General features: G+C 62.4%; 52 protein-coding genes and 1 pseudogene (1 of these 53 cut by a window edge). 34 read left to right on the top strand and 19 right to left on the bottom strand.

Annotation, left to right across the window (positions count from 1 at the left end; translation table 11 throughout):
* The first annotated feature begins 34 nt into the window (after window positions 1–34).
* From smc to ligA, 4 genes are all read left to right on the top strand, one after another.
* A complete protein-coding gene (gene smc, locus ABI660_RS05150; protein ID WP_348065630.1) occupies window positions 35–3,568 on the top strand; it encodes a chromosome segregation protein SMC in 3,534 nt (1,177 codons plus the stop codon).
* Window positions 3,569–3,782: 214 nt separating this feature from the next.
* A complete protein-coding gene (locus tag ABI660_RS05155) occupies window positions 3,783–4,847 on the top strand; it encodes a cell division protein ZipA C-terminal FtsZ-binding domain-containing protein (protein ID WP_348065632.1) in 1,065 nt (354 codons plus the stop codon).
* Window positions 4,848–4,938: 91 nt separating this feature from the next.
* Entirely contained in the window at window positions 4,939–6,072 is a 1,134-nt protein-coding gene (locus tag ABI660_RS05160) for an ATP-binding protein (RefSeq protein ID WP_348065634.1), read from the top strand.
* Window positions 6,069–8,159, top strand: a complete 2,091-nt coding sequence (gene ligA / locus ABI660_RS05165; RefSeq protein ID WP_348065636.1) for an NAD-dependent DNA ligase LigA — start codon at window positions 6,069–6,071, stop codon at window positions 8,157–8,159. The genes ABI660_RS05160 and ligA overlap by 4 nt, the downstream gene beginning before the upstream one ends.
* Window positions 8,160–8,165: 6 nt before the next feature.
* Here ligA and ABI660_RS05170 read toward each other — a convergent pair whose 3' ends face one another.
* Window positions 8,166–8,612, bottom strand: coding sequence for a YbaN family protein (locus ABI660_RS05170; protein WP_348065638.1), 447 nt, complete (start codon window positions 8,610–8,612; stop codon window positions 8,166–8,168).
* A 154-nt stretch (window positions 8,613–8,766) separates the two neighbouring features.
* Here ABI660_RS05170 and ABI660_RS05175 point away from each other — a divergent pair, with 154 nt between their 5' ends.
* The 3 genes from ABI660_RS05175 to def are packed head-to-tail and all read left to right on the top strand — an operon-like array spanning window position 8,767 to window position 9,942.
* On the top strand, window positions 8,767–9,057 hold the full coding sequence (locus tag ABI660_RS05175; RefSeq protein ID WP_348065640.1) for a nucleotidyltransferase family protein: 291 nt from the start codon (window positions 8,767–8,769) through the stop codon (window positions 9,055–9,057).
* Complete coding sequence (locus tag ABI660_RS05180; RefSeq protein WP_348065642.1) at window positions 9,050–9,409, top strand: DUF86 domain-containing protein; 360 nt, start codon at window positions 9,050–9,052, stop codon at window positions 9,407–9,409. The genes ABI660_RS05175 and ABI660_RS05180 overlap by 8 nt, the downstream gene beginning before the upstream one ends.
* Entirely contained in the window at window positions 9,406–9,942 is a 537-nt protein-coding gene (gene def, locus ABI660_RS05185) for a peptide deformylase (RefSeq protein ID WP_348065644.1), read from the top strand. The genes ABI660_RS05180 and def overlap by 4 nt, the downstream gene beginning before the upstream one ends.
* A gap of 3 nt (window positions 9,943–9,945) precedes the next feature.
* Here def and ABI660_RS05190 read toward each other — a convergent pair whose 3' ends face one another.
* The 3 genes from ABI660_RS05190 to map form a co-directional block, all read right to left on the bottom strand.
* Window positions 9,946–10,476 (bottom strand): OmpA family protein, encoded by a 531-nt coding sequence (locus tag ABI660_RS05190; RefSeq protein ID WP_348065646.1) that lies wholly within the window; start codon window positions 10,474–10,476, stop codon window positions 9,946–9,948.
* 380 nt (window positions 10,477–10,856) lie between these two features.
* Complete coding sequence (locus ABI660_RS05195) at window positions 10,857–13,496, bottom strand: [protein-PII] uridylyltransferase (protein ID WP_348065648.1); 2,640 nt, start codon at window positions 13,494–13,496, stop codon at window positions 10,857–10,859.
* A 30-nt stretch (window positions 13,497–13,526) separates the two neighbouring features.
* On the bottom strand, window positions 13,527–14,393 hold the full coding sequence (gene map, locus ABI660_RS05200; protein ID WP_348065650.1) for a type I methionyl aminopeptidase: 867 nt from the start codon (window positions 14,391–14,393) through the stop codon (window positions 13,527–13,529).
* A 200-nt stretch (window positions 14,394–14,593) separates the two neighbouring features.
* Between map and purL the strand changes: the two genes are divergently transcribed.
* Complete coding sequence (gene purL / locus ABI660_RS05205) at window positions 14,594–18,715, top strand: phosphoribosylformylglycinamidine synthase (RefSeq protein ID WP_348065652.1); 4,122 nt, start codon at window positions 14,594–14,596, stop codon at window positions 18,713–18,715.
* Window positions 18,716–18,811: 96 nt separating this feature from the next.
* On the opposite strand, the pseudogene ABI660_RS05210 reads toward purL, so the two are convergent.
* The 7 genes and pseudogenes from ABI660_RS05210 to ABI660_RS05240 form a co-directional block, all read right to left on the bottom strand.
* Window positions 18,812–19,310 (bottom strand): annotated as a pseudogene (locus ABI660_RS05210) (SPFH domain-containing protein); the annotation flags it as partial.
* Window positions 19,311–19,472: 162 nt separating this feature from the next.
* Window positions 19,473–20,258: a peptidylprolyl isomerase gene (locus tag ABI660_RS05215; RefSeq protein WP_348065653.1), complete on the bottom strand. Its 786-nt coding sequence runs from the start codon at window positions 20,256–20,258 to the stop codon at window positions 19,473–19,475.
* Window positions 20,259–20,326: 68 nt separating this feature from the next.
* On the bottom strand, window positions 20,327–20,608 hold the full coding sequence (locus ABI660_RS05220) for a BolA family protein (RefSeq protein WP_348065654.1): 282 nt from the start codon (window positions 20,606–20,608) through the stop codon (window positions 20,327–20,329).
* Entirely contained in the window at window positions 20,605–21,150 is a 546-nt protein-coding gene (locus ABI660_RS05225) for a septation protein A (protein ID WP_348065656.1), read from the bottom strand. Before ABI660_RS05225 ends, ABI660_RS05220 begins: the two co-directional genes overlap by 4 nt.
* A gap of 35 nt (window positions 21,151–21,185) precedes the next feature.
* Window positions 21,186–21,593: a peptide-methionine (R)-S-oxide reductase MsrB gene (gene msrB, locus ABI660_RS05230; protein ID WP_348065658.1), complete on the bottom strand. Its 408-nt coding sequence runs from the start codon at window positions 21,591–21,593 to the stop codon at window positions 21,186–21,188.
* 36 nt (window positions 21,594–21,629) lie between these two features.
* Window positions 21,630–23,108, bottom strand: a complete 1,479-nt coding sequence (locus ABI660_RS05235; protein WP_348065660.1) for a protein adenylyltransferase SelO — start codon at window positions 23,106–23,108, stop codon at window positions 21,630–21,632.
* 112 nt (window positions 23,109–23,220) lie between these two features.
* Window positions 23,221–23,988: a Crp/Fnr family transcriptional regulator gene (locus ABI660_RS05240; RefSeq protein ID WP_348065662.1), complete on the bottom strand. Its 768-nt coding sequence runs from the start codon at window positions 23,986–23,988 to the stop codon at window positions 23,221–23,223.
* A 241-nt stretch (window positions 23,989–24,229) separates the two neighbouring features.
* Here ABI660_RS05240 and ABI660_RS05245 point away from each other — a divergent pair, with 241 nt between their 5' ends.
* From ABI660_RS05245 to ABI660_RS05330, 18 genes are all read left to right on the top strand, one after another.
* On the top strand, window positions 24,230–25,858 hold the full coding sequence (locus ABI660_RS05245; RefSeq protein ID WP_348065664.1) for a 3-(methylthio)propionyl-CoA ligase: 1,629 nt from the start codon (window positions 24,230–24,232) through the stop codon (window positions 25,856–25,858).
* Between the two features lie 291 nt (window positions 25,859–26,149).
* The gene (locus ABI660_RS05250; protein ID WP_348065794.1) at window positions 26,150–27,349 is read left to right on the top strand and encodes a branched-chain amino acid ABC transporter substrate-binding protein; all 1,200 of its coding nucleotides are present in this window, start codon (window positions 26,150–26,152) and stop codon (window positions 27,347–27,349) included.
* Between the two features lie 80 nt (window positions 27,350–27,429).
* Window positions 27,430–28,464, top strand: coding sequence for a branched-chain amino acid ABC transporter permease (locus tag ABI660_RS05255; protein ID WP_348065666.1), 1,035 nt, complete (start codon window positions 27,430–27,432; stop codon window positions 28,462–28,464).
* A 3-nt stretch (window positions 28,465–28,467) separates the two neighbouring features.
* Window positions 28,468–29,757: a branched-chain amino acid ABC transporter permease gene (locus ABI660_RS05260; protein WP_348065668.1), complete on the top strand. Its 1,290-nt coding sequence runs from the start codon at window positions 28,468–28,470 to the stop codon at window positions 29,755–29,757.
* Window positions 29,758–29,905: 148 nt separating this feature from the next.
* The gene (locus ABI660_RS05265) at window positions 29,906–30,676 is read left to right on the top strand and encodes an ABC transporter ATP-binding protein (RefSeq protein ID WP_348065670.1); all 771 of its coding nucleotides are present in this window, start codon (window positions 29,906–29,908) and stop codon (window positions 30,674–30,676) included.
* Window positions 30,677–30,678: 2 nt separating this feature from the next.
* The gene (locus ABI660_RS05270; protein ID WP_348065672.1) at window positions 30,679–31,374 is read left to right on the top strand and encodes an ABC transporter ATP-binding protein; all 696 of its coding nucleotides are present in this window, start codon (window positions 30,679–30,681) and stop codon (window positions 31,372–31,374) included.
* Between the two features lie 167 nt (window positions 31,375–31,541).
* Window positions 31,542–33,641, top strand: coding sequence for a 3-hydroxyacyl-CoA dehydrogenase NAD-binding domain-containing protein (locus ABI660_RS05275; protein ID WP_348065674.1), 2,100 nt, complete (start codon window positions 31,542–31,544; stop codon window positions 33,639–33,641).
* A 15-nt stretch (window positions 33,642–33,656) separates the two neighbouring features.
* Window positions 33,657–34,832, top strand: coding sequence for an acetyl-CoA C-acyltransferase (locus tag ABI660_RS05280; protein WP_348065676.1), 1,176 nt, complete (start codon window positions 33,657–33,659; stop codon window positions 34,830–34,832).
* A 171-nt stretch (window positions 34,833–35,003) separates the two neighbouring features.
* Window positions 35,004–35,231, top strand: a complete 228-nt coding sequence (locus ABI660_RS05285; protein WP_348065678.1) for a hypothetical protein — start codon at window positions 35,004–35,006, stop codon at window positions 35,229–35,231.
* A 15-nt stretch (window positions 35,232–35,246) separates the two neighbouring features.
* A complete protein-coding gene (locus ABI660_RS05290; RefSeq protein ID WP_348065680.1) occupies window positions 35,247–37,079 on the top strand; it encodes an acyl-CoA dehydrogenase in 1,833 nt (610 codons plus the stop codon).
* Complete coding sequence (locus ABI660_RS05295) at window positions 37,079–37,309, top strand: hypothetical protein (RefSeq protein WP_348065682.1); 231 nt, start codon at window positions 37,079–37,081, stop codon at window positions 37,307–37,309. The genes ABI660_RS05290 and ABI660_RS05295 overlap by 1 nt, the downstream gene beginning before the upstream one ends.
* A 97-nt stretch (window positions 37,310–37,406) precedes the next feature.
* Window positions 37,407–38,198, top strand: coding sequence for an SDR family oxidoreductase (locus ABI660_RS05300; protein WP_348065684.1), 792 nt, complete (start codon window positions 37,407–37,409; stop codon window positions 38,196–38,198).
* Window positions 38,199–38,339: 141 nt separating this feature from the next.
* Window positions 38,340–38,771, top strand: a complete 432-nt coding sequence (locus ABI660_RS05305; protein WP_348065686.1) for a PaaI family thioesterase — start codon at window positions 38,340–38,342, stop codon at window positions 38,769–38,771.
* A gap of 95 nt (window positions 38,772–38,866) precedes the next feature.
* Window positions 38,867–39,883 (top strand): NADP-dependent oxidoreductase, encoded by a 1,017-nt coding sequence (locus ABI660_RS05310; protein ID WP_348065688.1) that lies wholly within the window; start codon window positions 38,867–38,869, stop codon window positions 39,881–39,883.
* 157 nt (window positions 39,884–40,040) lie between these two features.
* Window positions 40,041–41,768, top strand: coding sequence for an acyl-CoA dehydrogenase family protein (locus ABI660_RS05315; RefSeq protein ID WP_348065690.1), 1,728 nt, complete (start codon window positions 40,041–40,043; stop codon window positions 41,766–41,768).
* A 30-nt stretch (window positions 41,769–41,798) separates the two neighbouring features.
* Window positions 41,799–42,752 carry a glutathione S-transferase family protein gene (locus ABI660_RS05320; RefSeq protein WP_348065692.1) on the top strand — a complete coding sequence of 318 codons (954 nt, stop codon included), beginning with the start codon at window positions 41,799–41,801 and terminating at the stop codon, window positions 42,750–42,752.
* Window positions 42,749–43,198: a GNAT family N-acetyltransferase gene (locus ABI660_RS05325; RefSeq protein WP_348065694.1), complete on the top strand. Its 450-nt coding sequence runs from the start codon at window positions 42,749–42,751 to the stop codon at window positions 43,196–43,198. Before ABI660_RS05320 ends, ABI660_RS05325 begins: the two co-directional genes overlap by 4 nt.
* Before the next feature lie 14 nt (window positions 43,199–43,212).
* On the top strand, window positions 43,213–44,118 hold the full coding sequence (locus tag ABI660_RS05330; RefSeq protein ID WP_348065696.1) for an SDR family oxidoreductase: 906 nt from the start codon (window positions 43,213–43,215) through the stop codon (window positions 44,116–44,118).
* 15 nt (window positions 44,119–44,133) lie between these two features.
* Here ABI660_RS05330 and ABI660_RS05335 read toward each other — a convergent pair whose 3' ends face one another.
* Window positions 44,134–44,631: a rod shape-determining protein gene (locus ABI660_RS05335; protein WP_348065698.1), complete on the bottom strand. Its 498-nt coding sequence runs from the start codon at window positions 44,629–44,631 to the stop codon at window positions 44,134–44,136.
* A 136-nt stretch (window positions 44,632–44,767) separates the two neighbouring features.
* On the opposite strand from ABI660_RS05335, the gene ABI660_RS05340 reads away from it, so the two are divergent.
* From ABI660_RS05340 to ABI660_RS05350, 3 genes are read left to right on the top strand one after another with little or no spacing between them, the layout of a single operon-like run.
* Complete coding sequence (locus tag ABI660_RS05340) at window positions 44,768–45,682, top strand: AraC family transcriptional regulator (protein WP_348065700.1); 915 nt, start codon at window positions 44,768–44,770, stop codon at window positions 45,680–45,682.
* The gene (locus ABI660_RS05345) at window positions 45,661–46,020 is read left to right on the top strand and encodes a VOC family protein (protein ID WP_348065702.1); all 360 of its coding nucleotides are present in this window, start codon (window positions 45,661–45,663) and stop codon (window positions 46,018–46,020) included. Before ABI660_RS05340 ends, ABI660_RS05345 begins: the two co-directional genes overlap by 22 nt.
* A gap of 14 nt (window positions 46,021–46,034) precedes the next feature.
* Window positions 46,035–46,475, top strand: coding sequence for an SRPBCC family protein (locus tag ABI660_RS05350; RefSeq protein WP_348065704.1), 441 nt, complete (start codon window positions 46,035–46,037; stop codon window positions 46,473–46,475).
* Here the strand turns inward: ABI660_RS05350 and ABI660_RS05355 are convergent.
* Window positions 46,463–46,801, bottom strand: a complete 339-nt coding sequence (locus ABI660_RS05355) for a DUF2917 domain-containing protein (protein ID WP_348065706.1) — start codon at window positions 46,799–46,801, stop codon at window positions 46,463–46,465. The two genes, ABI660_RS05350 and ABI660_RS05355, sit on opposite strands and share 13 nt — an antisense overlap.
* Before the next feature lie 67 nt (window positions 46,802–46,868).
* Here ABI660_RS05355 and ABI660_RS05360 point away from each other — a divergent pair, with 67 nt between their 5' ends.
* On the top strand, window positions 46,869–47,837 hold the full coding sequence (locus tag ABI660_RS05360; protein ID WP_348065708.1) for a LysR substrate-binding domain-containing protein: 969 nt from the start codon (window positions 46,869–46,871) through the stop codon (window positions 47,835–47,837).
* Between the two features lie 31 nt (window positions 47,838–47,868).
* Here ABI660_RS05360 and ABI660_RS05365 read toward each other — a convergent pair whose 3' ends face one another.
* The 4 genes from ABI660_RS05365 to ABI660_RS05380 form a co-directional block, all read right to left on the bottom strand.
* Window positions 47,869–48,339 (bottom strand): DM13 domain-containing protein, encoded by a 471-nt coding sequence (locus tag ABI660_RS05365; RefSeq protein WP_348065709.1) that lies wholly within the window; start codon window positions 48,337–48,339, stop codon window positions 47,869–47,871.
* A 16-nt stretch (window positions 48,340–48,355) separates the two neighbouring features.
* Window positions 48,356–49,045, bottom strand: a complete 690-nt coding sequence (locus tag ABI660_RS05370; protein WP_348065711.1) for a DUF1223 domain-containing protein — start codon at window positions 49,043–49,045, stop codon at window positions 48,356–48,358.
* 155 nt (window positions 49,046–49,200) lie between these two features.
* Window positions 49,201–49,713, bottom strand: coding sequence for a hypothetical protein (locus ABI660_RS05375; protein WP_348065713.1), 513 nt, complete (start codon window positions 49,711–49,713; stop codon window positions 49,201–49,203).
* Between the two features lie 114 nt (window positions 49,714–49,827).
* A complete protein-coding gene (locus tag ABI660_RS05380) occupies window positions 49,828–51,699 on the bottom strand; it encodes a monovalent cation:proton antiporter-2 (CPA2) family protein (RefSeq protein ID WP_348065715.1) in 1,872 nt (623 codons plus the stop codon).
* A gap of 122 nt (window positions 51,700–51,821) precedes the next feature.
* Here ABI660_RS05380 and ABI660_RS05385 point away from each other — a divergent pair, with 122 nt between their 5' ends.
* From ABI660_RS05385 to ABI660_RS05400, 4 genes are all read left to right on the top strand, one after another.
* Window positions 51,822–54,188: a Tex family protein gene (locus ABI660_RS05385; protein WP_348065717.1), complete on the top strand. Its 2,367-nt coding sequence runs from the start codon at window positions 51,822–51,824 to the stop codon at window positions 54,186–54,188.
* A gap of 150 nt (window positions 54,189–54,338) precedes the next feature.
* Entirely contained in the window at window positions 54,339–54,644 is a 306-nt protein-coding gene (locus ABI660_RS05390; protein ID WP_348065719.1) for a type II toxin-antitoxin system Phd/YefM family antitoxin, read from the top strand.
* On the top strand, window positions 54,641–55,072 hold the full coding sequence (locus ABI660_RS05395; RefSeq protein ID WP_348065721.1) for a type II toxin-antitoxin system VapC family toxin: 432 nt from the start codon (window positions 54,641–54,643) through the stop codon (window positions 55,070–55,072). The genes ABI660_RS05390 and ABI660_RS05395 overlap by 4 nt, the downstream gene beginning before the upstream one ends.
* A gap of 15 nt (window positions 55,073–55,087) precedes the next feature.
* The gene (locus ABI660_RS05400; RefSeq protein WP_348065723.1) at window positions 55,088–56,224 is read left to right on the top strand and encodes a phospholipase; all 1,137 of its coding nucleotides are present in this window, start codon (window positions 55,088–55,090) and stop codon (window positions 56,222–56,224) included.
* 71 nt (window positions 56,225–56,295) lie between these two features.
* On the opposite strand, the gene ABI660_RS05405 is transcribed toward ABI660_RS05400, so the two are convergent.
* Complete coding sequence (locus tag ABI660_RS05405) at window positions 56,296–56,538, bottom strand: hypothetical protein (protein WP_348065725.1); 243 nt, start codon at window positions 56,536–56,538, stop codon at window positions 56,296–56,298.
* A gap of 54 nt (window positions 56,539–56,592) precedes the next feature.
* A protein-coding gene (locus ABI660_RS05410; protein ID WP_348065727.1) for an iron-containing alcohol dehydrogenase crosses the window boundary here: on the bottom strand, window positions 56,593–57,220 show its 3' portion. It continues 509 nt past the right edge of the window; the window shows 628 of its 1,137 coding nt (coding positions 510–1,137); its start codon lies beyond the right edge, outside the window — the gene reads right to left on this strand; its stop codon occupies window positions 56,593–56,595.

Consider the following 57,220-nt stretch of genomic DNA (forward strand, 5'->3'; position numbering starts at 1 on the left):
GCTTCAAAGCGCGAAGAAAAAAACAGGGTCCGCCGTGCGTCTCAATTCGATCAAGCTATCCGGGTTCAAATCGTTCGCCGAACCGACCAATTTCGTCTTGCCAGGCCAGCTCGTCGGTGTGGTCGGCCCCAACGGCTGCGGCAAGTCCAACATCATGGACGCCGTGCGCTGGGTGCTTGGCGAGAGCCGCGCCTCCGAGTTGCGCGGCGAGTCCATGCAGGACGTTATTTTCAACGGCACCAACATCCGCAAACCCGCCAGCCGGTCCAGCGTCGAACTGGTGTTCGACAACGCCGACCACCGTGCCGGCGGCCAGTGGGGCCAGTTTGCAGAAATCGCGGTCAAACGCGTGCTCACGCGCGACGGCACCAGCAGCTACTACATCAACAATCAGCCGGTGCGCCGGCGCGACGTGCAGGATGTGTTCCTCGGCACCGGCCTGGGCCCACGCGCTTACGCCATCATCGGCCAGGGCACGATCAGCCGCATCATCGAATCCAAACCCGAAGAGCTGCGCCTGTTCCTCGAGGAAGCGGCCGGTGTCTCTAAGTACAAGGAACGTCGCCGCGAAACCGCCAACCGCCTGAGCGACACGCGCGAAAACCTGACCCGCGTTGAAGATATCCTGCGCGAGCTCAATGCCAACCTCGAAAAGCTCGAGAAGCAAGCCGAGGTTGCGCTGCGCTACAACACCCTGCACGCGGACGCCACACTCAAACAACACCAGTTGTGGTTCTTGAAACGCGCCGAGAGCGAAGCCGACCAGGCCAAAGTCAAGGTCGATGCGGAAAAATCAGTCAACGACCTCGAAAGCCGCATTGCCGATCTGCGGCATATCGAAGCCGATCTGGAAACCATTCGCCAGGCGCATTACGCCGCCGGCGACCAGGTCAACCAGGCCCAGGGCAAGCTGTACGAAGCAAGCGCCGAAGTCGGCCGGCTCGAAGCTGAAATCCGTTTCGTGGTTGAAGGCCGGCAGCGCGTCGAGCAGCGGCTGGCGCAGCTGAAAGAGCAAACCGCCCAGTGGGCGGCACGCAAGGACGACGCGGCCATTGAGACCGAAAACCTGGCCGCCCAGGCGATCCAGGCCGAAGAGCAGGCCGAGCTGCTGGCCGCGCAAAGCGAAGACCAGGCTGGCCAGTTGCCGGCGCTCGAAGAGGCCTTGCGCGTCGCTCAGTCCAAAGCCAACGAGCAGCGCACCAGCGTCGGCCAAGTGCAGCAACAGATTCAGGTGCTGGCCGCCGACCAGCGCAACATTGAAGAACAATCACGCACGCTCGGCCTGCGCCACGAGCGCCTGACAGCGGACAAAAACGCCCTCAACGCGCCTGACGAAGCCCGCCTCGTCAACCTCAACACCCAGTTCACCGCGGCCAAGGAAGCACAGGAAGAAGCCGAGGCGCGCCTGCACGAACTGACCGACAGCGTTCCCCAGCTCGACGAAGACCGCCGCAACAAGCAGCAGGCCGTGAACACCGAATCGGCGAAACAGGCCGACCTGTCGGCGCGCATGGAAGCGCTCAAAGCACTGCAGGAAAAGGTCAAGACCGATGGCAAGCTCAAGCCCTGGCTGGCCAAACACGGCCTGGATGGGCTGCAGGGTCTTTGGAGCCGCATCCATATCGAGCAGGGCTGGGAGAATGCGCTGGAAGCTGCCTTGCGCGAGCGTCTGGGTGCGCTGGAAGTCAGCCGCCTGGACATGGTGCGCGGTTTCGCCGGCACCGACGGGCGCGACACGCCCCCGGCCAAACTCTCGTTTTATTCGCCGCCATCGGCCGCCGCACCAGCGAAGGCCTCCACAACGAATCTGAAACCGCTGGCCGACCTGCTGCGCCTGGGTGATGCCGGCCAGGCCGCGCTGCTCGGCGACTGGCTGCATGGTTGCCTGACGGCGGCCAGCCTGGACGAGGCGCTGGCCGCACGCCAGCAGTTGCAGGCCGGCGAAGTGATTTACGTGAAAACCGGCCATGCCGTCACGCAGCACAGCGTGAGTTTTTATGCGCAGGACTCCGAACAGGCAGGCTTGCTGGCCCGCGCCCAGGAGATCGAAAACCTCGAGAAACAATTGCGTGGTCAGGCCCTGATCAGCGACGAAGCGCGCAGTGCCTTGATCCGCGCCGAGGCTGCTTATGCCGACGCCGCCCAGCGCCTGGCGACGGCCCGTCGTGAAACCGCCGAAGGACAGAGCCGCACCCACGAGCTGCAGGTCGAAGTACTGCGCCTGACGCAGCTGGCCGAGCAAACACGCGCGCGCAGCGAGCAGATTGCCGGTGACCTGGCCGAGATCGACGCGCAGATGAACGATCTGCAGGAGCGCAAGGTCACCGCCGAGGCACGTTTTGAAGAGCTGGACATGCAGCTGGCTGACAGCCAGGAACGCCACGCCCAGCTTGACGACCGCGTCATCGAGGCAGAGCGCAAACTCAATGAATCACGCGAACAGCAGCGCGCACTCGAGCGTCAGGCGCAGGAGGCGCAGTTTTCGCTGCGCAGCCTGGCTTCGCGCCGTGATGAACTCACACGCTCCATAGACATTGCGGCGCAGCAGGCTGCGTCCATCGCCAGCGAGGAAGAACGCGCCAAAGAGGAGCTGTCGCGCCTGTCCGACGCGGCAGCCAAGGCCGGCCTGCAGGACGCACTCAATGTGAAACTCGAGCGTGAGGCCGATCTGGGCGCCAAGCGCAGCCAGTACGACGACCTGACCACCAAGCTGCGCGCCAGCGACGAGCGCCGCCTGCAGCTCGAGCGCGAGCTCGAACCGCTGCGCCAGCGCATCACCGAGTTCCAGCTGAAAGAGCAGGCCGCGCGCCTGGGCTTCGAGCAGTACGCCCAGTTGCTGGCGGATGCACAGGCCGATCTGGCCGCTGTTGAGCAGTCCATCCAGTCCGGCAATGTGCGCCTGACCGGGATGCAGAGCGAGATCGACCGCATCAACCGCGAAATCCAGTCCCTGGGCGCAGTGAACCTGGCCGCACTGGATGAGCTTGCCAGCGCACGCGAACGCAAGCAGTTCCTCGACGCGCAGTCGGCCGACCTGAACGAAGCCATGAACACGCTGGAAGATGCAATCAAGAAGATCGACACCGAAACGCGCGACCTGCTGTCCGCCACCTTTGAAACGGTGAACCGGCATTTTGGCGAGATGTTCCCGCGCCTGTTTGGCGGCGGCAATGCCAAGCTGATGATGACCGGCGAGGAAATCCTGGACGCCGGCGTGCAGGTGCTGGCCCAGCCCCCGGGCAAGAAGAACCAGACCATCCATTTGTTGTCGGGCGGCGAAAAAGCGCTGACGGCGATTGCGCTGGTGTTTGCGATCTTCCAGCTCAACCCCGCGCCTTTCTGTCTGCTGGACGAGGTGGACGCACCGCTGGACGATGCGAACACCGAGCGTTATGCCAAGCTGGTGGCCAGCATGAGCAAGGAAACCCAGTTCCTCTTCATCAGCCACAACAAGATTGCCATGGAAATGGCCGAACAGCTGATTGGCGTGACCATGCAGGAGCAAGGCGTCTCGCGCATCGTGGCCGTCGATATGGAAGCGGCACTCGGGTTCGCGGAGGCCGCATGACCATCGAAGCAAGGAGACGCGGGGGCTTTAAGACCAGCCGGGGCCGCGGAACCGGCTTTGCCGGGCCGCAGGCGCAGCGGCCCCCTCGGGGCTGGAGCCTGCGGCTCCAAAGCTGCTTGAGCAGCTTTGGGCAGGCGACAGAAGCGAAGCCTCTGGCGAGCGGCGGCCTGCAAGGTGCAGGGAGTTACGCGAAGCGAACGACCGTGGGGGCCCGATGAGCACACTCCAGATCAGTTTGGCCATTCTCGGCGGTTTGATCCTCGCGATTGTGGTTGCTCACAGCGCTTGGTCGGCCCGCAAAAACCTGCCTCGGCGCGCCACACCCGATCCGGTGGCTGCGCCGCCCCCGAAACCAGCCGGTGACGCGCCTTTCGAGGTAGAACCCGAACGTCAGGAACCCGGCTTTGACCGTGACTCCAGCCTCGACGTCCTGACGGCCATGACCGTGCCGGAGAAAAAACCCGGGCTTGATGCCCTGATCGACGTGATTGCGCCTGTTCTGGTGGAAGCCCCCGTGTCGGGCGAAGCTGCCCTGGCCGCCATGCCCGCCACGCGACGCGCCGGCAGCAAACCGTTCGCAATCGAAGGCCTGCGCACGGACACAGGCACTTGGGAAACCCCGGTGCCGGGCCAGCGTTACGGCGCCTTCCAGGCCGGCGTGCAACTGGCCAACCGCACCGGCGCGCTGAACCAGATCGAGTTTTCGGAATTTGTCATGAAGGCGCAGGCATTTGCCGATGCCATCGACGGCCAGCCGGAATTTCCCGACATGCTCGACGAGGTCGCCCGGGCCAGGGAACTGGACAACTTTGCCAGCGCGCACGACGCACAGCTGAGCTTCACGCTGCGCGCGAAAAACACCGCCTGGAGCCCGGGTTATGTGCACCAGAGCGCCGCCAAGCTGGGCTTTGTCACCGGCTCCATCCCAGGCCGCATGGTGCTGCCGGCCAGCGAGTCGGGCCACGCGCCCATCCTGGGCCTGGCCTTTGATACGCAGGCCGCCATGGCCGAAGACCCCGAACAAACTGCGTTGCGCGAGTTGACCCTGTCGCTGGACGTGCCGCAGGTGCTGCGTTCCGAGCAGCCTTTTGTGCGCATGTGCGAGGCCGCCATCGCGCTGGCCACGGGCATGGACGGCGTGATCATCGACGACCAGGGCCAGCCCATCCGACCCGAAGCCATGGAAGTCATTCACGCCGACCTGGAACAGCTCTACGACACGCTGGAAGGCCGCGACATGCCGGCCGGCTCGGCCCTGGGCCGGCGGCTTTTTTCCTGAATTCACGGACTTTCAGGCCAATTCGGCGACTTTAATGCATTGATTTATCAAAAAGTCGCGACTTTTTGATGATATTATTTAAAATAGTCGTATGCAGCGTTATCTTGATGCCCGTGTCAGGGCCGATCTCAAAAAAAAAATGGTCATCCTGACCGGACCTCGGCAGGTGGGTAAAACCACGCTCAGCCGGAAATTGCTGGGCGAATTCAAAGACGCGCAATATTTCAATTACGACGTTCCGGAGCACAGAGCCGCGCTGGAGAACAGGACCTGGAACAAGAAGTCCACGCTGCTGGTCTTTGACGAAATCCACAAAATGCGCCAGTGGAAGCCGTGGCTCAAAGGTGTGTTTGACGGCCGGGCCGACGGCCAGTCCGTGCTGGTCATGGGCAGCGCCCGGATGGACACGTTCCGGCAAGCCGGAGAATCACTTGCGGGCCGTTATCACAAGCTGCGGCTGCATCCGATTTCGGTGCGCGAGTGGTGTGAGCAAACCGGTGCCACGCCTGAAGACGCTGTGACGCACCTGCTCCAGCGCGGCGGTTTTCCGGAGCCCTGTCTGGCCGATACCGACGAGGAGGCTGATCGCTGGCGAAACGAATATTTCTCTGACCTGGTGCGGGAAGACGTGCTGGAGTTTTCGCGTTTGCAAGAGATCACCACCATGCGCCTGTTTGCCGAACTGCTGCGCTCCCGGGTGGGCTCGCCCTTGTCGCTCGCATCGATGGGGCGGGATTTGGCCATCTCCCCGAGCACGCTCAAAAAATACCTTGAAATTCTTGAGGCCCTGTTTATTGTGTTCACTGTACGTCCCTGGCACCGCAATATCGCCCGGGCTACTTTGCAGGCGCCCAAGGTGTATTTTTATGACACGGGACTGGTCAAGGGTGATGCCGGCGTTCGCTTTGAAAACTTCATCGCATGTTCTCTGCTCAAGCACATCGAATGGCAGCAGGACGCTCTGGGCAAAGAAGCCGGGCTGCATTACATCCGCACCAAGGATGGCGCCGAAGTCGATTTCGCGCTCAGCCAGGGCGAGACCCTGACCGATCTGGTGGAATGCAAGCTCAGCGACGCCAAACCGCACCGGGCTCTCTTGCGGTTTGCTGGCGAATGGCCGCAGGCACGCGCTTTTCAGGTGCTGCGCGGCTTGAGCCACGCCATGGATGTGGGCCCGATCCAAATCCGTGAGGCAGCCGGGTGGCTGAGGGAGCTTTCGGCATGACATCTCCTGACCTGTTTACGCCTGAGCCGGGCTCTGCGGCTGAACGTATCGCCGCCTTGCGCAGTGAGCTGCACAAGCATGCGCACCGCTATTACGTCCTTGACGAACCCACGATTCCGGATGCGGAGTACGACCGGCTGTTCAAGGAATTGCAGGCGCTGGAAGCCGTGCATCCGGAGCTCGCCAGCCCGGACTCGCCGACCCTGCGTGTCGGCGGCAAGGCGCTGGAGCAGTTCGCCAGCGTGCGCCACGCCGTGCCCATGCTCAGCATCCGCACCGAGACCGACACCGAGGCGACCGGTGCGCAGAACTTCGACACGCGGGTGCGCAAGGAACTGGGCCTGAAAGAAGAGGAGGCGCCGGTCGAGTACGTCGCCGAACTCAAGTTCGACGGTCTGGCGATGAACCTGCGTTATGAAAATGGGGTGCTGGTGCAGGCCGCCACGCGCGGCGACGGCGAGATCGGCGAGGACGTGACCCAGAACATCCGCACCATCCGGCAGATACCGCTGCGTCTTCCCAAAGACGTTCCGCCCGTGCTCGAGGTGCGCGGCGAAGTCTACATGCGCCGTGACGATTTTGAGTCGCTCAACGAGAAGCAGCGCGAAAAAATTGCGCAGGGTGCCAGAGGTGAAAAAACCTTTGTCAATCCTCGCAACGCCGCAGCCGGCGCGGTACGCCAGCTTGACCCCGGCATTGCCGCGCAACGACCGCTGAGCTTTTTTGCCTACGGTTTGGGCGAAGTCACGCCGAAAGAACAAGGCGGGCCCGACTTCGAGACTCACTTTCACCTGCTGTTGACCCTGAAATCATGGGGTTTTCCGGTTGCAGCCCTTACCCAAACTGCGCAGGGCGCTTCTGAATTGATAGCGTTTCACCAGAAGATCGCGCGCGAACGCGACCAGTTGCCTTACGACATCGACGGCGTGGTCTACAAGGTCAACAGCCTGGCGCTGCAGAAAAGGCTCGGGTTTGTGACGCGCGAGCCGCGCTGGGCCGTGGCCCACAAGTACCCGGCGCAAGAGCAGATGACCACCGTGCTGGCGATTGGCGTGCAGGTGGGACGTACCGGCAAACTCACGCCGGTCGCCAAGCTGGCGCCGGTGTTTGTCGGCGGCGTCACGGTGACCAATGCGACGCTGCACAACGAGGACGAAGCCCGCCGCAAAGATGTGCGGGTCGGCGACACGGTGATCGTGCGCCGTGCCGGCGATGTGATTCCCGAGGTGGTGAGCGTCATGGCCGACAAGCGGGTCAAGGATGCGCCGCAGTTCACCATGCCGCGTACCTGCCCGGTCTGTGGTTCGGACGCCGTGCGGGAGGAGGGCGAGGCTGACTACCGCTGCACCGGCGGCTTGTTCTGCGGCGCCCAGCGCAAGGAGGCCATCCTGCACTACGCGCACCGGCGCGCCGTCGAGGTCGAAGGCCTGGGCGACAAGCTGGTTGAGCAGCTGGTTGATGCGAATGTCATCCGCACTCTGCCCGATCTCTACCGCCTCGGCCTGACAGCCCTGGCTGGCCTGGACCGCATGGCCGACAAGTCTGCGCAAAACCTGCTCCAGGCGCTGGAAAAGTCCAAGTCAACGACCCTGCCGCGCTTCGTCTTCGGCTTGGGCATCCGCCATGTGGGTGAGGCCACGGCTAAGGAGCTGGCGCGCCATTTCGGCAAGCTCGACGCCATCATGAATGCAAGCGAGGAGCAATTGCTCGAGGTCAGCGACGTCGGTCCCATTGTTGCCCAGAGCATCCGCACCTTCTTCGACCAGCCGCACAACCGCGAGGTGGTTGAACAGCTGCGCGTCTGCGGCGTGCACTGGACCGAAGGCGAGCCGGCCGCCCGCACGCCGCAGCCACTGTCCGGCAAGACCTTTGTCATTACCGGCACCTTGCCCACTTTGAGCCGCGATGAGGCCAAGGACCTGGTGGAGGCGGCGGGCGGCAAGATGGCGGGCTCGGTCAGCAAAAAAACCGACTATGTGGTGGCAGGCACCGAGGCCGGCAGCAAGCTGACCAAGGCGCAGGAGCTGGGCATCACGGTGATCGACGAGACCGGCCTGTTGCTGCTGCTGGAAGCGCCTGCGGGCTGAGCGTTGTCAGGGAGGGGTAGGGCCGGGATCGGGCCTGGTTTCCGGCCTGCGCCACAGCCAGATCAGCACACAAGCCATGACGGCGATCACCACCAGCGCCACCCAGCGCTTGGGCAAGGTCAGTAGCATAAACACCGCGCTGGCGCCCATGGTCAAGGTGGCCAGCCATTTGGCCCGCCGGCGCACCACGCCGCCGTGGCGCCACTCGGTCAGCATGGGGCCGAAGGCCGGGTGATTTTCCAGCCAGGCCAGAAGCTTGGGTGAACTGCGGGCTGCGGCCCAAGCCGACAGAAGAACAAAGGGCACGGTCGGCAGCACTGGCAGGAACAGGCCGATGACACCCAGCATCAGACTGGTGATTGCCAGGCCGATCAGCAGCCAGCGTGCGGGTGCTGAGAGCGGGGTGACGGCTTTCGGGAGGGACGGGGGCAACTGATCGGGGGGTTCGGCCATGCCCTATTTTGCCGGGTGCCAAGTGCCGTCTCCAAATGGTTGCCCCTCGGCTGCCGCACAAGCCCAGCCTTGTCCCTGACTGAGGGGGCTGGCGCTGAGCAGCGTCTATGAATGAATCCCCTTTGCTGAACGCTTGAAACGGTAAACTGCGGGCATGAATCGTCAAACCGCACTGAAGCTTCTTACCGAGCACAAGCCCCGTTTGGTCAGCCAGTTCGGTGTGACCAAGCTCGCCTTGTTCGGCTCGACCGCACGAGATTCAGCCACAGAGCAGAGCGACGTGGATGTACTGGTGGCCTTCGATGGCCCAGCGACCTCGGCTCGCTATTTCGGCGTGCAGTTCTACCTCGAGGATCTGCTCGCCTGTCCTGTTGATCTGGTGACGGAGAAAGCGCTTCGGGCCGAATTCCGCAGCTTTGTTGAGCGGGACGCTGTTCATGTCTGAGCTGACCTCCAACCGGGAATGGCGGTTTTATATTGATGACATGCTCGGGTTTTGTGCCCGCGTGCAAACCTTTACCGCGGGACTCGATCAAGCAGGGTTTGTAGCCGATGCCTTGCGCTTTGATGCCACGGTTCGCAACCTTGAATTAATTGGCGAGGCGGCAACCCATATTCCCGAATCTGTCCGTACTTCATTGCCGCATATTCCGTGGCGCATGATCATCGCAACGCGCAATCGACTCATTCACGGATACCTGGGTATCGACAACGACACGCTCTGGAGTATTGTCGAAACAGACGTTCCGGCGTTGTTTGCCAATCTGCAAGCGCTGAAAGCGAAGTGGGCGCCATGACCATCCGCGAAATTCTCAAGATGGGCGACCCGCGCCTGCTGCGGGTGGCCCCGCCCGTGACTGAATTTGACACCGATGAATTGCACCTGCTCGTGGCCGACATGTTCGAGACCATGCGCGCCGTCAATGGGGCCGGCCTGGCCGCGCCACAGATCGGGGTGGACCTGCAACTGGTGATTTTTGGAACGGATGCGGTGAACCCGCGCTACCCCGATGCGCCGCTGGTGCCGCGCACGGTGCTGCTCAATCCCGTCATCACGCCGCTGTTGGACGACGAGGAAGACGGCTGGGAAGGTTGCCTGTCGGTGCCAGGGTTGCGCGGGGTGGTGCCGCGCTGGTCAGCCATCCGCTACACGGGGTTCGATCCCTACGGTGACCCCATCGACCGTACGGTCGATGGTTTTCACGCACGGGTGGTGCAGCACGAATGTGACCACCTGATGGGTGTGCTTTATCCGATGCGCATCCGGGATTTTGCGAAGTTCGGATTCACCGAGGTCCTGTTTCCCGGGCTGGATGCGGCGGACGACTGAGGCTCAGGCACGGTCGGCTGCGCGCCGGTCCGCCGGCAACTTGACGCGATGCGCCACCCCAAGCACCGAGCGCCACCAGTGGGCCGACCCTTCGGCAGGGACCGGAGGCGCTGTTGCGCTATTCAGCGGCACGTAGTCAATGGTCACGCGGCGGCGGTAGCGGGCCACATCGCCGCCAGCCTGTTCAATTTGCGGCCGCGCCGCACCCCGGCTTTGTACCAGTACCTGCGCCGGGGCCGCGCCTGCCTTGATCAGTGCCGAGCGGACGGCCATGGCACGGCGGTCTCCCATGAGCCAGAAAAAGCGGTGGCTGCCCGTGCCGTAGCTGTGGCCGGAGACCACGGCCGCGAGGTCGGAATGGTCAGCGAGGTAGGCCGCGTGAGACGCCAGCATCCCGGCATAGCTCTCCGGCACCAGCCAGTTGTCGGGCTCGAAAAACACCTGGTGGGCCAGTGGCCGGCCATCACAGGCGCAGGCACCGGACGAGCACAAAGCCTGCTCTCGGTCCAGAAGGACCTGTATTTGGTGCGACACGATGTCTCCTTGAAATAGGGTGTTGGGGGGTGTGTTGGCAAAACAATTCCAACCATTGTCTACCGCATTTCCGGGCAAATGAAGACCTGTTTCATCCTCTTTCATTGCTTTAAGAAAATCTTATAACTATTTGATTTTATTGAAATAAATTACATGATTTCCGCTCCTTTGGCGAGAGCGGACGTAGCAGGAAGAAACAGGGGAGACAGATGGCGCAAGCTACTCTGGCGTGCCCCTGACCATCGGGACAATCCCGGCAGCAACTGGCGTGGACGAGCTTGTGTGCGGAGTCCGAGAGGTGGCGAGCCACCTACCGGGATCAGCGGCGATTCAGGCCAGTTGCTGGGCTGAGGAGCAAACAGCTGAAAACGAGGCTGTGCTCACGCCGCCAGCGCTTCGAGAAGTTCGGTCTCAATCGCGATCTGCGCCCTGTTTTGCTGCAGCTCAGGCCCGTCGATCAGGAAGGTGTCTTCTACACGCTCGCCCAGGGTGGTGACCTTGGCGAGTTGCAGGTTAATGCGGTGCCGGGCCAGCACGCGGGCGATCGAATACAGCAGGCCCACGCGGTCGCTGGCCGAGACGCTGAGCAGCCAGCGCTGGGCTTTTTCGTCCGGCCGCAGGTCCACACGCGGGGTGACCGGAAAACTCTTGACCCGGCGCGACACCCGGCCTTTGCCTGGCGGGGGCAGCGGGCCGTTTTCTTCAATCGCCCGGGCCAGGTCGGCTTCGACCATGGCCACCAGCTCGCGGTAATGGTCGGCCAGGGTCGGGCTGACCACCTGAAAGGTGTCCAGGGCATAACCGGGGGCGTCTTTGGCTGGTTTGGCCGTGTGGATTTTGGCGTCCAGGATGCTGAAGCCCGCTTCTTCGAAGTAACCGCAGATGCGGGCAAACAGGTCGGGCGCATCGGGCGTGTACACCAGCACCTGCAGGCCTTCACCGGCAGCCGACCGCCGGGCCCGCACGATGCACTTGGCGGCCCCCACATGCCGCGAGAGCTGGCGGGCATGCCACGCGATGTCGCCGGCTTCGTGGCGCATGAAATAACTGATGTCCAGCGTGTTCCACAAGGCCTTGTGCGCCTCGAAGGGCTCGGCATGCAGAGCCAGAATGGTCAGCGCCTCCCGCTTGCGGGCTTCGACCTCGGCATCCGCGTCGGGGGCGCGCCCGCCCAGCACGCGCAGCGTGTAGCGGTACAGATCTTCCAGCAGCTTGCCTTTCCAGGCATTCCACACCTTGGGACTGGTGCCGCGGATGTCGGCCACCGTGAGCAGGTAAAGCGCGGTCAGGTAGCGCTCGTTGCCGACGCGTTTGGCAAAACTGGCAATGACTTCCGGGTCGCTCAGGTCTTCCTTCTGGGCGATGCGGCTCATGCTCAGGTGCTCGCCCACCAGGAATTCGACCAGCTTCGCGTCCTCGGCCGCAATGCCGTGCTGGCGGCAGAACACCCGGACGTCGTGGCAGCCGAGCTCGGAATGGTCGCCGCCGCGGCCCTTGGCGATGTCATGAAAAAGGGCGGCGATGTAAAGAATCCAGGGCTTGTCCCAGCCCGCGGCCAGCTGCGAACAGGAAGGGTACTCGTGCGCATGTTCGGCCATGAAGAAGCGCCGCACATTGCGCAGCACCATCAGGATGTGCTGGTCCACCGTATAGACGTGGAACAGGTCGTGCTGCATCTGGCCAACGATTTTTCGGAACACCCACAGGTAGCGGCCCAGCACCGAGGTCTGGTTCATCAGGCGCATGGCGTGGGTGATACCGGTGGGCGCCTGAAGGATCTGCCTGAAGGTGTTGCGGTTGACCGGGTCGCTGCGGAACTTCGCGTCCATCACGCCGCGGGCGTTGTACAGCGCGCGCAGCGTCCGTGCGGACAGGCCCTTGACGCCTACCGTGGTCTGGTAGATCAGAAAGGTCTCTAGGATGGCGTGCGGGTGCGTCAGGTACAGGTCGTCGCTGGCCACCTCGATCATGCCGGCCTTGTTCAGGAAGCGCTCGTTGATCGGCTGCGGCGCCTGCCCGCTGGGGTTGAGCCGCTCCTCGATGTTCAACAGCAGGATCTGGTTGAGCTGGGTGACCGCCTTGGCGGCCCAGTAAAAGCGCTTCATCAGCGCCTCGCTGGCGCGTGACACCACCCGGCCGGTCTCGCTGTGGGTGACGGTGGTGTAGCCAAAGGACTCGGCCACCACGGTCTGCAGGTCAAACACCAGGCGGTCCTCGCGTCGACCCGAGAGCAGGTGCAGGCGCGCCCGTATCAGGCTCAGCAGGGCCTCGTTGGCCTTGATCTGCCGGACCTCGAAAGCCGTCGCCAGCCCGCTGCGGGCCAGGTCGTCCCAGGACTTGCCCAGCCCGGCAGCGCGCGCCACCCAGAGGATGACCTGCAGGTCGCGCAGGCCGCCAGGAGATTCCTTGCAGTTGGGCTCCAGCGAGTAAGGCGTGTCTTCAAACTTGTTGTGGCGCTGGCGCAGCTCCAGCGTCTTGGCCACAAAAAAGGCCCGCGGGTCCAGCACATCGTTCAGCTGGTCCAGCAGCGCCGAGAAAAGCGTCTTGGAGCCCGCCAGCAGGCGCGCCTCCAGCAGCGAGGTCTGGACGGTCACGTCCTTGGCGGCCTCCTCGACGCAGTCCGTCATGCTGCGCACGCTGGAGCCGATTTCCAGGCCCGTGTCCCAGCAACTGCCGATGAATTTCTCAATCCGGGTTTTCAGGGCAGCGTCGCCGTCCACCTGGGCGTCGTCGGGCAGCAGCAGCAGCACATCGACGTCGGAATGCGGAAACAGCTCGCCGCGGCCAAACCCACCCACGGCCACCAGCGAGCAGCCGACGGGAAAGCCGGCCTGTTGCCAGAGCTGGCGCAGGGTGCCGTCGGTATGCCGGGCCAGCCGGTGCAACAGGCTGCGGATGCCGCGTGTGGACGCTCCGCTGCCGGCCAGCGAGGTCAGCAGGGCATTTTTCCCGGCACGGTACTGCTCGCGCAGCTGGGCGGTTTCGCTGGAAGAGGAAGATGCGGGCAGCGCGGAGAGCATCAGCGGCAGGCGGTGCGCTGGCGAAACGGCTCAGGCAGCCGAATCGGCGGTCGCCTGCGACTGGACCGGCGCGGCCTGCTGCCCTGCGGACGGAACAAACTCCGGAATCGGCGGGCTGCCGGCCGAGAGCGTCAGCACCTCGTAACCGGTTTCAGTCACCAGAATCGTGTGCTCCCACTGCGCCGACAACGAATGGTCGCGTGTCACGATGGTCCAGCCGTCTTTTTCGGGGCCGTCCTTGATGTCGCGCTTGCCTGCGTTGATCATGGGCTCGATCGTGAAGGTCATGCCGGGCTTGAGCTCTTCCAGCGTGCCGGGGCGGCCGTAATGCAATACCTGCGGCTCTTCGTGGAAGTTGCGGCCAATGCCGTGGCCGCAAAACTCGCGCACGATGGTGAAACCCTGCTTTTCGGCAAAAACCTGGATCGCGTGCCCGATGTCGCCAAGCCGCGCACCGGGTTTGACCCGCATGATGCCGTGCCACATGGCTTCAAAGGTGACCCTGCACAGGCGTTTGGCCGCAATGGATACGTCGCCGATCATGTACATGCGGCTGTTGTCGCCGAACCAGCCGTCCTTGGTGATCACGGTGACATCAATGTTCATGATGTCGCCCTTTTTCAGGGGCTTGTCATTGGGAATACCGTGGCAGACCACATGGTTCAGCGAGGTGCACAGCGAAGCCGGGTAGGGCGGATAGCCCGGCGGCTGGTAGCCCAGGGTGGCCGAGACTGTGCCCTGCACATTGACCATGTAGTCGTTGGCCAGCTTGTCGATTTCGCGGGTGGTTACACCGGCCTTCACGAAGGGCGTCAGGTAGTCCAGCACCTCGGAGGCCAGCTTGCAGGCGACCCGCATGCCTTCAATGCCGGCCGCGTCTTTGTACGTAATACTCATGCGCCAATTATCCCACCGCCGGACAGCCCGTGCATTGCAGCGGTTTTGCACGGCAACGGTGCCGCCGCAGCTCGGGCCCGGCAGCCAGTCACTGATAAAATTGCGGGTTAACGCGTATCCCGCAGCCTGGTCCTGCAGGCGGTTAAACCCCCAAAACAGCTTGTGAGCTGCCCACCTCCCACTACAAGGCCACCGCCACCGTGACCCTGCACCTGACGACTTTCGAGGGCGAACCGCAAGGGATCAACGCCCTGAGCGACTTCCGCGTCCAGCAACTTCTTCCGCGCCTGCAAGCCATCGAGGGCAAGATTGCGGGCATTCAGGCCCGCTTTGTCCATCTGGTAGCCACCGAAGCGCCGCCTGCAGAAGCGCTCAAAACCCGGCTCTCGGCGCTGCTCAGCTACGGCGACCCTTGCCCCGCGGGCGCCGGCAAGGACGACGAGGCGCTCCTGTTCATCGTTTCGCCGCGTTTTGGCACGGTTTCGCCCTGGGCCTCCAAGGCCACCGACATTGCCCACAACTGCGGGCTCGCCATCAAGCGGATTGAACGCATCACCGAATATCGGTTGACCCTCAAGTCGGGCTTTTTCAGCAAGACAGCCCTGAGCGACATCCAGCGAGAGCAGGTTGCCGCGCTGCTGCACGACCGCATGACGGAAAGCGTGATGACCGACCGTGCGCATGCCGCCGGGCTTTTCACCGAGCTGCAGGGGGCGCCGCTGCAGACCATCAACGTGCTGGCCGGTGGCAAGGCCGCGCTGGAGGCCGCGAACACCGAATTCGGCCTGGCGCTGGCTGCCGACGAGATCGACTACCTGGTCAACGCCTTCACCCAGCTGCAGCGCAACCCGACCGACGTCGAGTTGATGATGTTTGCTCAGGCCAACAGCGAACATTGCCGCCACAAGATCTTCAACGCCGACTTCACGATTGACGGTGTGCCGCAAGACAAAAGCCTGTTCGGCATGATCCGCAACACCGAAAAGCTGCACCCGCAACACACGGTGGTGGCCTATTCGGACAATGCCTCGGTGATGGAAGGCCTGCCGGTTCAGCGTTTTTATGCCAAATCAGCCTCTAGCCCAGAAGGAGCGGGCGCTACCAGCTATCAAAGCTATAGCGCTACCGACAATGTGCTGATGCATGTGCTGATGAAGGTGGAAACGCATAACCACCCGACGGCGATCTCGCCTTTCCCTGGCGCCTCGACCGGCGCTGGCGGCGAAATCCGCGACGAGGGCGCCACCGGACGCGGCTCGAAACCCAAGGCCGGCCTGACGGGCTTCACCGTGTCGCGCCTGTTTGATGGCAACTATGGCAAGCCGGAACACATCGCCAGCCCGCTGCAGATCATGACCGAGGGCCCGCTGGGCGGCGCGGCCTTCAACAACGAGTTCGGCCGGCCGAATCTGGCGGGTTACTTCCGCGAGTACGAACAGACAGTGGGGGGACAGCGCTGGGGCTACCACAAGCCCATCATGATCGCCGGCGGCGTCGGCACGATTGACGCGCAGCTCACGAAGAAAATCCTCTTCCCTGCCGGCACGCTGCTGATCCAGCTCGGCGGCCCCGGCATGCGCATCGGCATGGGTGGCAGCGCCGCCAGCTCCATGGCCTCAGGCGCCAATGCGGCACAACTCGACTTCGACTCGGTGCAGCGCGGCAACCCTGAAATCGAGCGGCGTGCGCAGGAGGTCATCAACCAGTGCGCCGAACTTGGCGCGGCCAACCCCATCCTGGCGATTCACGACGTGGGCGCGGGCGGTTTGTCAAATGCCTTCCCCGAACTCGTCAACGACGCCGGTCGCGGCGCACGGTTTGACCTGCGTGCTGTACCGCTTGAAGAAAGCGGCCTCTCGCCCAAGGAAATCTGGAGCAACGAAAGCCAGGAACGGTATGGTATGGCGATTGCGCCGGAATCACTGGCGCAATTCCAGGCGTTCTGTGAACGCGAGCGCTGTCCGTTCGCCGTCATTGGCGTGGCGACGGAAGAGCGGCAACTGGTGTTGTCCGATGCAGGGGAGCCCCTCACCCCAACCCTCTCCCCGATGGGGCGAGGGAGCGATCCGCAGTTTCCCCCTCTCCCTCTGGGAGAGGGCAGGGGTGAGGGTGTGCCTGCTTCCTTCCCTGTAGATATGCCCATGAACGTGTTGCTCGGCAAGCCGCCTAAAATGCACCGTGACGTGACATCGGTCCGCAACCAAGTCAAACCCATCGATCTGACTGACGTGGACCTGCAAAAAAGCGTGATCTCCGTGCTGAGCCACCCCACTGTGGCCTCGAAGCGCTTCCTGATCACCATTGGCGACCGCACCGTGGGGGGACTCACGCACCGCGACCAGATGGTCGGGCCTTGGCAGGTGCCGGTGGCCGACTGCGCGGTGACGCTGGCTGACTATAAAGGTTTCGCCGGCGAAGCCATGAGCATGGGTGAACGCACGCCGCTGGCCGTCGTCAACGCCGCGGCCTCGGGCCGCATGGCCGTTGCCGAGGCCATCACCAATTTGCTGGCTGCGCCTATCGAGCTGCCGCGCGTCAAGCTCTCGGCCAACTGGATGGCCGCCTGTGGCGAGCCGGGCCAGGATGCCGCACTGTATGAAACCGTCAAGGCAGTTGGCATGGCGCTTTGCCCGGCCCTGGGCGTGTCGATTCCCGTGGGAAAGGATTCGCTGTCCATGCGCACCGTCTGGAACGAAGGCGAAGGCGGCAAGAAAGTCACCTCGCCGGTGTCGCTGATCGTCAGCGCGTTTGCGACGCTGGCCGACGTGCGCGGCACGCTCACGCCGCAACTGAACAGTCTGGAGGCCGACACCACGCTGATCCTGATCGACCTGGGCAAGGGCCAGAACCGCATGGGCGGCTCGATCCTCGCGCAGACGCTGGAGCTCGAGGAAGGCGTTGTGCCCGACCTGGACGACCCCCAGGATCTGGTCAACCTTGTCAATGCCATCAATGCCCTGCGTGCGCAAGGCCAACTGCTGGCCTACCACGACCGCAGCGACGGTGGCCTGCTGGCCACCGCCTGCGAAATGGCCTTTGCCGGCCATGTGGGCGTTTCACTCAACATCGACATGCTGCTGGTCGAAGGTGACGGCATCTCCGACAGCCGCATGGACACCGGGGACAGTAAAAACTGGGCGTCGCAGGTCAGCGCCCGCCGCGAAGAGCTCACGCTCAAGGCGCTGTTCAACGAAGAGCTGGGCGCCGTCATCCAGGTGCGGACCGAAGCGCGCAATGACGTTATGCAGGCTCTGCGCGAGCACGGCCTGTCGAAATTCAGCCACTTCATTGGCAAGACCCGGCCGGCGCATGCCTCGCTCGAGGTGGGCAAGGGTGAAGTCCAGGTCTGGCGGGACACCAAGGCGGTGTTCAGCGCGAAGCTGCAGGACTTGCATCAGGTCTGGGATGCGGTGAGCTGGAAGATCAACCAGCAACGCGACAACCCCGCCTGCGCCGACGCCGAACACGCGGCTGCCGGCGATCCCGCCGACCCCGGCCTGCACGTGCATTTGACGTTTGATGCGGCCAAACGACCCCAGGCTCCGGCATTGAATCTGTCGCGTCCGCGTGTGGCGGTGTTGCGCGAGCAGGGCGTCAACTCGCATGTGGAAATGGCCTATGCCTTCACCCAGGCCGGCTTTGAAGCGTGTGACGTGCACATGACCGACTTGCAGGCCGGCCGGGCGCAACTGGCCGACTTCCAGGGCCTGGTGGCCTGCGGCGGTTTCAGCTATGGCGACACCCTGGGCGCCGGCATAGGGTGGGCCCGCTCCATCACCTTCAACCCGGTGCTATCCGAACAATTCCAGGCCTTCTTTGGCCGCAAGGATACTTTCGGCCTGGGCGTGTGTAACGGTTGCCAGATGTTTGCCGAGCTGGCCGACATCATTCCCGGTGCCGAGGCCTGGCCGCGTTTCACCACCAACCGCAGCGAGCGCTTTGAAGCACGGTTAAGCCTGGTCGAGGTGCTCGAGTCACCAAGCCTCTTCCTGCAGGGCATGGCCGGCAGCCGCTTGCCGATTGCCGTGGCGCACGGCGAGGGTTATGCCAACTTTGCTTACCGCGGGAATGCCGCCAAAGTGATTGCCGCGATGTGCTTCACCGACAACCATGGACAGCCGACAGAAGCCTACCCGGCCAACCCCAACGGCAGCGCCGGCGGCCTGACGGCAGTGACCACCGCCGACGGCCGCTTCACGGCCATGATGCCGCATCCGGAACGCGTCTTCCGCAATGTGCAGATGAGCTGGACGGACCAGGACATCAGCGCCCACAGCCCCTGGATGCAGCTTTGGCACAACGCCAGAAAATGGGTGAAATAGGCCTGCAGCCCTTTCTAGACGGGCGAAAGCAGCTATCAAAAAAGGAGCTTTTCGGGGCTGGCGGCTGAGCGGGCAGCCGTGATCGCCTGTGGGGGCCTATGGATTTTCCGCAGCCTTGTCCTTGCTGAGCACGCGCGCGAGCAGGTCCATGGGCAGCGGAAACACAATGGTGGACGCGCGGTCACCGGCCACCTGCGTCATGGTCTGCAGGTAACGCAGCTGCATCGCTTCGGGTTGCCGCGTCAGCATCTGCGCGGCCTCCAGCAGCGCCACCGTGGCCTGCTTTTCACCTTCGGCATGGATCACCTTGGCACGGCGTTCACGTTCCGCCTCGGCCTGGCGCGCAATGGCCCATGGACTCGTTCAGGTCGATGTGTTTGATCTCGACGTTGATGACCTTGATGCCCCAGGCGTCGGTCCGTGCATCCAGGATTTTCTGCACGTCCAGGTTCAGCCGTTCGCGCTCGGCCAGCATTTCGTCCAGCTCGTGCTTACCGAGTACCACGCGCAGCGTGGTCTGTGCCAGCTGGCTGGTGGCCTGCAGGTAGTTTTCCACCTGAATGATGGCCCTCTGCGGATCGACCACGCGAAAAAAACGACGGCCTTGACCGGAACGTTGTCGTTTTGGGCGAGAGGTGTTTGCGAGGCCTTTGCGCTTGAAACGCCAAACCGGCCGGAGGTGATTTTTCAGATACCGATGACATAAAAAAACGCGGCACAAAGGCCGCGTTTTATTCAGGCTGCCGGCTTGGACCGGTCACTCAACCTTTGCTTTGTCGCGCAGGCCTTGCTGGAAGGCCGCCAGTTTTTGCTGTTGCATCTGCTGCGCGATCTGTGGTTTCAATTCTTCAAACGGAGGCAGTTGGGCCGTGCGGATGTCGTCCACACGTATGACGTGGTAGCCAAACTGGGTCTTCACCGGTGTGTCGGTCAGCTGGCCCTTGCTCATCTTGGTCATGGTTTCCGCGAACTCGGGCACATAGCTGCTCGGGTTGGCCCAGTCCAGGTCGCCGCCGTTGGCGCCGGAGCCGGGGTCTTTGGATGACTTCTTGGCAATCTCTTCAAATTTGCCGCCTTTTTTCAGGCTGGCGATGATGGCCTTGGCTTCGGACTCTTTTTCAACCAGAATGTGGCGCGCCTTGTATTCCTTGCCGCCATTGGCTGTAACGAACTTGTCGTACTCGCCTTTGAGATCGGCGTCGGTCACCGGATTCTTTTTCTGGTAGTCGGCAAACAGTTCACGGATCAGGATGGCCTGGCGTGCCAGTTCCATCTGTGTCTTGAAGTCGTCCGTGGCCGAGAGGCCGAGTTTTTCCGCTTCCTGCATGAACACTTCGCGGGCAATGACCTCTTCCTTGATCTGGCCCTGCATCTCGGGCGTCACAGGGCGGCCGGAACGCGCCAGCTGCTGCGCCAGCGCATCAACGCGGGTTTGAGGCACGGCCTTGCCGTTGACGATGGCGACGTTCTGGGCAAAAGCGCCCGTTGCGCTCATGGCCATCAGGCCGGTGAGGGCGCTGGCCAGTAAAAGATGTTTTTTCATGAGTTTCCTTGGGTAAACGTTGGAAGTTCGAAGGTAGGCGGCCAGTCCGGTTGCCCGGAGGTCGAAGGTCAGGAGGATTCAATGATTTCGATAGCCAGCGCGTGCAGTCCCTGGTCAATGAAATTTTGCAGTGCATCATACACAAGCCGGTGGCAGGCCACGCGGCTTTTGCCGGCAAAGGCCGGGCTGGCAATCCGCACGCGAAAGTGGCTGCCGAAACCCTGGGCATTCGCGCCCGCATGGCCGGCATGCGCGGCGCTTTCATCCAGCACCTCAAGCCGCGTCGGCTGCAACACAGCAATAAGCCGCGCCTCAAGCACATTGGAATGGATGGGCAACACCTCGCTCATGGTTCAGATGACTTTTCTGAAGGTATGTGCTGACCAATCCAAACTGCCTGCATAAGGATGAAAACGAACATGATTCCAGTCATCCCAAAAACTTTAAAAAGGCCCCAAGTTCGCTCTGAGAAGTTAAAAGCTACTACTAAATTCAGCACTCCGAGCAGGAACAATAGAGCTGCCCAACTTAAATTCAGTTTGCCCCAAGCCTTATCAGGCAACTTAACCTGCTCATGCATTAGAAGGCGGATGAAGTTTTTTTTCAGGAACACTGGCCCGATGAGCAGAGTAGTGGCGAACATCCAGTTAATGACGGTCGGTTTCCACTTTATGAACGTAGCGTCATGCAACAACAGCGTAGCAGCCCCAAACACAATGACGATACCCAACGTAAACCATTGAATTCCGCTAACTTTTTTACGGAGTATCAACATAGCGGCGACCTGAATGGTCATCGCAATCATTACAACTGCAGTAGCTGTATAAATATCGAAAAAAAACAGTGCGACTAAAAAGAATACGCCGGGTAGGAAGTCGAAAAGAATTTTCATGGCTGGATTATCGCGAACCTTGGCTGACTAGCTGGTTAGGTGGGCTTGAAATCGAGCGATGCCGAATTCATGCAATAACGCAGCCCGGTGTCGGTGGGACCGTCGGGAAAGACATGGCCCAAGTGCGCGCCGCACTGCGAGCAAACGGTTTCCGTGCGTGTCATGCCGTGGCTGCGGTCCACGATATCGGTGATCGCGCCGGGCACGGCTTCGGAAAAACTCGGCCAGCCGCAACCAGCGTCAAACTTGGTCTTCGCGTCGAACAGCAGGTTGCCGCAGCAAATACAGTGGTAACTGCCGTCGTCCCAAACAGCCTCGTACTTGCCGGTGAAGGCGCGCTCGGTGGCCGCGTGGCGTGTCACCTCAAACGCGCCGGGCTCGGCGCCTTTTTCGGCGAGCAGGGCTTTCCACTCGGCATCGGTTTTCTGGATTTTGTCGGGCATGGTTCTTCTACCTTTCGAGACGATCTTTAATCCTGCTTACGAACTGCAGCTGATTTCAATGCCGGCCGCCCAGTCGGGCGGAAAGCCGGCGTGGCTGTCATGGCCGGGATGCTCTTCAAATGGGGCCTGAAGCAGGGTCAGCAAGGTATTGACACCGGAGAAATCTTTTAGTTTCGCGGCCTGGATGGCCTGCTCGCCGAGGTGATTGCGCAGCACGTACCTGGGGTTGGTTTTAAGCATCAAATCAGCCTGCAGCCCAATATCCACTGGCGCAAGTCGCTCCGAATATTGTAGCGCCCAGGCATCGTACCCGACGCGGTCAAGGAATAGGTCGCGCACCACTTCGTGCCCCTGAGGGGTGTGGAAGTGGCAGAGTCGGCGCCAGAAAATGGTGTAGTCCACCTTGTCCGCGGCCAGCAGTTTGAAGGCATTTTCGATCAGCGTTTTGTCCTCGGGGCGCGCGTCCGGCAGGCCCAGCTTGGCGCGCATGCGGGCTTCCAGCGCCTGCGGAAACACGGTTTTATAAGACTCCAGCGCAGCCAGCGCCTGCTCCTGTTCCTCTATCAACGGCAACAAGGCCTGGCCGAGGCAAAACAGGTTCCAGTAAGCGATATTGGGTTGCTTGTTGTAGGCATAACGGCCCTGGGTATCCGAGTGGTTGCAGATATGCCCGGGGTCAAAAGCATCGAGGAACTGGAAAGGGCCGTAATCGATGGTCAGGCCCAGGATGCTCATGTTGTCGGTGTTCATCACACCGTGGCAGAAGCCGACGGACTGCCAAGCGGCCATCAGCTTGGCCGTGCGTTCGCTGACGGCCTGCAGCAGGGCGGCATACGGCTGCGCGCTCTCGCGGCAAGCGGGGTAAAAACTGTCGATCACAAAGTCGGCCAGGGTTTTGAGCTGCTCATGCTGCCCGCTGTAGCTGAAATGCTCGAAGTGGCCGAAACGGATGAAACTGGGCGAGGTGCGCGTCACCACGGCGGCCGTTTCGATTTCCTCGCGCCGGACCCTGGCATCCGAACCGGTGACACACAGGGCGCGCGTGGTTGGAATGCCCAGGCCCTGCATGGCCTCTGAACACAGGTATTCGCGGATGGAGCTGCGCAGTACCGCGCGGCCATCGCCCATGCGTGAATACGGCGTCATGCCCGCCCCTTTGAGCTGGACTTCTTGAGGACCGTTGGCGGTCTCAAGCTCGCCAAGCAGGATGGCCCGGCCATCGCCGAGCTGTCCAGCCCATTGGCCGAACTGGTGGCCGCTGTAGACGCTGGCCAACGGCCGCGCGCCCTGCACGAGCTGGTTGCCAGTGAACAGCGCCAGTGCTGCCTGCGATTCGAACCAGGGCTGTTCCAGCCCCATTTCGCGCGCCAGGGCCTGGTTGCGGCTCACCCAGTAAGGCGATGGCAGAGGAGTGGGTTGGAGCTCGGTGAAAAAGTCCGGTCCCAGCGCGGCGAAGCGGTTGTTCCATGCCAGGCCCGGGATGGCCGCAGGAGAATCCATGATGACTGCGTTCATCTCCTCATTGTCCTACGCAGCCAACAGCCCCGTGCACGCGGGGTTAAAGGCGCTCTGGCGCATTCTTCGACAAGCTCAGGATGAGCGAAAGATGGAAGATCGTGATTTCCCTTCAAGCAGGGGCCGCGGGTCCGGCTTTGCCGGCCCGCAGGCGCAGCGCCCCCTCGGGGGGCAGCGCAGTACGCGAAGCGACAAGCGTGGGGGCCTTGGCGTACGCCGCCAGCCCTTGCTCGTCCAGCATCGCCACCCGGCCAAACTCCAGCGACACCAGGCCCCGCTGCTCCATCGACTTGAGAGCCCGGTTCACCGTCTGCCGCGACAGGCCGGCGAGGTGCCCGAGTTCTTCCTGCGAGAGCACCAGCCGGCGCCGGCCCTGCCAGAACACACGGCTCAGGTACAGGGCCACGCGCTGCTCAGGTGAGCGCAGGCGTTCCGCCTCGATGATGGTCATGGCCTGGCCCAGGCGCCGGTTCAGGTGCGCAACCAGGAAGTGATTGAAGGGCAGGCAGTGCGCCAGCAATTCGTCGAACTGGGCGCGCGGCAGGCACAGCAGCAAGGTGTCGCGCAGGGCAATCACGTCATAACGGCGCGGCTCGGTCTTCAGGACCGAGCCCTCGCCAAACCACTCGCCATCGGGTACACCCAGGAAGGCCGACACCTTGCCTGCGGGGGAGGTGCTCTGCAGCTTGACCAGCCCCGACAGCACCGCGTACCACCCCTTGACGGGCGAGCCTTCGGCCAGCATGACTTCCCCCTTGTGGCCGGCCAGGATGAGGCTGCGTTCCAGCAGGCGCGTCTGGGTGTCGGCGGGCAGGGCGGCAAACCACGGCTGGCTGCGCAGGAAGCGGTGCTGGGGGAAAGCGGTGTCTTCAAAGGGCATGGCTGCGATTGTCCTCGTCCGTGCAGCGTTTGCGTCTTTTTTGCCGGTTCCGGGTTTGTACCTACAAACTGTCGCAGCAACGACAAGCCTTGTTCGTCAGGCAGTGCCGGTCCATAGTCCGCGGTGGCGTCGCTGGCGAGGCCGCGGAAAATTCCGCTGCCTCGCCTTGCGGGCGTTACCATGCCCTTTCCGGCACAGCCGGATGGAACAGAATTTTTACCGGGCAAAAAGGAGACAAGCCATGTTGGGTTTGATGCAAAACCAGCCGTTGCTGATTTCATCGCTGATTGATTTTGCAGAGCGCCACCACGGGGACGCCGAAATTGTTTCGCGCCGCGTGGAAGGCGATATTCACCGCTATACCTACCGGGACGTGGCGCGCCGCTCGCGCCAGGTAGCCAAGGCGCTGGACGCACTCAAGCTGCAGTTCAGCGACCGTATTGCCACCCTGGCCTGGAACGGCTACCGGCACCTGGAACTGTACTTCGGCGTCAGTGGGTCTGGCCGCGTGCTGCACACGCTGAATCCGCGGCTGCACCCGGACCTGGTGTCCTGGATCGCTAACCACGCGGAAGACCAAGTGCTGTTTTTCGACATGTCTTTCCTGCCGCTGGTCCAGGCCTTCCATGCGAAATGCAACACCATCAAGCATTACATCGCGCTGTGTGACGCCGACAAGTTGCCAGCCGACAGCGGCATCCCCAACCTCAGCAGCTACGAGGCCTGGATTGCCCCGCATTCACCCGATTACGTCTGGCCCAGCTTCGACGAAAACTCGGCTTCGAGCATGTGCTACACCAGCGGCACCACGGGCAACCCCAAGGCCGCGCTGTACAGCCACCGCTCGACCATCCTGCATGCCTATGCGGCGGCCTTGCCGGACGTGATGTGCCTGAGCGCACGCGATTCCATCCTGCCCGTGGTCCCCATGTTCCACGTCAACGCCTGGGGTATACCTTACTCAGCCGCGCTGACCGGCGCCAAGCTGGTGTTCCCCGGTCCGGCGCTGGATGGCAAGTCGATTTATGAACTCATCGAAGCCGAGAAGGTGTCTTACGCCGCCGGCGTGCCCACCGTCTGGCAAATGATGCTGGGCCACATGAAGCCGGCCGGCCTGAAATTTTCAACCCTCAAGCGCACCGTGATCGGCGGTTCGGCCTGTCCGCCCGCGATGATCCACGCCTTCCAGGAAGACTACGGCGTCGAGGTGCTGCATGCCTGGGGCATGACGGAAATGTCGCCACTCGGCACACTGTGCACGCTGAAGAACAAACATCTCACGATGTCCAAAGACGAGCAGATGAAGATACGCCTGAAGCAGGGGCGGGCCATCTATGGCGTGGACATGAAGATCGTCGATCCGGAGAGCAAGGAAATTGCCTGGGACGGCAAGGCTTTCGGCGACCTGTATGTCAAGGGGCCGTGGATCGTGGCCGAGTATTTCAAAGGCGAAGGCGGCGACCCACTGGTGAACGGCTGGTTTCCGACTGGCGACGTCGCCACCATCGACTCCGATGGTTACATGCAGATCACCGACCGCAGCAAGGACGTGATCAAGTCCGGTGGCGAGTGGATCAGCTCCATCGACATTGAAAACATCGCGGTCGCGCACCCGGCCGTGGCCATGGCTGCGTGTATCGGTGTCAGTCATCCCAAGTGGGACGAGCGACCCATCATTGCCGTGGTCAAGAAGCCGGGCGCCGAGGTCACGCGCGAAGAACTGATCAAGTTTTACGAAGGCAAGACGGCCAAGTGGCAGATTCCTGACGACGTGGTTTTTGTTGATGCCATTCCGCTGGGCGCTACCGGCAAGATGCTCAAAACCCGCTTGCGCGAGCAACTCAAGGACTACAAATTGCCCTCCGCCTGAGGCTGGTGTGCGCCCCAATGTGGCCTGCATGAGGGTGTCGCCTTGGCGATAGAAACACCCCGTGCTTAGGGGCAATCCCTGACCGCTGCACCGCACAAAACTTGTACGCTCGATTCATTGCTGCATTGTTGATTACCAAGGAGACATTTCATGAGATTTCAGTTGAAACATATCGCCGTGGCCACCGTTTTTGCGTGCGCCGGAAGCGCCTTTGCGCAAACGGCCGCACCGGCCAAACCAGCGACGCCAGCGGCCAAGGCTGCCCCTGCGGCCAAAGCCGCTCCAGCCAAAATGGCCGGCGCGCCGATGTTCGCGGCCGGGCCGCTCAAGGGCGAAACCGTCAAGCTTGTCAGGATTGACCCTTTGACCGGGTTGCTGGGGCCGGTGGGTGTCGCCCAGAGCAAGGGCTATCAGTTTTTTGCCGAAAAATACAGCGGTACTGGCAACCCCGCCGGTGTGAAATTCGAGTTCTCAACCATCGACAACAAGCTCAGCCCGGCAGAAAGCCTGAATGCGCTAAAAGCGGCCATCGACCAGGGCGTGCGCTACATCATCCAGGGCAACGGTTCCTCGGTGGCACTGGCCTTGACCGATGCGATTAGCAAGCACAACGAGCGCAACCCGGGCAAAGAGGTGATGTATCTCAATGACTCCGCCGTGGACCCGGACCTGACCAACAGCAAATGCAACTACTGGCACTTCCGCTTTGATGCAGACACGTCAATGAAGATGGAAGCCATGTCCAGTTTCATGGCGGACCAGAAAGACATCAAGAAAATCTACCTGCTGAACCAGAACTACTCGCACGGCCACCAGGTCGTCAAGTACGCCAAGGAGTCTCTGGGGCGCAAGCGCCCGGACATCCAGTTCGTCGGTGAAGACCTGCACCCCCTCGCGCAGACGCGTGACTTTGCCCCCTACATCGCCAAGATCAAGGCTTCAGGCGCCGACACGGTGATCACCGGCAACTGGGGCTCCGACCTCTCGCTGCTGATCAAGGCCGCCAACGAAAATGGCTACACCGGCAAGTTCTTCACCTACTACGCCGGCGTCACAGGCACGCCAACGGCTCTGGGCCAGAACGGCGCCGGCCGCGTCTATCAGATTGCCTACAACCACTACAACATGGGCGGGCAGATGGAAAAGTGGATGAAGGAGTTCAACACCAAGTACAACGACGACTTCTACACGGGCTCCACCATCCGCATCTACGAAATGCTGGGTGCGGCCATGGCCAAGGCCAAGTCCACGGACCCCGTGAAGGTGGCAGCGGCGATGGAAGGTCTGCGGGTGCAGAGCTTCAACGGCGAGGTGGAGATGCGCAAGACAGATCACCAGCTGCAGCAGCCGCTGTACATGTCGGTCTGGCAAAAGGCTGATGCCAAGAGCCCTTACAGCCCCGAGAAGACCGGCATGACCCTGGCACTGCTCAAGGAGTACCCGAACTATGTGTCGAGCACGCCGACCAGCTGCCAGATGAAACGCCCCTGATCACGCGCGCCTGAACCAGAGCCCGAGCGGGTTGCCGTATCGGGCTCTTTCATTTTTACCGGTGAGAAAGGTTAGCTGGAATGGAGTTTTTCATTATCTCGATGCTGAACGGGCTGAGCTACGGGCTTTTGCTGTTCATGCTGAGTTCCGGGCTCACGCTGATTTTCAGCATGATGGGCGTGCTGAATTTTGCGCACGCCAGCTTCTACATGCTGGGCGCCTATGTGGGTTACACCGTGGCCCAGTTTGTCGGGTTCTGGCCGGCACTTCTTATCGCGCCCCTGGTGGTTGGCGCACTGGGCGCCCTGTTTGAGCGGGTGAGCCTGCGCAAGGTGCACAAGTTCGGCCATGTGCCCGAACTGCTGATCACTTTCGGCCTGTCCTATGTGATTGTTGAACTGGTACAGCTGATCTGGGGCCGCATCGCCCTGGAATTCCATCCTCCTGCAGTGCTGCAGGGCCCGGCATTCACCTTGATCAACGATTCCATCAAGGGACTGAGCCTGCACTGGGGCGCGGCGCCTGCCGAGCTCTGCAGTGCCGCCGACGCTGCGGTGCGCATTGTCTGCTCGCCTTTTCCCGCCACGCGCGGCTTCATGATGCTGGTAGCGCTGGTGATGCTGGGTTCCGTCTGGCTGTTGCTGACCCGTACCCGTATCGGCCTGGTGATCCAGGCGGCCCTCACGCACCCGGAAGCGGTCGAATCGCTTGGTCACAACGTGCCGCGCGTGTTCATGCTGGTATTCGGCGCCGGCTCGGCCCTAGCCGGCCTGGCCGGCGTGATTGGCGGCAGCACCTTCCTCACCGAACCGGCAATGGCTGCCACCGTGGGTTCTGTCATCTTCGTGGTGGTGGTGGTGGGCGGCATGGGGTCTCTGTCTGGGGCCTTTGTGGCTTCGCTGCTGATCGGCGTGATCCAGACATTTGCGGTGGCTTTCGACTATTCGCTGGCCACCCTGGCCCAGCAGATCGGCTTGCCGCTCAGTGCCGGCGTGGCCAACAACTCCTACATCAAACTCACCCTGTCGCAAGTGGCCCCCATCCTTCCTTATCTTTTCCTGGTGCTCATCCTGATCTTCAGGCCCCGTGGCCTGCTTGGCAAGCGGGAGGGCTGAGGCATGAAAACGCATTATCAATTTGCCCCTCTCAATATCGGGCGCTGGCTGACGTGGGGCCTGTTCGCGCTGCTGCTTGTGATGGCTCCGATGCTGTTTGGCAGCGGCCTGGCCATGACCGTGCTCTCGCAGATGGGCATTGCCATCATCGCCTGCCTGTCTTACAACATGCTGCTGGGGCAGGGCGGCATGCTCAGCTTCGGGCATGCGGTTTATACCGGCCTGGGGTCTTTCCTGGCCATCCACGCGCTGAACAGCGTGACTGACGGCTCCCTGCCTCTGCCGGTGTCGCTCGTGCCACTGGTCGGCGGCTTGGCGGGAGCAGGTTTCGCGGTACTGTTTGGTTACGTGACCACGCGCAAGTCCGGGACGACCTTCGCCATGATCACGCTGGGCTTGGGCGAGCTTGTTTTTGCCCTGTCGCTGATGATCCCCGAGTTTTTTGGCGGCGAGGGCGGTGTTTCCGGCAACCGCGTCACCGGGCCTGCACGTCTGGGCATCACCTTTGGCCCGCAGGTCCAGGTTTACTACCTGATAGCCGCGTACACCTTTGTCGCGGTGGGCGCCATGTTTGCCTTTACCCGCACGCCGCTGGGCCGCATGCTCAATGCCGTGCGCGACAACCCCGAACGTGTCGAATTTGTGGGTTACGACACGCAGAAAGTGCGCTATATCGCCTTCATCATTGCCGGTTTTTTTGCCGGCATATCAGGCGGGCTGGCGGCGCTGAACTTCGAGATTGTCACTGCGGAGGTGGTGGGTGCCGCACGTTCAGGGGCCTACCTGCTGTTCACCTTTCTCGGCGGCGCCACTTTTTTCTTCGGTCCCATCATCGGCGGCATCCTGATGGTGCTGGCTTTTGTGCTGCTGTCGGAGTTCACCAAGGCCTGGCTGCTCTATCTGGGTCTGATCTTCCTCTTCATGGTCATGTACGCGCCCGGGGGGATTGCGAGCCTGATCATGATGAACCTGCGCGTGGCCGCGTTCGGCAAGCTCAGGCAGCTCTGGGTCAGCTATCTCGCGCTTGCCATCACGGCACTCATCCTGATGGTCGGCGCCGCGGCCATGATCGAAATGGTTTACCACCTCCAACTCAACACCGCGCTGGGCTCCGAGCTGCGCTTCCTGGGGATTCCGCTGGACTCCAAAGGGCTGAACAGCTGGTTCGGCGCCGCCTTCGTCACGCTGACCGGCCTGGGCCTGTTCGAGGTCACGCGGCGGCAGTTCCTTCGCGAATGGGGCGAAATCCAGGAATACATTGAAAAAGAAATCAAGCGCAGGGAGGCACTATGAGCCCCCACGCTTGTCACTTCGTGTACTTCGCTGCCCCCCGGGGGGGCGCTGCGCCTGCGGCCCGGCAAAGCCGGTTCCGCGGCCCCGGCTGGTACAGACGGTACCCTGGCCCCGCCGTGTACGGCGCACTGGCTGGGTGGGAAGCAATATGACCTACGCACTTGAACTGAAAGACCTGCGCAAGAGTTTCGGAAAGACCGAAATCATCCGCGGCGTCAATCTCGCAGTGACTGCCGGCGAAAGGGTCGGCATCATCGGCCCTAACGGCGCCGGAAAATCCACGCTGTTCAACCTCATCAGCGGGCGCTTCGCTCCAAGCAGCGGCGAAGTGCTGCTCAACGGCCAGCGCATTGATGGCAAGAAGCCGTTTGAAATCAACCGGGCCGGCCTGTCGCGCAGCTTCCAGATCACCAACATCTTCCCCAAGCTCAGCGTGTTCGAGAACCTGCGCTGCGGCGTGCTCTGGAGCCTGGGCTACAAGTACACCTTCCTGAAGTTCCTGGCCGACCTGGACGATGCGAACGACCGTGCCGACGAGTTGATGAAGATGATCAAGCTGGACAAAAAACGCGATGTGCTGGCCATCAACCTGACCTATGCCGAGCAGCGCGCGCTGGAGATCGGCATCACCATCGCCGGCGGCGCCAATGTCATCCTGCTCGATGAACCGACCGCGGGGATGAGCCGCAGTGAAACCACCCGCTTCATCAAGCTGATCAAGGAAGTCACGGTCGGCAAGACCCTGCTCACCGTGGAACACGACATGGGTGTGGTGTTTGGCCTGGCCGACAAGATTGCTGTCGTGGTGTATGGCGAGGTGCTGGCTTTCGATGTGCCCGAAGCGGTGCGGGCCAATCCGCGCGTGCAGGAGGCCTATCTAGGTTCTGCCGTAGCCGATTCCCAGGCGGGAGGACACTGACCATGCTCAAGATAGAAAACCTCCACGCCTATTACGGCAAGAGCCATGTACTGCACGGCGTGCACTTTGACGTGCAGCCCGGTGAAATCGTGGCCCTGCTGGGGCGCAATGGCTCCGGCCGCTCCACCACAGCCAAGGCCATCATGGGCTTGGTTGAATGTGAAGGCGACATTCAATGGAAGGGCAGACAAATCGTCGGCCAAAAGGCCTACGAGGTGGCGCATCTTGGCATTGGCTACGTTCCCGAGAATCGCGATATTTTCCCTACCCTGACCGTGCACCAGAACCTGATGCTGGGCCAGAAGGGAAAAGGCAAGGGCAGCCGCTGGTCGTTTGAAGACATGTACCAGATGTTTCCGCGCCTCCGGGAGCGCCAGCACACCGAAGCCGGCGTGCTTTCGGGCGGCGAGCAGCAGATGCTCACCCTATGCCGCACGCTGATGGGCGATCCGGACCTGATCATCATCGACGAGCCCACTGAAGGCCTGGCCCCCAAAATTGTCGAGCTGGTCGGGCAATACCTGCAGACTCTCAAAGCCAAGGGCATTTCGGTTCTGCTCATCGAGCAAAAACTGACCATTGCGATGGCTATTTCCGACCGCGCACTGGTCATGGGGCATGGGAGTATCGTGTTCCAGGGCACGCCGGACAGCCTGCGCGCCGATACCTACATCCGCAAGGAGTGGCTGGAAGTCTGAGCCCCTTGTCACAGCTGGGACAAGGCGGATGGGGGCAAGGGTTGCACTGCAACATAAGCCCTCTACAATGATAAAAGAACGGTCGTACTATTTTTTAGCTACTGACTGTCTGAAGATTCCGTTCCGGCCGGGCAAATGGCCGGGTAATACCCCATAAAGGAAAGCAAATGACAGCCAAATATGAAGTTCACGGCAGCGTCGCGGTGATCACCCTGGACAACCCGCCAGTCAATGGCCTGGGTCACGCCACCCGGTTGGGCATCACCGACGGCCTGCAAAAGGCCAATGCCGATGCGGCTGTCAAGTCGATTGTCATCACCGGTGCCGGCAAGGCTTTCTCGGGCGGTGCGGACATCAAGGAGTTCGGCTCGCCCAAGGCGCTGGCTGAACCCAACCTCCTGAGTGTGATTCTTGCCGTGGAGAATTCGGCCAAGCCCGTTGTGGCAGCTGTTCACTCCGTCTGCATGGGCGGAGGCCTCGAACTCTCATTGGGCTGTCACTACCGCATTGCCGCCCCCGGTTGCAATGTGGCGCTGCCTGAAGTCAAGCTTGGCCTGATTCCAGGCGCCGGCGGTACGCAGCGCCTGCCGCGTGCGCTGGGTGTGGAACCAGCGCTCAACATGATTGTCAGCGGAGAGCCGGTCAAGAGCGAACTGCTTGCCCAGATCCCCGGTCAGAAGCTGTTTGACAAGATGGCAGCCTCTGCCGAATCCCTCGCCGAAGAAGCATTGGCCTTCGCCCAGTCAGTGGCGGACACACGTCCCCTGCCGCTGGTGCGCAACCTGCCTTGCAAACACCCCAACGGCGACGCCTACTTCCAGTTCGCACGCAACATGGTCAAGGGCATGGCCAAAAACTTTCCCGCACCGGCCAAGTGCGTGGATGCGGTTGAATCCGCCACCAAGAAAAAATTCGACGAAGGCATGGCCTTCGAGCGCGAGATCTTCATCAACCTGATGTGGACGCCTGAGAGCAAGGCGCTGCGCCACATTTTTGCGGCTGAGCGCGCCGCGTCCAAGATTCCCGACGTGCCGGAAGACACGCCCAAGCGCGAGATCAAGTCCATCGCCGTTATCGGCGCCGGCACCATGGGCGGCGGCATTGCCATGAACTTCCTGAACGCGGGCATTCCCGTCAAGATGCTCGAGATGAAGCAGGAAGCACTCGACAAGGGCATTGCCACCATCCGCAAGAACTACGAAGCGCAGGTCAAAAAGGGCAAGCTCAAGCAGGACAAGTACGACCAGCGCATGGGCCTGCTCAGCACCACCCTGAGCTACGACGACCTGAAAGATGCCAACATGGTCATTGAGGCCGTGTTCGAGGAAATGGGCGTCAAGGAAAAAGTCTTCAAGGAACTCGACCGTGTGATGAAGCCCGGTGCCATCCTGGCTTCCAACACCTCCACGCTGGACGTCAACAAGATCGCATCGTTCACCAAGCGCCCACAGGACGTGGTGGGCATGCATTTCTTCAGCCCGGCCAACGTGATGAAGCTGCTGGAAGTGATTCGTGGCGAAAAAACCGCTAAAGACGTGCTGGCCACGGTGATGGCCGTCAGCAAGAAGATCAAGAAGACCGCCGTTGTGTCCGGTGTCTGCGACGGCTTCATTGGCAACCGCATGATTGAACAATACGGCCGCCAGGGCGGCTTCCTCCTCGACGAAGGCTGCACGCCCGCGCAGGTCGACAAGGCGATGGAGAAGTTCGGCATGGCCATGGGGCCGTTCCGCATGGGCGACTTGGCAGGCAACGACATTGGCTGGGCGATCCGCAAACGACGCTACCAGGAAAAGCCGGGCATGAAATACAGCAAGACCGCTGATTTGCTGTGCGAGAAGGGCCGCTTCGGCCAGAAAACCGGCGCGGGCTGGTACGACTACGTGCCCGGCAAGCGCGACGCCATTCCGAACGCCGAAGTGGTGAAGATGATTGAAGACCACCGCGCCTCGCTGGGCATCACACCGCGCAAGATCTCCGACGAAGAAATCGTTCATCGCCTGGTTTATTCGCTGGTCAACGAAGCGGCACACATTCTGGAAGAGGGCATTGCCTCCAAAGCCAGCGACATCGACATGGTGTACCTCATGGGTTATGGCTTCCCGATCTACCGCGGCGGCCCCATGAATTACGCCGACCAGGTGGGCCTGTTCAACGTGGTGCAGACCATGAAGCGTTTTGCCCAGAACCCGCTGGACGACGCCAAATTCTGGCAGCCAGCGCCCTTGCTGGCCAAACTCGCCGCCGAAGGCAAGACGTTCAATTAATTTCCGGAGATTCACATGACTTCAGCTGTAATCGTTTCCACCGCCCGCACCCCCCTGGCAAAAAGCTGGAAGGGTTCTTTCAACATGACCCACGGCGCCACCTTGGGCGGCCATGCGGTCGAACACGCCATCAAGCGCGCCGGCATCGAAGCCGGTGAGGTTGACGACGTCATCATGGGCTGCGCCAACCCCGAAGGCGCCACTGGCGCCAACATCGCGCGCCAGATCGCACTGCGCGCGGGCTGCCCCGTCACCGTGTCCGGCATGACCGTCAATCGTTTCTGCTCGTCCGGCCTGCAGACCATCGCCATGGCCGCCCAGCGCGTCATCGCCGGGGAAGCCGACATCTACGTTGCAGGCGGCGTGGAAAGCATCTCCTGCGTGCAGCAGGAAATGAACACCCACATGCTGGCCGATTCCTGGCTGGTCAAGAACAAACCCGAAATCTACTGGAACATGCTGCAGACGGCCGAGCAGGTGGCCAAGCGCTACGGCATCTCGCGCGAGCAGATGGACGAATACGGTGCTGCCAGCCAGCAAAAGGCCACAGCCGCGCTGGCTGCTGGCCTGTTTGATGCTGAGATCGCACCGATCACCGTCACCATGGGCGTCGCCGATGCCGTGATGGGCCTGACCACCAAACAGGTGACTGTCAGCAAGGATGAAGGCATCCGCGAAGGCACGACCAAGGAAGGCATCAGCGGTATCAAGCCGGCCATTCCCGGTGGCGTGATCTCGGCCGGCAATGCCAGCCAATTCTCCGACGGCGGCGGCGCCGTGGTGGTGATGGACGAAAAAGTGGCCGAGAAAAAAGGCCTGAAACCGCTGGGCCGTTTCCTCGGCTTTGCGGTGGCAGGCTGCGAGCCCGACGAAATGGGCATCGGCCCGGTCTATGCCATCCCCAAGGTGCTTGCGCGCCTGGGCCTGAAGGTCAGCGACATTGACCTGTGGGAGCTCAACGAAGCCTTTGCCGTGCAGGTGATCTATTGCCGCGACAAGCTGGGCATTCCAATGGACAAGCTCAACGTCAATGGCGGCGCGATTGCGGTGGGCCACCCCTATGGCGTGAGCGGCCAGCGCCTGACTGGCCATGCGCTGATCGAAGGCAAGCGCCGCGGCGCCAAACGTGTCTGCGTGACCATGTGTATTGGCGGCGGCATGGGTGCTGCCGGCATTTTTGAAGTGCTCTGAGCGCAGCCGTCCCGAACACCAGGACATGACCGGATGCGCCGCCTCCTGACCGCGGCCTGCTTCGTTCCCTGCATGTGCCTCGCGCAGGCGGCGCCCGGAGCCTGTGCCCAATTTGCAGGGGCCTGGTCGGGCACCTGGTCACAGGGCTCCTATGGGACACAGTGGATCCACGTGACTGAGGTATCCGAGGACTGCGTGGCCCGCATCGCCTACAGCCCTTACGCGGCCATGCCGTCGTCCACCGCCCTGGTGCCCATCAAAGCCGGCGTCATGCAGTTCACTTGCCATACCGGCACCGGCGGCACTTGCCGGCTGGAAATCCACGATGGCGAACTCCAGGTCACGTACACGGATCCTTCCGGCTTCGTGAACAACGGCATCTTCCGCAAGACCCACTGAAACACCTTTGACGCCATGAGCCTTCGTCCCACCCTGGATTTTCTGCTTTACCAATGGCTGCACGCCGAATCGCTGAACCAGCGGGAGCGTTTTGCCGATCACTCTCGCGAAACCTTTGACGCGGTGTTCGACACCTGCGAACGCATCGCGCGCGAAAAATTTGCGCCCTTCAACCGGTTGGTGGATACGCAGGAACCGCACTTCGACGGCGAACAAGTTATCCTGCCGCAGGCCACGCACGAAGCACACAAGGCCTACGCCGGCTCGGGCATGCTCAGCGCCGCGCAGGACTACGACGAAGGCGGCATGCAGTTGCCTTACACCATTGAGGCGGCGGCCAACTGCTTTTTCGCGATGGCCTCGGTCAGCATAGGCTCCAGCCTGCTGACCAAGGGCAATGCCAACTTGTTGCTGGTGCACGGCACGGAGGCGCAGAAAGAGGTGTTTGCGCGCAACGAGTTTGCCGGGCGCTTCTCGGGCACCATGTGCCTGTCCGAGCCGCAGGCCGGCTCCTCGCTGAGCGACATCACGACACGGGCCATGCCGGACGGCGCCGGGTCTGAAGCCGATCCGCTGGGACCGCGTTACCGCCTCAAGGGCAACAAGATGTGGATCTCCTCGGGTGAACATGAGCTCACGGAGAACATCATCCACCTCGTGCTGGCCAAGATTCCCGGCCCGGACGGCAAGCTGATCCCGGGGACACGCGGCATCTCGCTGTTTATCGTGCCCAAGAAAATGGTGGGTACCGATGGCCAGCTGACCGGTGAGCGCAATGATGTGGCCCTGGCCGGGTTGAACCACAAACTCGGCTGGCGCGGCACCACCAACACGCTGCTCAACTTCGGCGAGGGTAAATACCCGGTGGGAGGGGAAGCCGGCGCTGTGGGTTACCTGGTTGGCAAGCCGCACGAAGGCCTGCGCTGCATGTTTCACATGATGAACGAGGCACGCATTGGCGTCGGCACAGCCGCCGTCATGCTGGGCATGGCCGGTTACTACGCCTCATTGGACTACGCAAAAAACCGGCCGCAGGGCAGGCCGGTTGGTCTGGCAGGCAAGGACTCGGCGCAACCGCAGGTTCGCATCATCGAACACGCCGACGTCAAGCGCATGCTGCTGGCGCAAAAAGCTTATTGCGAAGGCGCGCTGGCGCTGGAGCTCTACTGCGCCCGCCTGGTGGATGAACAGCACACCGCCGAAGCCGGTGCGGCGGACGATGCCCGCCTGCTGCTGGAGGTACTCACACCAATCGCCAAAAGCTGGCCCAGCGAATGGTGCCTGGAGGCCAATTCACTGGCCATACAGATCCACGGCGGCTACGGCTACACGCGCGACTTTCCGGTTGAGCAGTACTGGCGCGATAACCGCCTGAACATGATCCACGAAGGCACCCACGGCATCCAGGCCACCGATCTGCTGGGCCGCAAGGTGTTGATGGAAGGCGGCAAAGGATTGCAATTGCTGGCAGCGCGCATCGACGCGACCATTGCCCGGGCCATCCAGGTCCCTGAGCTCGCCGCGCATGCAAACGCGCTGGCACAGGCGCTGCAACAGGTGGGAGCGGCCACCAAAGCAGCCTGGGCCACGGGCAAGCCGACCGACGCGCTGGCCAATGCGGTTCCTTACATGCAGGGCTTTGGTCACATGGTGCTGGCCTGGATCTGGCTCGACGTCGCCTTGGCCGCATTGCAGGCAGACGCTACGAAATCGACAGCCGTTACGGCAGGTAAGCTGGGGGCATTGCGCTACTTTTATCACTACGAATTGCCTAAAATCGATGCATGGCTGCAGGTGGTCGCAAGCCGCGACATGACCTGTGCCGACTTGCCGGAGGAGGCGTTCTGATGGGGTTTTTCAAGGAATCGGGCGGCACCACGTCGAACAAGGCAATTGCCCGCCTGCAGCAGCTGATCTGGGTGCTCATTTATGGCGGGCTGCTCACACTGGTGCTGGGCCTGTCGGTGCAGCGCACGCACAATCCGCTCGGCTGGTCCATGGTGGTGATCGGCGGCATTGTGGCCGCCATCGGCTTTTCGCTGATTTATGTCCGATCCCGCCTGACCCCCGGCGATTGACCCCTTTCCGTTCCCGGCCGTCCACCACGCGACAGCCGGCCGGCGTGCATTGCGCGACACTCATTTCCATCTTTAGCCCATCACAAGGAACCCGACCATGACCCGTACCATCCAGCAGCTGTTCGACCTCACCGGCAAGACCGCACTGGTCACCGGCGGTTCGCGCGGCCTGGGCGTGCAGCTGGCGCAGGCGCTGGGCGAAGCCGGCGCCAAAATCATGCTGAGCTCGCGCAAGGCCGAAGACCTCGAAGAGTCGGCCGCCACGCTGAAGGCTGCCGGCATCGCTGTTGACTGGATTGCCGCCGACTGCGCCAAGGAGGCAGACATCCGCATGCTCGCCGATGAAACCATCAAGCGCTTCGGCCACGTGGACATTCTGGTCAACAACGCCGGCGCCGCCTGGGGCGCACCCGCCGAAGACCACCCGGTGGAAGCCTGGGACAAGGTCATGAACCTGAACATCCGCGGCTACTTCATCCTCAGCCAGCACATCGCCAAGCAGAGCATGATTGCGCGTCGCTCGGGCCGCATCATCAATGTCGCCTCCATTGCGGGGCTGGGCGGCAACCCGCCCGAGATGACCACCGTGGCTTACAACACCTCCAAAGGTGCTGTCATCAACTTCACCCGCGCACTCGGCTGCGAATGGGGCAAGTACAACATCACCGTCAATGCCATCTGCCCGGGTTTCTTTCCGAGCAAGATGACCGTCGGAACGCTCAAGGCACTGGGCGAAGAGAAGCTTGCCGCTCACGCGCCGCTGCTGCGCCTGGGCGACGACGAAGACCTGAAGGGCCTGTGTGTGTTGTATGCATCGGATGCCGGCAAACACATTACGGCGCAGTGGCTGGCTGTAGACGGCGGCGTCTCCGCCGTAACCGGCGGCTAGTGTGGGCTACTGCGCAGGCGTGATGTGTCGTTGGGCGGTGCTCGGAATCCTCACGTACCTGAGTACGTTCCGGTTCCTGCGCTCCGTCCGCCTCGCCTGACGCCTGCTCGCTACACCCACGGAAGAAGTACCAGGAAACATATGAACTTTGGCGTCGAAATTCCTTTCGTCAACCACCTCGGCTTCGAGCTGATGCTGTTCGAGGGCGGGCATTCGCAGATTGACTACCTACCCAGGCCCGAGCACCTGAACTCGTTTCATGTCACGCATGGTGGGGCGCTGATGACCCTGCTCGACGTGGTCATGGCGACGGCTGCGCGGAGTGCCCGCCAGGAGATGGGGGTGGTGACCATCGAGATGAAAACCAGCTTCATGCAGCCAGCGCGCGGCAAGCTCAGCGGCAAGGGCCGGCTCATGCACAGCACGGCCACCATGGCTTTCACGGAAGGCACCGCATACGATGAGGACGGAAAGGCCTGCGCTCACGCCACCGGAACTTTCAAATACGTCAAGCGGCTGGCGGTCGGGTCGAAAGACGTGAACCCACTGAACACCGTCATCTCGACGGATTAGCATTTTTATAAGACAAATCGTGCTCTAGCCCTTATTCCACGGGCGCAAGCAGCTCTCAAATCAATAGCAAACCAATTACACTTCAGGAAACACCCATGCCAAAGAATCAACAGATCCTGCTGGACAACCGTCCCACGGGCGAAGCCGTCGCCAGTAACTTCAAGCTCACCAGCAGCGACACGCCGGCGCTGCAAGACGGCCAGGTGCTGGTGCGCCACCACTTCATGAGCCTGGACCCCTACATGCGCGGCCGCATGAACGACGCCAAGAGTTATGTCCAGCCGCAGGCGCTGGGCCAGGTGATGGGCGGCGGCACGGCCGGCGAAGTGGTCGAGTCGAAAAACGCCAAGTTTGCCGTCGGCGACAAGGTGGTCGGCATGGGCGGCTGGCAGGAATACAGCGTGGTTGATGCGAACCAGCCCGGCGCATTGCGCAAGGTAGACACCACCCATGTGCCGCTGTCGCACTACCTGGGTGCTGTCGGCATGCCGGGCGTGACCGCCTGGTACGGCCTGGTGAAAATCATCGAGCCCAAAGCCGGCCAGACCGTTGTGGTCAGCGCCGCCACCGGTGCCGTGGGCAGCGCTTTTGGCGCTCTGGCCAAAGCGCGCGGCTGCCGCGCGGTCGGTATTGCTGGCGGCGCCGAAAAATGCAAATACGCTGTGGAAGAACTCGGATTCGACGCCTGCATCGACTACAAGCAGCACAAGGACGCGGCTTCGCTCTCCGAGGCGCTCAAGGAAGCCTGTCCGGACGGTATTGACGGCTACTTCGAGAACGTGGGCGGCATGGTGCTCGACGCCGTGCTGACCCGCATGAACGCCTTCGGCCGCATTGCGCTGTGCGGCATGATTGCCGGCTACGACGGCCAGCCGCTGCCCCTGACCTACCCGCAGCTGATCCTGACGAACCGCCTGAAGATCGAAGGCTTCATCGTCAGCGAACACATGGAAGTCTGGCCCGAAGCCCTGAAAGAGCTGGGTACGCTGGTCGGCACGGGCAAGCTCAAGCCGCGCGAAACCGTTGCGCAAGGCATCGCCGCAGCCCCGGAAGCTTTCCTGGGTTTGCTCAAGGGAAAGAACTTCGGCAAACAGCTGGTCAAACTGGTCTGAGTATGTGGCCCCCACGGTCGCGCACTGCGTGTCGCTTCCTGCCCCCCGAGGGGGCCGCTGCGCCTGCGGCCCGGCAAAGCCGGTTCCGCGGCCCCGGCTGGTATGAAGAGTCCGTACGTTCGCGTACTGTGATCGGATTATGGCGAAAGGGAAAGTGATGAACGGCACCCACGATGTCTTCAATCAGCCCGCGCCGCTGGTCGACTACAACCTGTTCGAGACCAACCGGCCGCTGCGCGACGCACTGAAGTTCAATGCGCCGTCGCTGGCGACCGCAGAACTGTCGGCGCTCGGGGCCACGTTGGGCAGCGCGGACATGCAAACCCATGCGCGCCTGGCCAACACCCACACGCCGCAATTGCACAGCCACGACCGCTTTGGCCGGCGGATGGACCAGGTGGAGTTTCACCCGAGTTATCACGAGCTGATGAAGCTGGCCACCCGCACGGGACTGCACGGCACACCGTGGGGCAACCCTCACCCCAACCCTCTCCCAGGGGGAGAGGGAATAAATAAGCCTGGTGCATCTTCGCCCCCTCTCCCGCAGGGAGAGGACGGGGGTGAGGGGTCTTCCCCGCATGTGCTGCGCGCCGCCGGCTTCATGCTTTTCACCGAGCTCGAGCCTTCCACCCTCTGCCCGATTTCCATGACCTACGCAGTCACGCCGGCGCTGCGCAGCAATGCAGCCATCCATGCCGAGTGGGCACCCAAACTCACCAGCCGTGCTTACGACCCGGCGCTCAAGCTTTTCTCGGAAAAAGCCGGCGTCACCATGGGCATGGGCATGACCGAAAAGCAGGGTGGCTCTGACGTGCGCGCCAACACGACGCAGGCCGCGGCGAATGGCAGCGACGCCTGGGGCCCACGTTACCGCCTGACTGGTCACAAATGGTTTTTCTCGGCGCCCATGTGCGACGCCTTCCTGGTGCTGGCCCAAGCGCCAGCGGGCTTGAGCTGCTTTTTCCTGCCGCGCGTTCTGCCTGACGGCAGCCTCAACGCCATCCGCATCCAGCGGCTGAAGGACAAGCTGGGCAACAAGGCCAACGCCAGCTCCGAAGTCGAATTTGAAAACGCCACCGCCTGGCTGGTCGGCGAGGAAGGCCGCGGTGTGCCGCAAATCCTCGAGATGGGCACCATGACGCGGCTGGACTGCGCACTCGGCACCAGCGGCCTGATGCGCCAGGCCCTGAGCATTGCCTTGAACCACTGTGCCCAGCGCCAGGCCTTCGGCAAGCCGCTGATTGAGCAGCCCCTGATGCGCAATGTGCTGGCCGATCTGGCCCTGGAGTCCGAAGCGGCCACTGCGCTTTCCATCCGGCTGGCCCGCGCCTTTGACAACAGCGCCGACCCGCACGAACAGGCAATGGCGCGCCTGCTCACGCCAGTTGCCAAGTTCTGGATCTGCAAACGCGGCAGCCATTTTGCGCAGGAAGCCATGGAGTGCCTCGGTGGCAACGGCTACGTGGAGGAGGGCGGCGAAGGCATCATGGCCCGCATCTACCGCGAGATGCCGCTCAACTCCATCTGGGAAGGCGCCGGCAACATCATGGCGCTGGACCTGCTGCGCGCGCTGCGCAAAGCCGATGCAGGTGCTGCACTGGCGCGGGAACTGGCGCCGGCAAAAGGCGCCCATCCCGCGCTGGACCGCCTCGCTGCCGCATTGCCCACACGTGTGGAAGAAATGGCCACAGAAATGGAAGCCCGCCGGCTCGCGCAAGACGTGGCACTGGCGGTGCAGGCTGCGCTGCTTTACCAAAGCGCACCGGCCGCCGTGTTCAGCGCCTTCTGCGATTCCCGCCTCGCTGGCAACTGGGGCCAGGCTTTCGGCACCCTGGGTGCCGGTGCGGATTTTGATGCCTTGATCACCCGTGCGATGCCGCGCTGATGCGCCGACACCTTTTTTGAAAGAACCATCATGGCCGACCTGATTCTTCACCACTACCCGAACTCTCCGTTCTCTGAAAAAATCCGCCTGATCATGGGCTACAAACAACTCGCCTGGAAGTCGGTGGTCATTCCCGCCCTGATGCCCAAGCCAGATGTGGTGGCGCTTACCGGCGGCTACCGCAAGACGCCGTTCATGCAGGTCGGCGCTGACATTTTTTGCGACAGCGCGCTGATTTCCGACGTGCTCGAACACCTGCAGCCCACACCCTCCATCTACCCCGAGCCCGGCAAGGGCCTGGCGCGCACGCTGGCGCAGTGGGCCGACAGCACGCTGTTCTGGGCCGCCATGGCGCACAACCTCGGCCCCAAAGGCGCGACTCACATGTTTGCCGGCGGGCCACCCGAGGCGGCCCAGGCGTTTGGCGAAGACCGCAAGGCCATGAGCGCTGGCATGGTGCGTCTGCGTCCAGCCGATGCAGCCGCGGCCTACAAGTCTTACCTGAGGCGCCTGTCGGACATGCTGGACGACCAGCCTTTCCTGCTGGGCCAGGTGCCCTGCATTGCCGATTTTTCCGCCTACCACCCGCTTTGGTTTACACGTGTGCGCACGCCGGTGGTAGCCGATATCCTGCAGCTCACGCCCGCCGTGCTTGACTGGATGGACCGCATGCATGCCATCGGGCAGGGCAACATGGAAAAATTTGATTCTGCGCGCGCCATCGCCGTAGCTGCTGCGGCAGAACCCGCGCAGGTCGGTCACGGCCTGTTGCTCGACAGCACCTTCCAGGATGAGCACGGCATCCCTCTCGGCAGCCAGGTAAGCATCACCGCCGAGAGCTTCGGCCCGGAGCCCACTGAAGGCGAACTGACCGCGGCGACGCGTACCCACTACACACTCAGCCGCACTGACGAACGCGCAGGCACGGTTCACGTGCACTTCCCGCGCATCGGCTATGTCCTGAGAGCAGCTACGCCAGCATGAACATCGCGTGGCGGTTTGCAGCGTTTGATGCGCTGTCGGCCGCAGAACTTTATGAAGCCCTTCAACTTCGCACGGAAGCTTTCGTGATGGAGCAAGCCGGCATTTACCAGGACATGGACGGTTCGGACCACCTGGCCGTGCATGTTCTTGGCGTGTCTGATGGCCAGCTCGTGGCTTATGCACGCTGCTTTGCCGCTGGCGTGAAGTTTGCGGAAGCCAGCATAGGACGCGTCATCATCCGCCAGGTCCTGCGTGGAAGCGGCATGGGCCACGAGCTCATGCGCCAGGCCATCGCCTGCGTTTCCGGGCAGTGGGGGGTGCAGCCCATACGCATAGGCGCCCAGGCGCGACTTGAGAAATTTTATTTGCAGCATGGGTTTTCGAAAACCGGAGAGCCCTATATCGAAGACGGCATTCCGCATGTCGAGATGCTGCGCCCGATTTAATTCAGGAGTTATTGATGATCACGAATTTCAAAGGTAAAACCGCCGTTCTCACCGGTGCCGGGTCGGGTTTCGGCCTGGAGTGCGCACGCATTGGTGCAAAGCTCGGCATGAACCTGGTGCTGGCCGATGTGCAGCAGGACGCATTGGACAACGCTGCAGCAGAAATGACCGCAGCCGGTGCGCAGGTGCTGGCCTTTCGCCTTGACGTGTCGAAAGCCGCGGAGGTCGAAGCCCTGGGCGCAGCCGTGCTGGCCCGTTTCGGCGCGCCGCATTTTGTCTTCAACAATGCCGGCGTTGGGGCAGGGGGCCTGATCTGGGAGAACACCTTGAAAGACTGGGAGTGGGTCATCGGCGTCAACCTCATGGGCGTGGCGCACGGCGTGCGTGTCTTCACGCCCATGATGCTCGACGCTGCCAAAAAAGACCCGTCCTGGCAAGGCCACATCGTCAATACGGCCAGCATGGCCGGCCTGCTCAACGCGCCCAATATGGGCATCTACAACGTCAGCAAACATGCGGTGGTCAGCATGAGCGAGACCCTGTACCAGGACCTGGCACTGGTCACCGACCAAATCAGCGCCTCGGTGCTCTGCCCCTTCTTTGTTCCCACCGGCATCAGCCAGAGCCAGCGCAACCGGCCCGATGAACTGCCGGCAGCCAAGCCGACCAAAAGCCAGCTTGTTGGCCAAGCCATGAGCGACAAGGCGGTGGGCTCCGGCAAGGTGACTGCGGCCGATGTGGCGCAAAAAGTGTTCGATGCGGTGGCCGCCAACCAGTTTTATATCTACAGCCATCCCAAGGCCATCGGCTCGGTGCAGACGCGGCTGGAAGACATCCTGCAGGCGCGCAACCCGACCAATCCGTTTGCGCACAAGCCGGAGATCGGCGAGGAGCTCAAGAAGGCCCTGCGCGAGGCCTGAGAGCGCAGCGCCGCTCTAATCCAGCAGGCGTCCGGTTGAAGGCAAGCGGGTGAAGTGCACCTGCTCGTCCGTCAGTTCAGGGCCCTGCCACATCTTCACATCCGAAGCCCCCGCGCCCAACGCCATTTCCCGGAACGCCCGGATTTCCACTTGGGTGAAGCCACCGGCGGGGTCACCCAGCGGATGAAACACGACGCGCGGAGCCATCGCCAGCCAGTTGGACCCGGTCAGTTTGCGAATGAAAGCTTTCACGACCTGCTCACTGGCGGTGAAGTCTCCCACCATTGTGCGCGGATGCGCAAAAGGGTTGAGAACTTCTGCAAAAGGCGTGGCCCGGTGTAGTGAAGCCTCGGCGCCCACACCCAGGACTTGCGACTTTTTCTCGCCCCGCAAGACGGCGATTTCAGGCACTTCGGAAATGAAGGCGCCGGTCTTGACATTCCGTATCGTCAACCGGTCTGGCGACAGGCGCAGGTAAAGAGGGTGGCTGAAGAAGTCGAGCAGTTTGGGCATGAGCCGAATATAGCAAGCACCATCTTGCGCGCAGGCATACGTTTTCCTGGCCTGAGCGCCATCGCGCCGAAACTTCCATAATCTTCCTCATGGCACCGACGATTTCACTCTTTTCAGTCCGGGGGAAGAAGGGCTCATGCTGACCGCCACCGCACTGCAGTCCGGCCCCATCGAGGTGGTGGACTACCGCTGCAGCACGGGCCCCGATGCCCGGCCTTTCACCGAGGTGCACAGCGGCTACTCGGTGTCCTATGTGCGCAAGGGCAGCTTCAGCTACCGGGTGCGCGGAGAATGTTATGAGCTGGTGGCTGGCTCGGTGCTGGTGGGCCGTCCGGACGACGAGTTCATGTGCACGCACGACCACCATGTCTGCGGTGACGAATGCCTGGCCTTCCATCTTTCACCGGACTTTGTCGACCTGATCGGCGGCGACGCCAACACCTGGCGCACCGGCGGCCTGCCGCCTTTGCCCGAACTCATGGTGCTGGGCGAGCTGGCGCAGGCTGCGGCCTGCAAGCACAGCGATGTTGGCCTGGACGAAGCCGGTTTGTGGTTCGCCTCCCGTTTTGTGGAGGTGGTGGCAGGCCGCGAGCCAACGCCGCAGCGCGCCACTGCCAGAGACCGCCAGCGCGCAGTGGACGCGGCGATGTGGATCAACACTCATTCGCAGCAAGACATTGCCCTCGACCACGCCGCCCGCCAGGCGGGGCTGAGCCCGTTTCACTTCCTGCGGTTGTTCTCACGGGTGCTCGGCGTCTCACCGCACCAGTACCTGGTGCGCTCCCGGCTGCGCCACGCGGCGCGGCTGCTGGCCGATGGCGACCGGTTCGTCACCGATGTGGCGCTGGATGTCGGCTTTGCCGACCTCAGCAACTTCGTGCGCACCTTCCACCGCGCGGCCGGTATCTCGCCGCGCGTCTTCCGCCAGGCCGCGAGAAATGGCTTGAAAGAGCGCAAGATTCTCCAAGACCGCATGGCCGCGCTGCTCGATGATGACCGCTTGATCCACTCTTCAAGCAGGAAATCACCATGTACGACCACGTCGGAATAAAGGTCAAAGACCTCGCCGCCAGCATCCGTTTCTACGAAGCCGCACTCGCACCGCTGGGCCATGTGCTGGGCTCTCACGACGACAGTTACGCCGGCTTCGGCCCGGCCGACGCACCGGCCTTGTGGCTTTATGCGGCCAAGGCCGCGCAAGGCCCAGGTACTCACATCGCGTTCCGTGCGGCCAGCCACAAGGCGGTAGATGCCTTCTACAAGGCCGGACTGAAAGCCGGTGCCAGCGACAACGGCGGCCCCGGCCCACGCCCGGATTACAGCCCAGCCTATTACGCCGCCTTCCTGATCGACCCTGACGGCAACAATGTCGAAGCCGTCTGTCCCTGAAACCGGAAAACACCATGACCACGGTTTACAGGGAATTCATCGTCGAGGCCGGCGTGAACCAGGTGTGGGACGCGTTGCGCGACTTCGGCGCCGTGCACCGGCGCCTGGCGCCCGGCTTCGTGACCGACTGCCGGCTGGAAGAGGACACGCGCGTGGTGACCTTCGCCAGCGGCCTGGTGGCGCGTGAATTGCTGGTCGGCCTCGACGAGTCCGCCCGCCGCCTCTGCTATTCAGCGGTGGGCGGCAAGGCGACGCACCACCAGGCGTCGGCGCAGGTATTTGCCGAAGCTGAAGACCGGACGCGCTTTGTCTGGATCACCGACGTGTTGCCGGCCGAGCTGGCCGGATTTATTGACGCCATGATGGCGCAGGGCATCGAGGTGATGAAACACACCCTGGCCCACCGGATGCCGGCCGGTTCGGGCCGGCAAAACGATGCGCCTCAGGCGGGCTGAAGTGCAAACGTCACCTTGACGCCGGGGGCTGCCCGCGTTCGTCCGGCAGGGCGCGCCGCGGCAACCGCGGGTGCCACGACCAGGCTGAGGGAAGACGGCTCCATCGCGTAGATCAGCGCGCGGCGGTGTTCCGTGGTCAGGAAGCTTCCCCCGGCGTCCACCACGATATCGCGCGGATCATCATCGAGCGTGACCCACAGGCTGCCCTCGTGGCAGAGGATCTGCACGCCGGCGGCGTCGGACACGCTGAACATCGCCTGGTGGGCAAGGGTCAGGGCAAAGGGGCTTGAATCGGTCGGCATGGCAGGCCTCTCTTTCGGTTTCACATTCGGTATGGAAATGAATATACTGGCCGACCCCAGAGTGTTCAAACGTTCATTTGGAATCTTTCGCATGCCGCTACCGAATGTGAAGTCAGCATCCCCCCTGGTGCTCGCCCAGGGCATACGCCGCAGCGAACTGCCGCGGCTGGAGCTGCTTTACAGCTTTGAGGCGGCTGCGCGCAGCCTGAGCTTCACAGTCGCCGCCGCCGAACTGTTCCTGACGCAATCAGCCGTCAGCCGGCAGATCCAGCAACTCGAGGCAGACCTGGGCGTGCCGCTGTTTGAGCGCCGCCACCGCGCGCTGGTGCTCACGGATGCCGGCCGTGTCATGCACCGTGCCGTTGGCGATTGCCTGGAACGCCTGCGCGACGCCACCACCAGCGTGCGCACCACCACGGCGCTGCGGCAGGTGGCCATCACCACCACGCCCGGCTTTGCATCGCTGTGGCTGATTCCGCGCCTGTCCGGCTTTACAGCCACGCACCCGGGCGTGGACGTGCGGATTTCCGCCACACTGGAAGTGCTTGACATGGAGCGAAGCGGCATCGACGTGTCGGTCCGTTTGAGGACCATCGAGCATGCGCCGGGCCGTTCCCTGTTCGAGGAAACCGTCACACCGGTGTGCGCCCCCTCCTTGCTGAAGAACCGCGCCTTGCCTCTGAAAAAGCCGGCTGACCTGGCCAACCACACCTTGCTGGCGACCGACATGCCGCAGGGCCAGGCCCTGACGATGGACTGGGAACCCTGGTTCCGGGTGATGGGCCTGCCGGACCTGCGCATGAAAAACACCTTGCGGTTTTCGCAGTACTCCGATGTGGTGGCCGCCGCGGTGGCCGGGCAGGGCGTGGCGATTGGCCGCCTGCCGCTGCTGGCGGAACTGCTGCGCGACGGCAGGCTGGTGGCGCCGTTTAGCGGAGCCGCGTCGAGATTCGGCTACTTTGTGAACATGGCGCCGCGTTCGGCCAGCAACAGCGATGCGCAGGATTTCGTCCGCTGGCTGTTAGCGGAAGCCGAATCCGCGAAGATCGTCTGCGCCTGAGGCTGTCTGTTTGAGGCCGGTGCAGCAGCGGCTACCGGTACTTCGCTGCCGAGATGAACTCCGAAAAGGTCTCGCACCAGACCAGGACGGTGGTGTAGGCAGCGATATCCACGCCCTCCGGCACGGGCACGATGAAGTTCTCGAAAGTCTTGATATCGCCGACACGTGCGGACCGGGCCTTGAGTTTGAGGAACTGGGCTTCGTTTTCAACAAACTCCGGCACCAGGTACAGCTTGTAGTCCGGGCCGGGCGCGATCTTGCCCATCAATGCAATGGTTTGTTTGCCTACCGAAACTTCACCCTCACCCCAGTGCAGCAGGTCGCTGCCCTGGAGGTCACGGCGAAAATTCCCCTTGAACTCCGAACTGCCCGCAATCGCCATGATGCTGGCGAGCGAAGGTGTTTGAGGTGCTGTCAGGATAGGCAGCAGGTAAATGCCCAGCAAAAATCCCAGCAGTAAAACTACCGCATGGGAGCTGGCCAGGAACAGTATCTTCTTCATGCGACTGACCGTTGGGTCAGGCGGCGCATTGCAGGCTCAGCGCCTGCAGGGTTTTTCCGCTGGACGGTTCAAACACCACCAGATTGACCTGGCGCTCGTGGCCGGGCGTGGCGGCAATGCTGCGAAAGGTCAGTTTTTTCGGAGCGGCATCAGCGCTTCTGTAGTCGCCAGCCTGGGTGTATTGCCGCACCACGAAATCGTGTTTCAGGAATTCACCGGCATTTTCGCCAGCCTTCACTTTCGAGGTGTGGCCGTGCTCGGTGACTGTCCAGTAGGCAGCCCACGCCGGCACCGGTGCCGCCGCGTTGACTGGCGTGACCATGGCTTCGAACTGATCTGCTGCCAGTTGCCTGAGCTCAATGCGGATCTGGGAGGCTTCCTTCCGGCCGCTGATGAGGTGTTCCGCACCGCGCCATTGGGGCCAGTCGCGGCCATTGACGACCACCTGCGGCGTGTAAATGCTTCGTAGCCGGTTCCTGCCGGCAACTTCGCGCTGGCGCGTGGTATGCGCAGGCGCGGCGAAGCGGTCCACCCAGCCGATGTAGTCCCAGTAGCCCACATGAAAGGCCTGGACCACCAAGTCTTTGCCTTTGAGGGCTGAGGCCCACTGGTCGGCGGGCGGGCAGGAGCTGCAGCCTTCGGAGGTGTACAGCTCCAGCACCGGCGTCACCAATGGGCCGGAACTGGTGGCGCACTGGTTTTGCATGCCAAATGTGGCTGTAGCCCCCGCCAGTAAAGCGCAGGAAGCTATGAATTTGGAAGCGTGTGTAGCCATGGCAGGGTCCTCGTGAAACGGTAACCCCTGTTGGTCGTGCGGCAGCGCCGCTTCTTACACGGCAGTCCAGGCCTGTGAAGCAGGGTTCACAGCAAGGAAGGCGTGTCCACACGTGCTGGCCGGACAGCATCGCGGCTGTCCAGGCGGTCTTCCAGTTCCCCGATGTAGGCAGCCAGCGTGTTGCCGGACTGGTCGATTTTGGCCACCAGCGCGTCCTGCGTCTGGGCCAGGCGCTCGGCCAGCACCGTGGCATGCGCGGCTTCGCGTTGCTGGGCGTTTTGTGCCTGGACTTCCAGGTAATGGCGCAGCTCGGTAAAACGTGAAGCTTCGGCTCTGTCGGCGAGCTCGCGCTGGGTGGCCAGCGCACGGGTGGACTGGCGCATTTCGAGCAGGTGGGTACTCTGGATGTAGAGCGTGGTGGCCAGGAACACCAGCAACACCGCCACCAGCAGCACCAGCATGACCATGCCCAGCGGCGCCTGCACCGTGGTGACGCCCAGGCTCAACATGGAAGGGCGGGAGAATTCATCCATGTTCAGCGCTGCAAAGCCAGCCATGAGGGCAATGGAAACAATCAGCAAAATGGTTCGGATACGCATGGTCGGCTCCAGGAAATGAAGCTTTCATCATGGCCATCGCTGCCGGCGCTGTATGTAGGAAAAAAGCCTCTCCGCGCGAGCGCCTAAGGGCTGGATCAGTCGGTCTCAGCCGGGTTAACCCGGTTTTCCCGCGCCGGCCGGCTCCGGCGCGCTGGATGCAGCGGCAGCAACCGGCTCCAGGGCTTCGGCCGCCTCTTCATTGAGCGCCTTGCCGGTTTGCCTGGGCCGTGTCAGCGGGGTCGGGGTCCAGCGCCCGCCATGCATCAGGTCAATGCCGCTGCTGATGTCGCCGCACAGCTGCAACTGCAGGCGTTCAGCATCGCGGCGGCGGATGTCTTCGGCAATTTCAACCACTTCGGTCTCTTCCACGCCCAGGCGACGCAGTGCTTCGCTGCTGAAAACCATGGCCGACTCCAGGGTTTCACGCAACTGGTAGTCCACACCACTGCGGATCAATTCGATCGCGTGCTGGCGGTCATAAGCACGCGCCAGCACCGGCGTCAACGGAAATTCATGCTTGGCCAGTTCCACGATGCGGCTGGTGGCTTCCTTTTTGTCAACGCAGACCAATATGGCACGCGCATGGCCGGCGCCGCTGGCATGCAGCACGTCCAGGCGCGTGCCGTCGCCGTAATACACCTTGAAGCCGAACTGTGCGGCCGCGCGGATCATGTCGGTGTCGTTTTCGATGATGGCAATGTCGATGCCGCGCGCCAGCAGCGACTGGCTGGCAATCTGGCCGAAGCGGCCGAAGCCGATGATGAGCACGCTGCCCTTGAGGCCATCGGTTTCTTCCACGCGCTCCACACCGTGCATGTCCTGCTCGGGCTTGTCCGGCAGGAACCAGCGCAGCGCAAACACCGCGAGCGGCGTCAGCGCCATCGAGATGATGATGGCGGCCGTCAGGATGGCATTGACATTGGCTTCCACAATGCCGGCCGCCGCCGCCGCCGAATACAGCACGAAGGCGAACTCGCCGCCTTGGGCCATCATGGCGGTGCGTTGCAAGGCGTCGCCATGGTTTGACTTGGTGATGCGGGCCACCGTGTAAATGCCAACCCCCTTGAGCGCCATGTAGGCCAACACACCGCCAAGGATGAGCGGCCAGTCGGCCAGCACCAGCGGAACGTCCAGCGACATGCCCACGCCCATGAAAAACAGGCCCAGCAAAATGCCGCGGAAGGGTTCGATGTCGGCCTCGAGCTGGTGGCGGAAGGTCGATTCGGACAACATCACGCCGGCGGCGAAGGCGCCCATTGCCATGGACAGCCCGCCCCATTGCATGGCCAATGCCGAGCCGAGCACTACCAGCAGGGCCGCGGCCGTCATGACTTCACGCGCCTTGGCCCGCGCCAGCACGCGAAACAGCGGGTTGAGCAGCCAGCGGCTGACCGCCACCAGGCCAATGATGGCAGCCAGCGCCACGCCGATGCTGACCCAGCGCGACACGCCGGCGCTGGCATCAGGCGCCAGGAAAGCCACAACGGCCAGCAGCGGAACAATCGCCAGGTCTTCCAGCAGCAGGATGGACACCATGCGCTGGCCGCGCGGTGTCGAGGTGTCGCCGCGTTCCTCGAGCAACTGCATCACGATGGCCGTGGACGACAGCACAAAACCCATGGCGGCAATAAAGGCCACCACCGGCTTCAGCCCGGCGCCCATGCCCAGCGCCGTGAGCAGGGCGCCGCAGACCACCACCTGCAGCAGGCCCAGGCCGAAGATCTGGCGCCGCAGTGTCCACAGGCGGGTCGGCTGCATCTCCAGCCCGATGACAAAGAGAAACATCACCACGCCGAGTTCGGCCAGGTGCAGGATGGTTCCGGCTTCGCTGAACAGGCCCATGCCGAAAGGGCCAATGGCCAGCCCGGCGGCCAGGTAACCCAGCACGGAACCCAGGCCCAGGCGTTTGAAAAGCGGCACGGCCAGCACGCCGGCGGCCAGCAAAACCACCACCTTGACGAGCTCACTGCCCTGTTCAACTGCCATGAGACTCCTGTGTGCCGGTTTGATGAGGGGGGAGGAGAGATGTTAGCGGAGTTTTTGGCCGCGGGGCGGCAGATGCGGTGTGGCACACTCGCCCACTTTCTCCAGTGCAATTTCAGAAATACATGCAAAAAATCATTCGCCAGATCGCGGCAGAAATCAAGGTTCAGGAACACCAGGTCAAAACCGCCGTGGAACTGCTCGACGGCGGCGCCACCGTGCCGTTTATCGCGCGTTACCGCAAGGAAGTCACCGGCGGGCTGGACGACATCCAGCTGCGCGAGCTCGAATTCCGCCTCGGCTACCTGCGCGAGCTGCAGGAGCGGCGCGAATCGGTGCTCAAGAGCATCGAAGAGCAGGGCAAGCTGACCCCTGAGCTGCGCGCCGCCATTGAAGCAGCGCCAACCAAGCAGGAACTTGAAGACCTGTACCTGCCCTTCAAGCAGAAGCGCCGCACCAAGGGACAGATTGCCCGTGAAGCGGGTATCGAGCCACTGGCCGACAAGCTGTTTGCCAACCCGGCACTGGTGCCGGCGGACGAAGCCGCCGCTTTTGTCAAAACCGAGAAAAGCGAGAACGGCGACGATTTCACGACGGTGCAAGCCGTGCTTGACGGTGTGCGCGACATTCTTTCCGAGCGCTGGGCCGAAGACGCCGTGCTGCTGCAAATGCTGCGCCAGTGGCTCTGGAGCGAAGGCCTGCTGTCATCCAAGCTGGTCAGCGGCAAGGACGAAAACAACGCCGACAACAGCAAGTTCCGCGACTACTTCGACTACGACGAACTGATTGGCCGCGTGCCTTCGCACCGCGCGCTGGCGGTATTCCGCGGCCGCGGGCTGGAGATTCTTGACGCCAAGCTGGTGCTGCCCGAAATCCCCGAGCCTGGCAAACCCAGCATTGCGGAAGGAAAAATCGCTGTACACCTCGGCTGGAGCCACAAGGGCAGGGCGGCCGACGATCTGCTGCGCAAATGTGTGGCCTGGACCTGGAAGGTCAAGCTCAGCCTGTCGATCGAGCGCGACCTGTTCAGCCGCCTGCGTGAAGAGGCCGAGAAAGTCGCGATCAAGGTGTTTGCCGACAACCTGCGCGATTTGCTGCTGGCCGCGCCGGCTGGCCCGCGCGTGGTGATGGGCCTGGACCCCGGCATCCGCACCGGCGTCAAGGTCGCGGTGGTGGACGCCACCGGCAAGCTGGTCGAAACATCGACGGTGTACCCGCACGAGCCGCGCAAGGACTGGGAAGGCTCACTGCACACGTTGGCCAAGCTCTGTGAGAAACACGGCGTCAATCTGGTCGCCATCGGCAACGGCACGGCCAGCCGCGAAACCGACAAACTCGCGGCCGACCTGATCAAGGGCATGGCCAAGGTGGAGCAGGCGATCGAGAAAGTGGTCGTCAGCGAAGCCGGTGCTTCCGTGTATTCCGCCAGCGAATTTGCCAGCCAGGAAATGCCCGACGTGGACGTGAGCTTGCGCGGTGCCGCCAGCATTGCGCGGCGGCTGCAGGACCCGCTGGCCGAGCTCGTCAAGATTGACCCGAAGTCCATTGGCGTCGGCCAATACCAGCACGACGTGAACCAGAGCGACCTGATGCGCAGCCTGGACACTGTCGTAGAGGACTGCGTGAACAGCGTCGGCGTGGACCTCAACACCGCCAGCGTGCCGCTGCTAGCGCGGGTCTCCGGCTTGAGCAACACCGTAGCCAAGGCCGTGGTGCGCTGGCGTGACGCCAACGGCGCGTTCGCTTCCCGGGCTGATTTGCTGAAAGTCAACGGCCTGGGTGCCAAGACTTTCGAGCAGAGTGCCGGCTTTTTGCGCCTGCGCTCTGGCAGCAACCCGCTGGACATGACAGGCGTGCACCCCGAGACCTACCCGGTGGTTGAAAAAATCATGGCACACACCGGCAAGCCGGTGGCCGAGTTGATGGGGCGCGCTGACATGCTCAAGACGCTCAAGCCCGAGCTGTTTGCCAACGAGCAGTTCGGCGTGATCACCGTGAAAGACATCCTCGCCGAACTCGAAAAACCCGGCCGCGACCCGCGCCCCGACTTCAAGGTGGCGCGCTTCAACGACGGCGTGGAAGACATCAAGGATTTGAAGGAAGGCATGACCTTGGAAGGCACGGTCAGCAACGTGGCTGCTTTCGGCGCCTTCATCGACATCGGCGTGCACCAGGACGGCCTGGTGCATGTGAGCCAACTGTCCAACAAGTTCGTCACCGACGCGCGCGAAGTCGTGAAAACCGGCGACATCGTCAAAGTGCGCGTGACCGAGGTGGACGTGGCGCGCAAACGCATTGGGCTGACCATGAAGCTGGACGCCGCGCCGGCGCAACGCGATGGTCCGCGCGACAACCGGTTTGAAGGCGCCCGGCCGGGACAGGGTCAAAACCGCGGCGGCAACTACGGTGGCGGGCAGGGCCGGGCGCCGCAGCCGGCGGCATCAACGGCCATGGAATCGGCCTTCAGCAAGCTGGCGGGGCTCAAGAAATAGGCGGGTGGCGGAAATCAAGCACGAAATCTGCCTCTGGCCCTTGCTGGGCTTGCACTGGCAGCTATCAATAAGAGAGTAATTTTGGCAGTTGCAGGGGTTTCAAGCTTATAATCTAGACAGTCTAGCCAGATTTTTAATGCCGGAGGTCCCATGCAAGCATCCCTTACACCGAAGATCACCGATACCCAACTTCCACAGTGGCAGCTCCAGGAAGCCAAAAACCGCTTCAGCGCCGTCGTCAAGGCCGCAGCCAGTGGCCCGGCGCAAGTCGTCACAGTGCATGGTGTGCCCGCCGCCGTTGTCATGTCACCGGAAGCCTATGAGCGTCTCGTGGCGGTTGCGGCACCGGCGCAAAGCCTGTCCCAAGCACTGCGCTGTCCTGAACTGGACGCTGCCGACGAGGCGCTGTTCGAGCGCAATCGCACGGTCAACCCGGCGCGCGAGCTGGGCTTGTGAACGCCTTGCTCGACACCTGCGTGCTGTCCGAGTACGCCAAACGCGAACCGCACGCCGGCGTCATCGCCTGGCTGGACGCGCAGACCGAGTCCGGCCTGTTTATCAGCGCCTTGAGCCTGGCCGAAATTGAAAAAGGTATTTTCAAACTCGCGGCCAAAGATGGAAGCGCCGCGCGCGCCGCGCACCTGGCTGAATGGCTGGGCAAGCTGACGGATCGCTTTGCCGCGCGCACCTTGCATCTGGACGCGGCCGTTTGGCGCGTCTGGGCACAGCAGTCTGCCCAGGCCGAGCTGGAAGGGCAGCCGATCTCTCCTCTCGATGGCTTGCTCATGGCCACAGCCCAATGCCACGGCCTGACCGTGGTGACACGCAACGTAGCGGACTTTGCGGGGTATCCGCAGCTGTTTAACCCGTGGGCGTTGACCTGAGATGAGCGTTTCATCATGAAAGCCCTCCGCATTTACGCCGGACCCAAGGCGCGCCACCATATTGAACAGCACGGCCTGAACCCGCAGGACGTGCGCGTGGTGCCAGGCGCCGCAGGCGGCCCCAAGGGCCTGGTGCTGGGGCCGCTGGACCGCTTCATCTTTGGCGACTGGCTGGCGAGCAGCCAGCAAGAGGTGCATCTGGTCGGTGCCTCCATAGGCGCGTGGCGCATGGCCACCGCTTGCCTTGATGATCCGATTGCCGCCTTTCAGCGCCTGGAGAACGACTACATCCAGCAGCACATCGCCGCGCCACCCGGCAAGAAGCTGCCGCCCGCGCAGCTGGTCAGCGAGCAGTTCGGCCAGAGCCTGAAAGACTTTTACGGCGGCCGGGTGCAGCAGGTGCTGCAGCACCCACGCTACCGTTTGCACATCGTCACTTCGCGCGGGCGCCACATGCTGCGACGCGAGCATCGCATAGGCACACCCATGGGTTACCTCGGTGCCTTCCTGACCAACACCATGCACCGCAAGGCCATGGGTGCCTGGCTGGAGCGGGTGGTGTTTTCAAGCCAGGACGCAGCGCTTCCCTTTGCCACCGGCGACTACCGCACGCGCCAGCTGGCGCTGACCGAAGCCAACTTCAACCCGGCGCTGCAGGCCAGCTGCTCCATCCCCTTCATGCTCCAGGCGGTGCACAACATTCCCGGCGCCCCACCCGGCGCCTACTGGGACGGCGGCATCACCGATTACCACCTGCATCTCAACTATGCTTCTGAATTGATAGCTGGCGGCGCAGAGGGGACGGGGGCTGGAGGCACTTTTGACCCTCAAAACAAGGTTTTACCCGGCCTGGTGCTCTACCCACACTTCCAGAAAGCCGTCGTGCCCGGCTGGCTCGACAAAGGCCTGAAATGGCGGCATGGCGCCACGCACTTCCTGGACAACATGGTGCTGCTTGCACCCAACACCGAGTGGATCAAGACCCTGCCCAACGGCAAGCTGCCCGACCGCAACGACTTCGTGCACTACAGCAGGGACCCGCAAGGCCGCATGAAAGTCTGGAACGCGGCCGTGGCGGCGAGCCGGCAGCTGGCTGAGGAGTTTCAGGGGTGGCTGGAGAAGCCGGACTTGGGGCGTATCGAAGCGCTGTGACACCTGTGCAGTCCCGCTAAATCGGAGAAACTCGGCCCAGGCCTGAGAGATCTGGATGCCGGTCCTCAAGTCTATTTTGTGTTTTTCTTGCGGCGAAGGTATCGATACCCCGGTGCAAAAAGTGTTTCCACAATCAAAACGCCTGTCACGATTGCCAGTCCCCAGTAGTATTTCTCGGATACTGGAAGATGCTCGCGAGGAAAATAATAGGCACTGATGCCCTCGCCGATACGGCCGGCCAGAATAAAGGCAGCACATGCCGTAGCAGCAACCAGCGTTGCAAGCCGATACAGCCAGGGAATGCGGGTACGCATCAATAATCTCGGTTCAGCAACTACGCGCCCCAAGGCGCAATTGGAATTTGAGCGTCACAGCGAATCTCCCAGCATCCCCTCGTACTCCTCCGCCGTCGCAATCCGCGGATTGGTCTTGTGGCAATGGTCGGCCATTGCGCCCTTGATGATGTCGGGAAACTGATCGCGCGTCACCCCCATGGCGGCCAGGCCGGTGGGCAGGCCGAGGCGGGCATTCATGTCGCGCACGGCTTCGGCGACATCGCTGCCGGCCGCCAGGCCCATGGCGTGCGCCATGCGCTCCAGCCGCTTTTCCTTTTGAATCGATTCGGCGCCGGCGTTGAATCGGATCACTGCCGGCAAAAACATCGCGTTGAGTGAGCCGTGGTGCAGGCGCGGGTCGACGCCGCCCAGGCTATGGCTCAGGCTGTGCACGCAACCCAGTCCTTTCTGGAAAGCCATCGCGCCCTGCATGGACGCGCTCATCATGTTGAGCCGGGCTTCGCGGTCGCTGCCGTCTTTGGTGGCGCGTTCGATATTGGCCCAGCCGCGCTGCAGGCCGTCGAGGGCGATGCCGTCAGCCGGCGGGTTGAAGGCGGGCGCCATGAAGGTTTCCATGCAGTGCGCTATTGCGTCCATGCCCGTAGCGGCGGTCAGCTTGGCGGGCAGACCCAGGGTCAACTCGGGGTCGCAGATCGCGGTT

Origin of the sequence: Polaromonas sp., assembly GCF_039930745.1 — a bacterium.
GTDB lineage: Bacteria > Pseudomonadota > Gammaproteobacteria > Burkholderiales > Burkholderiaceae_C > Polaromonas.

Coding starts and splice junctions, on each gene's coding strand:
- ABI660_RS05155 (WP_348065632.1), top strand. CDS start 3,783: ATGAGCACACTCCAGATCAGTTTGGCCATTCTCGGCGGTTTGATCCTC.
- ABI660_RS05160 (WP_348065634.1), top strand. CDS start 4,939: ATGCAGCGTTATCTTGATGCCCGTGTCAGGGCCGATCTCAAAAAAAAA.
- ligA (WP_348065636.1), top strand. CDS start 6,069: ATGACATCTCCTGACCTGTTTACGCCTGAGCCGGGCTCTGCGGCTGAA.
- ABI660_RS05170 (WP_348065638.1), bottom strand. CDS start 8,612: ATGGCCGAACCCCCCGATCAGTTGCCCCCGTCCCTCCCGAAAGCCGTC.
- ABI660_RS05175 (WP_348065640.1), top strand. CDS start 8,767: ATGAATCGTCAAACCGCACTGAAGCTTCTTACCGAGCACAAGCCCCGT.
- ABI660_RS05180 (WP_348065642.1), top strand. CDS start 9,050: ATGTCTGAGCTGACCTCCAACCGGGAATGGCGGTTTTATATTGATGAC.
- def (WP_348065644.1), top strand. CDS start 9,406: ATGACCATCCGCGAAATTCTCAAGATGGGCGACCCGCGCCTGCTGCGG.
- ABI660_RS05195 (WP_348065648.1), bottom strand. CDS start 13,496: ATGCTCTCCGCGCTGCCCGCATCTTCCTCTTCCAGCGAAACCGCCCAG.
- map (WP_348065650.1), bottom strand. CDS start 14,393: ATGAGTATTACGTACAAAGACGCGGCCGGCATTGAAGGCATGCGGGTC.
- ABI660_RS05215 (WP_348065653.1), bottom strand. CDS start 20,258: ATGAAAAAACATCTTTTACTGGCCAGCGCCCTCACCGGCCTGATGGCC.
- ABI660_RS05220 (WP_348065654.1), bottom strand. CDS start 20,608: ATGAGCGAGGTGTTGCCCATCCATTCCAATGTGCTTGAGGCGCGGCTT.
- ABI660_RS05225 (WP_348065656.1), bottom strand. CDS start 21,150: ATGAAAATTCTTTTCGACTTCCTACCCGGCGTATTCTTTTTAGTCGCA.
- msrB (WP_348065658.1), bottom strand. CDS start 21,593: ATGCCCGACAAAATCCAGAAAACCGATGCCGAGTGGAAAGCCCTGCTC.
- ABI660_RS05235 (WP_348065660.1), bottom strand. CDS start 23,108: ATGAACGCAGTCATCATGGATTCTCCTGCGGCCATCCCGGGCCTGGCA.
- ABI660_RS05240 (WP_348065662.1), bottom strand. CDS start 23,988: ATGCCCTTTGAAGACACCGCTTTCCCCCAGCACCGCTTCCTGCGCAGC.
- ABI660_RS05245 (WP_348065664.1), top strand. CDS start 24,230: ATGTTGGGTTTGATGCAAAACCAGCCGTTGCTGATTTCATCGCTGATT.
- ABI660_RS05250 (WP_348065794.1), top strand. CDS start 26,150: ATGGCCGGCGCGCCGATGTTCGCGGCCGGGCCGCTCAAGGGCGAAACC.
- ABI660_RS05255 (WP_348065666.1), top strand. CDS start 27,430: ATGGAGTTTTTCATTATCTCGATGCTGAACGGGCTGAGCTACGGGCTT.
- ABI660_RS05260 (WP_348065668.1), top strand. CDS start 28,468: ATGAAAACGCATTATCAATTTGCCCCTCTCAATATCGGGCGCTGGCTG.
- ABI660_RS05265 (WP_348065670.1), top strand. CDS start 29,906: ATGACCTACGCACTTGAACTGAAAGACCTGCGCAAGAGTTTCGGAAAG.
- ABI660_RS05270 (WP_348065672.1), top strand. CDS start 30,679: ATGCTCAAGATAGAAAACCTCCACGCCTATTACGGCAAGAGCCATGTA.
- ABI660_RS05275 (WP_348065674.1), top strand. CDS start 31,542: ATGACAGCCAAATATGAAGTTCACGGCAGCGTCGCGGTGATCACCCTG.
- ABI660_RS05280 (WP_348065676.1), top strand. CDS start 33,657: ATGACTTCAGCTGTAATCGTTTCCACCGCCCGCACCCCCCTGGCAAAA.
- ABI660_RS05290 (WP_348065680.1), top strand. CDS start 35,247: ATGAGCCTTCGTCCCACCCTGGATTTTCTGCTTTACCAATGGCTGCAC.
- ABI660_RS05295 (WP_348065682.1), top strand. CDS start 37,079: ATGGGGTTTTTCAAGGAATCGGGCGGCACCACGTCGAACAAGGCAATT.
- ABI660_RS05300 (WP_348065684.1), top strand. CDS start 37,407: ATGACCCGTACCATCCAGCAGCTGTTCGACCTCACCGGCAAGACCGCA.
- ABI660_RS05305 (WP_348065686.1), top strand. CDS start 38,340: ATGAACTTTGGCGTCGAAATTCCTTTCGTCAACCACCTCGGCTTCGAG.
- ABI660_RS05310 (WP_348065688.1), top strand. CDS start 38,867: ATGCCAAAGAATCAACAGATCCTGCTGGACAACCGTCCCACGGGCGAA.
- ABI660_RS05315 (WP_348065690.1), top strand. CDS start 40,041: ATGAACGGCACCCACGATGTCTTCAATCAGCCCGCGCCGCTGGTCGAC.
- ABI660_RS05320 (WP_348065692.1), top strand. CDS start 41,799: ATGGCCGACCTGATTCTTCACCACTACCCGAACTCTCCGTTCTCTGAA.
- ABI660_RS05325 (WP_348065694.1), top strand. CDS start 42,749: ATGAACATCGCGTGGCGGTTTGCAGCGTTTGATGCGCTGTCGGCCGCA.
- ABI660_RS05330 (WP_348065696.1), top strand. CDS start 43,213: ATGATCACGAATTTCAAAGGTAAAACCGCCGTTCTCACCGGTGCCGGG.
- ABI660_RS05335 (WP_348065698.1), bottom strand. CDS start 44,631: ATGCCCAAACTGCTCGACTTCTTCAGCCACCCTCTTTACCTGCGCCTG.
- ABI660_RS05340 (WP_348065700.1), top strand. CDS start 44,768: ATGCTGACCGCCACCGCACTGCAGTCCGGCCCCATCGAGGTGGTGGAC.
- ABI660_RS05345 (WP_348065702.1), top strand. CDS start 45,661: ATGTACGACCACGTCGGAATAAAGGTCAAAGACCTCGCCGCCAGCATC.
- ABI660_RS05350 (WP_348065704.1), top strand. CDS start 46,035: ATGACCACGGTTTACAGGGAATTCATCGTCGAGGCCGGCGTGAACCAG.
- ABI660_RS05360 (WP_348065708.1), top strand. CDS start 46,869: ATGCCGCTACCGAATGTGAAGTCAGCATCCCCCCTGGTGCTCGCCCAG.
- ABI660_RS05365 (WP_348065709.1), bottom strand. CDS start 48,339: ATGAAGAAGATACTGTTCCTGGCCAGCTCCCATGCGGTAGTTTTACTG.
- ABI660_RS05370 (WP_348065711.1), bottom strand. CDS start 49,045: ATGCAAAACCAGTGCGCCACCAGTTCCGGCCCATTGGTGACGCCGGTG.
- ABI660_RS05375 (WP_348065713.1), bottom strand. CDS start 49,713: ATGCGTATCCGAACCATTTTGCTGATTGTTTCCATTGCCCTCATGGCT.
- ABI660_RS05380 (WP_348065715.1), bottom strand. CDS start 51,699: ATGGCAGTTGAACAGGGCAGTGAGCTCGTCAAGGTGGTGGTTTTGCTG.
- ABI660_RS05385 (WP_348065717.1), top strand. CDS start 51,822: ATGCAAAAAATCATTCGCCAGATCGCGGCAGAAATCAAGGTTCAGGAA.
- ABI660_RS05390 (WP_348065719.1), top strand. CDS start 54,339: ATGCAAGCATCCCTTACACCGAAGATCACCGATACCCAACTTCCACAG.
- ABI660_RS05400 (WP_348065723.1), top strand. CDS start 55,088: ATGAAAGCCCTCCGCATTTACGCCGGACCCAAGGCGCGCCACCATATT.
- ABI660_RS05405 (WP_348065725.1), bottom strand. CDS start 56,538: ATGCGTACCCGCATTCCCTGGCTGTATCGGCTTGCAACGCTGGTTGCT.